Here is a 57,671-nt window from a genome sequence, read left to right as displayed (position 1 = left end):
CGAGCTAACTATTTTTCAATGCCGGGTTGCTGTAAACAATAGATAAACCTGGGCTGGTTTCGTATTGCCTTATTTCCGAGGGTTGGTTCAATAATTAATGCTATGACTTCCAAGGGAAACAGGCAACGGGTTAACTAGAAGGCTTCCCTGGTGTTGAATCAAATAAAGGGGGCATGCCCAAGAAAACACCAAGAGAGATTCCTGCAGCAAGAGGTCGAGAAAGTGGTAACGCATGAGTAGTGGAAAGGATAAGAAGGAGGTGTCTTACAAAGATGTATACGAATAACTTTGAGTATTTAGCTCCCAAGACGCCTGGCGAAGCGTTTGAATTAGTAGGCCGTCTGGGAAGCAAGGCTAGGATCCTTGCCGGTGGCACAGACCTGATCGTGTTGATGAAAGACAAGGTAATAAGCCCGGAATACGTGATTGACATCAAGAACATTAAAGAGTTTAAAGGCATCAAGTACGAGCCTGGTAAAGGTATGGAAATCGGCGCTACCACAAAGATTGCGGAATTACAGTATTCGGAAATAGTGAAAGAAAAATACCCCGCCCTTGCTTATGCAGCAAGCCAGCTTGGCAGTAATCAGGTAAGGCACATGGCTACAATCGGCGGTAACAGCTGTAACGCTTCACCGTCGGGCGAAACACCCACCCCGCTGGTAGCTTATGGCGCCAAAGTCGTTTTAAGCAGCGCAGCCGGAGATAGGGAATTGCCGCTGGAGGATTTCATTACGGGCGTCAGAAGGCTCGCCCTCCAAGAAGGAGAGATTCTAACCAAGTTTATTCTGCCCGAACCTTCTCCCAACTCCGTGTGCCGCTATACCTATGCTGGCGCCAGGGACGCCCTGGAAATTGACTGTGTCAATATGGCTGTCAATTTGGAACTGGAAAATGACAAGCAGACTGTAAAGTATGTGAAATTCGTCATGGGTTCGGTTTTCATAAGGCCTTTGGTATCCGAAGCAGTTCCTGCCCTCCTGATTGGGCAGAAATTCAGTGATGAATTAGTAGAAAAAGCGGCTGCAGCAGCTCAGGGCGAAGCGATGCCGATTTCCGACGTTCGGGCCTCCGAGTGGTACCGTAACGAAATGGTCGGAAATCTGACTCGCAAGTTACTCAAAGAGGCGTTTGCCGCCGCTCGGGAGGTGTAAGTGATGAAACAGCAGATTGCATTAGAAATCAACGGCCGTGTGTATGATCTGGTTGTCAGCCACAGGGACCTGCTTGTTGATGTGATCAGGAAAAAAATAGGTCTTACCGGCACCAAAAAAGGTTGCGGGAATGGCGACTGTGGCGCTTGCACGGTCCTGGTAGACGGAGAACCCACATTATCCTGCCTCACGCTGGCGATTACCTGCAACGGCAAAAAAATTACAACTGTTGAAGGGCTTGCTCAGGGAGGCCAACTCCATCCGCTTCAGGAGGCATTTATCAACCATGGCGCCATCCAGTGCGGTTACTGCACGCCTGGCATGCTCATGTCGGCAAAAGGGCTCCTGGACAAAAATCCCAAGCCCACCTTGGAGGAAATCAAGCTTGCCATATCAGGAAATCTTTGTCGCTGCACAGGCTACAAGAGGATCGTTGAAGCTATTCAAATGGCTTCCGAAACCATGTCCGCACAGGGGGTGAAGTAAATGCAAACCTGGGATAAAAGAGAAATCGAAGTAACCGAAGGCGAATCATCATATGTACGTGAAGGAGTACCTTCATATCTGGATGAGAGAAGGTTTTCCCAGGTGGGAAGAAAAGTGCCGAAGGTAGATGCCGCTGTCAAAGCAAAAGGTGAAGCGGTTTATGCCGACGATATGGTGCTGCCGGGTATGCTATTCGGTAAAATCAAACGCTGCAAAGAATACGCGCACGCGAAAATTAAAAAGATTGATTGCAGCAAAGCGCTCGCGCTGCCGGGGGTTTATGCAGTCCTCACCGGAGACGAAGCTCCCACCAAATGGGGTATCGTGCCCCATAACTGCAACGAGACTGTACTGGCTATAGATAAAGTCCGCTATTGGGGTGAAGGCGTGGCCGCTGTTGCCGCCATTGATGAAGAAACCGCCGAGGCCGCCCTTGATTTAATTGAAGTGGAATACGAGCCCCTGCCAGTTTTAACTGATCCGTTTGAATCCATGGCGCGGGCAAATGAAGTGCTGATCCATGATGATAAGCCTGGCAATATATGTCACCAGGGGGATCAGATTTACGGCGACGTGGACAAGGCCTTTGCCCAGTGTGAATATATTTTAGAAAGAGAATTCAAAACCGGCATGCCTCACCAGGGCTTTATTGAACCGCAGTCCGCCCTGGCCAGCTATGACACACAAACCGGTAGACTGCATGTATGGACCTGCAATCAGGTTCCCCACTATGTGCATGTTCAGATGTCAAACGTTTTAGAAATACCCATGAGCAAGATCCGGGTTACCATACCCACGGTTGGCGGCGGTTTCGGAGGCAAGGGCGAAGCATGCTCGAATGAGTTTGTAGCCTGCCTCCTTTCCAGAAAGACAGGCCAGCCGGTCAAAGTAACCTTTGAGCGCAATGAAGTATTCTTCAACAATAAAGGCCGGCACCCAGCCCACATGAAGATGAAAATCGGTCTCGACAAAGACGGCAATATCTTGGCGTGTGAATTTGACAATACCCTGGACAAGGGCGCATATGCCAGCTGGGGTGTCGTGGTGATGTTCTACACAGCGTCCATGATCCACCTGCCCTACAAGGTGCCCAACGCCCGTTCCTATGTAAGAAACGTATATACCAACAAGCCTCCCATGGGCGCCATGCGTGGTCTCGGCGGGGTGCAGCCTAAGTTTGCCTTTGAGTGCATGCTGGACGAGCTGGCTGAGATGATGGGCATCAGCCCGTATGAACTGAGGATGAGAAATGCTTGTGTTTCAGGCTATACAGCAGCCAACAATATGTACGTGCCGCACACCGAGTATAAGAGATGCCTGCAGACCGTCGTGGAGAAATCAGGCTATCTTGAAAAGCACGGCAAACTGCCCTTCGGCAAAGGTATCGGACTTGGCGGCGGTAACTACATCAGCGGCACAGCTTATACCCTCTACCCTTCTTACAAACCACATACTACAGTGTTGCTTCGGATTGATACCGAGGGCGGAGTAACCCTGCACTGCGCGTGCACCGATATCGGCCAGGGCGTTAACACCGTCATGGCACAGATGGCTGCCGAAGCTCTGGGTGTTTATTTTGAAGATATCCACATCCAGTCGCAAGACACGGAAATCGGGTGTTTCGACCTGGGTACTTTTGCCAGCCGGTTAACCTACGCCACCGGACACGCTATCAGGCAAGCAGCCGAGCCGATCAACCAGAAGCTCAAAGAAATTGCAGCTAGTATGCTGGGTGTCCGGGCTGACCATTTAGTAATAAAAGACCATAAGATCTTTTCTACGTATGAAAGAAAATACAGCATAGAATGGGACAAAGTAGTTCAGGTGGCCATCAACACCGTTGGAGCGCTGGTAGGTATCGGGCACTTCTCCCCGCCGCGGCGCAAAGGGATTGATATCGTAACCGGCAACAGAATCCAGGGCGCCAATATCGGTCACTCCCCCACTTTTGGTTTCAGCTGTCAAGTACACGAAGTCGAAGTTGACACGGAAACCGGCCGTATCCGCGTGAAGAAGGTAACCGAATCCGGTGACATGGGCACAATGATCAACCCCATGCATGCGGACGCTCAGGTGGAAGGTTCCATTGTGTATAACATGGGGTCGGCTCTCTATGAAGACCAGGTTATAGACAGCAAAACCGGCGAACACTTGAACCCGAACTTCCACGACTATAAAATGCCGACTGTTATGGAAATGCCGGAAATGTCCATCAACACATTAAAAGACAGCTATGACCCGACAGCTCCCTTTGGAGCCAAGGAAACAGGCGAAGGCGCCGTTCAGCCTACGTTCCCGGCTATTACCAACGCGGTATACGATGCTATCGGCGTAAGGTTCTACCAGGTACCGATTACTCCGGAAATGGTACTCCGGGCCTTAAAAGAAAAGAAAGAAAAAGAAGCTAAATGTTAGCTGACTCTCCTGCATAGCTAAGTGAATATGACCATACGCCGGGTTATTTTTCCCGGCATATGGTCAACCCAAGACTGTGTAAGACTCAACGCCTATATTGTTTTTGAAAATCTACAGTGAAAAAACCGTCTTTGTCCAGACCGATTTTCATACTGTAGAGATTAATTAGCGGCAACGGAAGATAAACCCGTTGCCGCTAAAATTATATCTTTTCAGTTATAACGTGAAAGCTTTTTAAGCCTGCTTTTAAGACGGTCGCCAAGACGGGTCTGCCGCTCCTTCAGTGACTGATTCCTTGCGCAATACCTGTCAACAGGGTAGGAAAACACCAGGGTTGAAGTATGTTCCCTGAGTGATGCCTACTATGAACAAAACCTAGTTACTCACTCTAATGCAAACAGTGTAATTTATCTAAAACCGGTAGGAACAGGATTTTTTCTCTTGAAACATTTCTGCTGCATAAAGGAACACCGGTTGTGATGAAAATCATAAATGCCCTGGGCTTAATATAGAAGCAATATCTTTAAAATACACATGACTTTTCGGACAAAAAATTGAACTTGATTTTTTAAATATAGTACTATACAATGTAATAAAAAATATTGTCATGTATAACAGCATAAATAAGTTTTATGCTGTTAATAAATTGTGTTAATGGTAACGCTGTATAAAGTTGTGGGGTGCAATCGAAAGTGTTATTTTTAACATAATAATTATAGTATGTATATTAATATTTTTTTGGCATACTACTATAGTCTATACTAGTTGGATATATTTGATTCATTTTCAATTTTTTTTGTTTTTTTAATGTTTATAGTGCTATAGATTATATTATTATTTTATATAGTTAATATGCTAACTAAAATGTGGAAAATAACAAAAATAAGTAATACGTATCTGTGGCAATGGGTAGTGTCTTATCCTAATTTTTTGAATAAATAAAGGGGGAATGCCAAAGAAAGCGACATCAGAATTTTCTGCAGTAAGAAGTGAAGAAAGCGGTTATCGATGGGTAGCTGAAAGTATTTGAAGGAGGTGGCTTGCAAAGATGTATATGAATAACTTTGAGTATTTGGCTCCCAAGACGCCTGGGGAAGCATTTGAAGTGGTGAGTCGTCTGGGAAGCAAGGCCAGGATTCTTGCCGGTGGCACAGACCTGCTGGTATTGATGAAAGACAAAATCATAAGCCCGGAATACCTCATTGACATCAACAACATTGAAGAGTTTAAAGGCATCAAATATGAGCCGGGTAAAGGTATGGAAATCGGCGCGACCACAAAGATTGCAGAGATTCAGTATTCTGAGATAGTGAAGGAAAAATACCCTGCTCTTGCCCATGCGGCAGGAGAGCTAGGTTCATCCCAGGTGAGGCACATGGGCACAATCGGCGGCAACAGCTGTAACGCATCTCCGTCCGGCGAGACCCCCACACCCCTGGTAGCTTATGGCGCTACGGTTGTAGTCAGCAGCGCTGCCGGTGAAAGGGAAATGCCACTGGAAGCGTTCATCCAGGGTGTCAGAAAGATCGACCTCAAGGAAGGCGAGATCCTGACCAAGTTTAAGCTGCCGGAACCCTCTCCGAAGTTGGTAGCCAAATATGCCTATATGGGCGCCAGGGACGCCAATGAAATTGACTGTGTCAACATGGCGGTCGCCCTTGAACTGGAAGCTGACAAAAAGACTGTCAAGAGTGTAAAACTGGTCATGGGCTCGGTTTTCATCAAACCGCTGGTATCCACAGCAGTTCCCGCACTCCTGACCGGGCAGAAATTTAGCGATGAATTAGCAGCGAAAGCGGCTGAAGCGGCTCAGGGCGAAGCGAAGCCGATTACCGACATCCGGGCCTCCGAGGAATACCGGAGCGAAATCGTAGGGGTGCTGGCCCGCAGACTACTCAAAGAGGCGTTTGCCGCCGCTCAGGAGGTGTAAGTGATGAAACAACTGATAAGCTTGGATATAAATGGCCGGGTTTATGATCTGGCTGTTAGCCCCAGGGACTTGCTGGCTGATGTAATCAGGAGAAAAGTAGGACTCACCGGCACCAAGAAAGGCTGCGGGATGGGCGACTGCGGGGCGTGCACCGTGCTGGTGGAAGGCAAACCCGTATTGTCCTGCATCACGCTGGCAATCACCTGCAACGGCAAGAAGATTACCACTGTAGAAGGGCTGGCCCTGCCGAACGGCGAACTGAACCCGCTTCAGGCGGCATTTGTCAACCATGGCGCGATCCAGTGCGGTTTCTGCACACCGGGCATGCTCATGTCGGCCACCGGGCTTCTGAACAGGAATCCCAAGCCCAGCATATATGACATCAAGCACGAGATGTCCGGAAACATCTGCCGCTGTACCGGTTTTAAGAGAATTATCGAAGCCATTGAAGTAGCTTCTGAAACGGGGGTGAAGTAATGGGAGCCTGGGATAAGAGAGAAAATTATGTACGTGAAGGGAAACCTTCATATCTGGATGAGAGAAGGTTCACCCAGATAGGAAAAAGCTTTCCGCGGATAGACGGCCCGGCCAAGGCTAAAGGTGAAGCGATTTATACCGCCGACATGGTGCTGCCGGGTATGGTGTATGGGAAAATTAAGCGCTGCAAGGAATACGCGCACGCCAAAATTAAAAAGATCGACTGCAGCAAGGCGCTGGCATTGCCGGGAGTACTGGCAGTACTCACCGGAGACGAAGCTCCCAACAAATGGGGTATCGTGCCCCAGTCGGCCAACGAGACCGCTCTGGCCGTAGACAAGGTTCGCTTTTATGGTGAAGGCGTGGCCGCTGTTGCCGCCATTGATGAAGAGACCGCTGAGGCCGCCTGCGACCTGATTGAAGTAGAATACGAGCCCCTGCCGGTGTTATTGGATCCCTTTGAGTCTATGGCGCGCGCAGATGAAGTACTGATTCATGAAGATAAACCGGGCAACTTCCTGCACACAGGTGAGCAGATCTACGGCGACGTGGACAAAGCCTTTGAAAAGTGCGAGTACATTTTAGAAAGAGAATTCAAAACCGGCCGGCCGCAGCACGGCTATATCGAGCCGATGTCCGCCTTGGCCAGCTATGACACCCAGAGCGGCCAGCTGCACCTGTGGGCCAGCAGCCAGGTTCCGCACTACCTGCACCGCCAGATGTCCATCGTATTAGAAATGCCCATGAGCAAGATCCGGGTTACGCTCCCCGCAGTGGGCGGCGGTTTCGGCGGCAAGGGCGAGGCAGCCTCATCGGAATTTGTGGCCTGCCTTCTGTCCCGTAAGATTGGCCGGCCGGTCAAAGTAACTTACGACCGTGATGAAGTATTCTTCACGAGCAAAGGCCGGCACCCATGCTACATGAAATGGAAAATCGGTCTGGACAAAGACGGTTATATCCAAGCTGTAGAATTTGACAATACTATGGACAAAGGCGCATACGCAGGCTGGGGCGTCGTGGTGATGTTCTACACCGCGTCGATGGTGCACCTGCCCTACAAAGTGCCCAATGCCCGTACCCATGTAAGGAACGTTTTTACCAACAAGCCCAGCTGCGGCGCCCAGCGTGGTCTCGGCGGCGTTCAGCCCAGGTTTGCCATGGAGTGCATGTTGGACGAGCTGGCTGAAATGATGGGGATCAGCCCGTACGAACTGAAGATGAAGAACGCCGTTGAGTCAGGCTATACCGCCATCAACAACATGTACGTGCCGCACACCGAGTACAAGAAATGCCTGCAGACCGCGGTAGAAAAATCGGGCTACCTGGAAAAACACGGCAAGCTGCCTTTCGGTAAAGGCATCGGCCTGGCCGGCGGCTATTACATTTCCGGTACCGCCTATACCCTCTACCAGTCATACAAGCCCCATACCTCAGTAACGCTGAAGGTAGACACCGAGGGCGGCGTGACCCTGCTTTGCGCGGCTGCCGAAATCGGCCAGGGCTGCATTACTGCCATGGCCCAGATGGCGGCTGAGGCGTTGGGCATCCATTTTGAAGACGTGCACGTTCAATTAGGTGACACGGAAATCGGCAGCTTCGACTTGGGTAGTTTTGCCAGCCGTTTAACCTATGCTTCCGGTTATGCCATCCTGGAAGCGGCCAAAGAAATCAACTTCAAGCTTAAAGAAATGGCCGGCGGATTGCTTGGCTGCCGGTCTGACCAGTTAACCATTAAAGACCGCAAGATCTATTCCATGTTCGAGCCCAAGTTCAATATCGACTGGGCAACAGTGGTGCAAAAATATGTCAACTCCGTTGGCGCTTTAAGTGCGGTCGGGCATTTCTCGCCGCCGCGGCGCAAAGGCATTGACATCATCACCGGCAACCGGGTGCAGGGCGCCAACATCGGCCACTCTCCCACATTTGGCTTCAGCTGCCAGATCCATGAGGTGGAAGTGGATACGGAAACCGGGCGTGTATATGACAGGAAGGTAACCGAGGCTGGCGACGTGGGTCAACCGATTAACCCGATGGCCGTGGATGGCCAGGTGGAAGGTTCCATCGTGTTCAACATGGGCGCATGCCTTTACGAAGATATGAAGTTTGACGCCAACGGCAAGCACCTGAACCCCAACTTCCACGACTACAAGTGCCCGACCTTCATGGAAATGCCGGATATGGACACCAATATGGTAGAGAGCTACGACCCGACCGCGCCGTTTGGAGTTAAGGAAACCGGTGAAGGCGCCGTTCAGCCGACCTTCCCGGCGATTACCAACGCGATCTATGACGCTATCGGTGTAAGGTTCTACGAAGTGCCGATTACTCCGGAAATGATCCTCAAGGCCTTAAAAGAAAAGAAAGAAAAAGAAGCTGGCTGTGGCTGCGGTTGCGGAGCTTAATAACAACCTTGCCATACGCCGCGAATTAAAAAGTGAGCTAAAAGAAACATTATGATTATTTTAGCGGCAACGGAAGAAAAAGCCGTTGCCGCTAAAATTATATCTGCACTTATACAATATAACCAATATTTCAAAAAACATATTTGCCGTCGCCTTTGGTAACGCTTTCCTTGTGCATTATTTAACAACCACAAAGAACGATTAAATTGCAAACACAACTGTAATTGCAGTTAATATTTTAAGTTGTAACCTGAATCATTTGAAAATTAACACAAAGATGTTGATAATAAAGGGGTAAAATATAGCAATGCCGGGCCACGTTGTTGACTCGCGAGATCTGGCGATATTCTTTAATAATAAAGGATATAAAAATCCGTCATAACCTGCCTTTCCTGCGGAGACAGGGTATGGAAAACACCAAGGTTGAAATGCGTCCCTTGAGTTATACTAACTATGAACAAATTTTGGTTGATAGTCCATCCTCCATCGTGTACGATAAAGGCACTTTCAAGGAGTGATATATAATGAAGTTGCAGACGATAAAGGTAGAGGAAGCGGTAGGAAAGGTGCTCAGCCACGATATCACCCAAATCGTGAAGGGAGAATCCAAGGGAGCGCTTTTTAAAAAAGGACACATCATAAGGCCGCAAGACGTACCCGAGCTCTTGAGGTTGGGCAAGGAAAATATCTATATCTTAGACCTTGACCATGGTGACGTCCATGAGGACGAAGCCGGTGTGCGCCTGGGCGAAGCTGTCACCGGCGAGTGGGTAACCTGGTCCGGCCCCAAGGAAAGCCGGGTGAACATGCACGCCGCCTGCGACGGGCTGTTGAAAATCAATATTCCCGCCCTGGAAGCGATCAACGAGCTGCCGGACGTGATTTTATCGACCTTGCCCAACAATACGGTGGTCAAAGAAGGCGAACTGCTGGCAGGGACCAAGGTCATACCGCTGGTCGTACCCGAAACAACAGTTACAGCCGCTGAAGACATCTGCCGGCAGGCCGGCGGCTGGGTCATCAAGGTGCTTCCCTTTAAGGAATTAAAAGTGGGCGCGGTCATTACCGGCAGCGAAGTATATAAAAAGCGTATCCGGGACGGTTTCGGACCGGTCATCACCGAAAAAGTGAAAGCGTTCGGTTCAGAGATACTGGGCATAGATTTCGCGCCTGACAACGCTGAAATCATTGCCGCCAAGATCAACAAAATGGCCTCGGACGGAGCGGATATCATCTTTGTAACAGGAGGCATGTCCGTCGATCCCGACGACGTCACCCCCAACGCCATTCGCCTGGCGGGGGCTAAAGTAGAGAAATACGGCGCCGCCGCGCTGCCCGGGGCGATGTTTATGCTGGCCTACCTGGGGGACGTCCCGATCATGGGAGTGCCGGCCTGCGGGATGTTTTTCAAAATAACCGTCGTGGATTTAATACTGCCGCGGTTGTTGGCGGGTGAGCGGGTAACTCGCAAGGACATCGTAGCGCTGGCCTGCGGCGGGCTCTGCAGGGCTTGTCCCGAGTGCCGGTATCCCAACTGCACCTTCGGCAAAGGCTCGCACTAACCTGAAAATAACATTGCCAACGACTATTCTCAGATAAAGCCACTCTTGCTGCCCCAACTAAAGGCAGGCGCGAATTTATTCGCACAAATGTTACATGAAACCACACAAGTTCGGCGCTGAAGCGCACTCACATTGCCGTAGTATTCATCTTCTGCCGGCGTTGCTTAGCGAGGCATGTATGGCAAAATAACGCCAAAAATCCAGGGAGGAGGTTATTGGAGTATATGGAAAGCAACCTGGAGCAAGGGATAACCATAGTGACCGTCATTGGTAAGGAAAACCTTCCGGACAGTCTCTTGGGGCAAAAAGCAATATTCAAAAATAAAGGTGAAGGGAAAGCCGGAAACCTGGAGCTGCCCTGGCTGGCGGAGCAGGCGGCGGAAACGGTCCAAAGTAACCGGTCCAACGGGATGTTTGAGGTAACGACCCTGTCCAACCCGGCCAAACCGGAGCAGAGCGCCACAGTTATGATCGCCCCCTACCAGCCGCCGCATGGACTGATCATTTTAGGCGGCGGCCATATAGCCGTGCCGCTGGCAGCTATCGGGAAAATACTGGGGTACCAGGTTACGGTAGTCGACGACCGGCCTGACTTTGCTCACAAAGAGCGTTTTCCCGGGGCCGACAGAGTCATCTGCTGCGACTTCAGCGACATGGAAAGACACCTGGACCTGGGACCGTCAAGCAGTGTGGTAATAATCACCAGGGGCCACCAGCATGATCAGGAATGCCTGCGCCGGTTGATAAAATACCCCCTGGTTTACCTGGGCATGATCGGCAGCAGGCGAAAGATAAAAATAGTCAGGCAGCAGTTGCTCGAAGAAGGTATAGACGCCGAAAAACTGGAGCAGGTACACATGCCGGTAGGTTTGGACGTAGGGGCGCAGACCCCCGGGGAAGTGGCCGTAAGTATAGCCGCGGAATTGCTCAGAGAGCGCCGCGGCGGGAGCGCCCAATCCCTAAAAGACCACAGCCCGCAAAAGTCCGCCGGCGACGTTGAACTGCCTTCCGCCGCGGACAGAGAAGTATTGCAGAAAACGCTCACAGGAGATAAAACACCTGCGGCGCTGGCCACAATAGTAAAAACACGGGGCTCCACCCCCCGCAAAGCAGGCGCGCGGATGCTGGTTTACGGAGACGGCCGGATTTTGGGGACAATAGGGGGCGGTTGCGGTGAGTCGGAGGTCCGGCTGGCCGCCCTTGGTGTGATTGACGAAAACTTGCCGCGCATGTATAAAGTGTCGCTTAGCGCGGACACGGCAGCTGCGGAAGGGATGGTCTGCGGCGGCGCGATGGAAGTATTCATAGAACCGGCAGGCGGGTATCAAGAGGTTTTTAGCGGGGGTGAAAAAAATAAGTAAAAATAAAGCAGTGGTAGTGATAAGAGGAGCCGGCGACCTCGCCTCAGGGGTCGCTTACCGTCTTTACAAGAGCGGCCTGGACGTGATCATGACCGAAATAGAACGCCCGCTGGTGGTAAGAAGGACCGTGTCGTTTGCCGAGGCGGTATATGAAGGGAACGTCACCATAGAAGGGATAGAGGCCGGCCTGGCCGGTTCGGTGGAAGAGGCCCTGTCATTGCTTGAAAAAAAGGTCATCCCGGTGCTGGTGGACCCCGCGGCGGCCGTGGTAAAAGATGCGCGTCCCGCGGTGGTGGTGGACGCGAGGATGGCCAAACGCAACCTCGATACCACCATCGGGGACGCGCCGCTGGTAATCGGCCTGGGGCCGGGCTTCACCGCCGGCGTCGACGTCCACGCGGTAATTGAGACCTGCCGGGGACACCGGCTGGGCCGGGCCATTTACAGCGGCGGCGCCATTCCGGACACCGGCGCTCCGGGAGCGGTGGACGGCTATACCCTGGAGAGGCTGTTGAGGGCCCCTGTGGACGGAGTGATGGCGCCGCGCTGTTCTATCGGGGAGCAGGTAGAAAAAGGAGATGTGGTGGCCTATGTCGAAACAACACCGGTATATGCGGAAATGACGGGAATGGTAAGAGGCATGCTCAAAGAGGGGCTGTGGGTTCCCAAAGGGACCAAGATAGGTGACATCGACCCGCGCCAGGACGCCGAATATGACACCATCTCCGATAAAGCGCTGGCTGTCGGCGGAGGGGTTTTGGAGGCGGTATGTCATTTCCTTAACAGCAACCAGTGAACACATTGAATTACGCAAAGGAACATGATTTGTAATGAAGATCAGCAAGGCCTTGGGCTTGAAACAAAAAGGAGTAATATCCCTGGTTGGTGGTGGCGGAAAAACCTCCTTAATGTATCGTCTGGCTGAAGAAATACCCTTACAATACAAGGTTGTCGTAACAACTACAACAAAAATATTTTTGCCCCCGCCCGATAAATTTCCGTTGGTCCTGTTGGAAAAAGACGAGCCGCCGGAAAAAGAGCTGTACGAGTTCCTTTTGAAAGGCTTGAGGCCGGTAGTAGGTTCCGGCCTGCTGGAAAATAACAAGATGAACGGAATATCCCGCGAGCAAGTAAACTTGCTGCAAAATTACGCAGACTTTACTTTAATTGAGTCGGATGGCTCCAAAGGCCGTTCCCTGAAAGGACATTTAGATTTTGAACCGGTTATTGCCGGGGCAACAACAGTGCTTTTGGTTGTGATAGGCGCAGACATTTTTGGCAAAACCCTGGACAGCAAATATGTACACCGCCCTGAATTAGTCTCAAGACTGACCGGTCGTAAGATGGGATCCATAATTGACGCTGAGATGATCGCTGAATTAATTACTCATCCGGAAGGAATTTTGCGCGATAGTCCTTCAAATGCGATGGTTGTGCCGTTTATCAACAAAGTAGATCGCATGGAAAATCAAGGTGAGGGGCGCAGGTTGGGCAGGTTGCTACTGGGTGAAAAAATCAGTAAGGTAATACTGGGGTCGGCAATTGGGATAAACCCTGTGTTGGCTATCATGGAATAGCATCCAATATTAAAAAGAGTGGTACTGATATTATGATTTCAGCAGTTATTTTAGCTGCAGGAATGTCTTCGAGAATGGGGTTTCCTAAACAATTGCTCGAATTGGGAAAGAGACCCTTGATCCGAATTGTAACAGAAAATGTATTAGCCTCAGCAGTTGATGAGGTAACGGTTGTGACAGGTTTCCGGGAAGATGAAGTAAGCGCCGCAATCAAGGACCTGCCGGTAAAAATTATTGTTAACCCACACTTCAGGCAGGGTCAAGGTTCTTCCCTGTCCTTGGGGGTTAAGGCAATCAACGTAAATACTACTGCATTTTTAGTTTTCATGTGTGACCAGCCACTTATTTCCCCTTCTATAATCAACACAGTTATCAGGGAGTTCAAAGAGAGACGCAGCATGGCGCTTCGTCCGCTCTACCAGGGTATGCCGGGCCATCCGGTGATTTTTAGCTATTCATTGACTTCTGAGTTAGAATCACTACAAGGGGATGAAGGCGCACGTGAAGTGCTGAAGAAACTTGGGAATAAGGTGGACTATCTTACGGTACAAGATGAAGCAGTAATTCTTGATGTGGATACCCCGGAAAGTTATGAGAAGTTGAAGCTAATGGTGTTTTCCTCAAAAAAGCAGATTGGGAGTGGCATTCTTTGAATTACACAGAGGAATATAAGCGAAAGCTGGTTACACCGGAAGAGGCAGTTAAGGTAGTCAAATCAGGGGACTGGGTTGATTACGGTTCATTTACAGGCTCAGTTGTTGTACTGGACAAAGCTTTGGCGACCCGAAGAGATGAACTGTGGGATGTGAAGATCCGCAGCTGTACCCGTTTTACCGGGATCCCGGAAGCGGCAATAGTTGATCCCACCAGGGAGCATTTTATATATAATGGCTGGCAGCTCAGCGGTTACGAGCGTAAACTGAGCGATCAGGGGCTCTGTTCGTATATTCCCATTGTCTATTATGAAGTGCCCGAGTATTACCGGAATTATATTGACGTTGACGTTGCATTTATTCCAGTAACCCCTATGGATAAGCACGGCTTCTTTAACTTTGGCCCCCAGGTCTCTCACACCATGGCCATATGCGAAAAAGCCAAAAAGATCGTCCTCGAAGTAAACCCCAACATACCGCGTTGCTTTGGACAGGAGGAAGCTATTCATATCTCGAAAGTGGACTATATCGTGGAAGCCGATTATCCAATAGCCGAGATACCTGCTGCCAAGCCCAATGACATTGATAAAAAGGTTGCGTCAATAATTATGGAGCAACTGGAGGATGGTTGTTGCCTGCAACTGGGTATTGGGGGTATGCCCAATGCTGTCGGAGAAATGATCGCGAATTCAGATTTAAAGGATCTGGGCATTCACACCGAGATGTTTGTGGACTCAATGGTGGATATGGTAGAAAAAGGACGGGTGACGGGAGCAAGGAAAAACATAGACAGGTATAAGATGGTTGCGACATTTGCTGGCGGCACTAAAAAGACTTACGATTTTATTGACGAGAACCCAATGTGCGCTTTTTTACCCGTAAACTATACCAACAACCCCAATGTAATCGGTCAGTTGGATAATTTTGTGTCAATCAACAATTGTATTGATGTGGACCTCTTCGGTCAGATAAATTCGGAGTCTTCCGGTATCCGGCAGATCAGTGGTACGGGTGGTTCTATTTGTTTCGCCCTGGGCGCTTTCCAGTCAAGAGGTGGAAAGGGCTTTATATGCATGACTTCAACCTTCAGTAAAGGCGATAAAATATTCTCACGGATCCGGCCCACACTCGAACCCGGTTCAGCCGTGACCATTCATCGCGGTATGGCGCCCAGCATAGTAACCGAGTATGGGATTGCTAATTTAAAAGGCAAAGCTTTATGGCAAAGAGCGGAAGCTCTGATATCTATCGCTCATCCTGATTTCCGCGAAGAATTGATTAAAAGGGCCCAAGAAATGGGTATCTGGCGTAAAAGCAACAAGCGATAGGCAGGAAAGTAAAAGCAACCTGAATATTCTTACTATTAAGTGTGGAGGAAATAAAATCAGATTGTTTCTATCTAAAACTTAGATAAATTTCAATAAAATAGCAAAATCATTTTTTCACAAATTATTTTATAAAAAATGTTTATTTCTTCTACTTATCACTATATAATATAATAAAGTAAGCTGGTTTTTGATGTGATACTATATATCATACTACTATAACTTATACTATTACACAGTAAACCAAGGATTTTATCCGTTGAACTACTATATGGCATAATAAATCTATTTATTTTTCAAATAATCTACTATATAATATAATATATCTAGTGATAAATTTAACATGCGACTATAGACTATAATAGGGTGGGTAAAAATGTTTATTATGCCATGGGGCATCGAGGCCGTTCTAAAAGATATTAAGGATGATAGACCTTCCAATACCTATGCTAAATAATTTTTATTTATAGCACAGGTATTGGAAGGTCTTTAATATCCGGGGGAGGGGCTAATATGGGAGAGCCTGATAAAATTACTATTGGTGGACTGGTTGACCGTACAGCGGCAAACTATCCCGACAACGACGCTCTTGTTTACCCAGACCGTGGCTCGAGGTATTCCTACAAAGAGTTTAGGGATACCTGTAACCGATTTGCTAAAGGACTGTCTGGGTTGGGGGTGAAAAGAGGCGACCATATTGCGATTTGGGGGACCAACGTACCCGAATGGGCTATCAGCCAGTTTGGAACCCCCAGGATTGGAGCGGTACTTGTAACAGTCAATACAAGCTACAAGTCTTTTGAGTTGGAGTATTTACTGAAACAGTCGGATGCGACAACTTTGATTATGATCGAAGGAACAAAAAGCTCTGATTTCAAAAGCATCTTATATGAAATCTGCCCCGAATTACAGCACTGTAACCCCGGAGAGTTGGTTTCTGAGAGACTTCCTCTTTTGAAGAATGTAATAATGATAGGAAACAATAAACATCCCGGCATGTTTACCTGGGATGAAGTTGTCAAAATGGGTGAAGCTGTTTCAGATGAAGAACTTGCTGCAAGCATGGCCGCGACTGACCCGGATGATGTAGCCATTATGATTTACACTTCCGGCACCACCGGGTTTCCCAAAGGCGTCATGTTGACTCACCACAACATTATTACAAACGCCATCGCCCATGTGGAATGTTTGAACCTCAGTCCGGTTGACAGGATGTGTATCGCGGTGCCTTTCGCACACTGTTTCGGCTGTGTGGGGAGCAACATATCCTGTATTGTAGCCGGTGCGGCAATGGTTGTGGTTGAAACGTTTGACCCTGTGCAAGTACTGAAAGCAGTTGAACAAGAGCGCTGCACCGTGCTAAACGGGGTCCCCACCATGTTCATTATGGAACTGGAATTGCTGGATAAGGAAAATTTCGATGTGTCTTCCCTTCGCACCGGTATTGTGGCCGGGGCTGCATGTAACATTGAAGTCATGAAAAGAATAGTGAAAGATATGAATATGAATGAGGTCATCGTCGCTTACGGGCAGACTGAAGCCTCACCCTGTATCACCAGCACCAGGATAAACGATCCTCTTGAATTGAGGGTTTCTACAGTAGGACGGGCTCTGCCTGGCGTGGAGGTAAAGATTTTTGACCCCGAAACAAAAAATGAGGCTCCCCCTGGCACTCAGGGCGAAATCTGTGTACGTGGCTACAATGTTATGAAGGGTTATTACAAAATGCCTGAAGCAACCGCTTCCGCCATTGACGGGGAAGGTTGGCTGCACACCGGCGACCTGGGTATTATGGATGAAAACGGCTACTGCAAGATCACCTGCCGCATCAAAGAAATCATTATCCGAGGCGGGGAAAATATTTATCCAAGAGAGATAGAAAAGTTTCTTTCTACTCACCCATTGGTGCGGGATGTTCAGGTTATAGGTGTCCCAAGCAGCAAATACGGTGAGGAAGTGATGGCCTTTATTCAGCTGAAGGAAGGCGCAACTCTTACGCAGGAAGAGGTCCGGGACTTCTGTAAAGGCAAAATCGCCCGCAATAAAATACCGAAATATATAGCCTTTGTTGATAGATACCCTGTTACCTCCAGCGGTAAAGTTCAAAAATTTAAACTGCAAGAGATGGCTATAGAAATGTTGGGCATAAAGGAAACTCCAAGACCAGTAACGACTTGTGTTTCTTAACATAGCCATTCTGCTCTGATGCGTACATTAAAATGTAGGTGCGAATTCATTCGCACAAATGCAACATTGGCCGCCACAAGTTCGGCGCTAGCGCGCCGTGTGCGATTGAAATCACACCTACATATTTTCATGATGCATGGCGCAGCGATAGCGGTGCGTGGAACTACTATGAAATAAATTAATATATGATATATTATTGCTACTCATGATGATAGTGCATATTTTGGCATGTAATACCATGTAATATAATAACTCATTGGTTATTTAACACTATTATGCAAGTAGCAGAGTTTTTAAGCTTACTACTATAGCCTATATTAAATGTACATATTTGTTATTTATATGGGAACAGAAAATTATTATTTTGGGAGGGGCGTTTGTGAGAGATTTGGGTAAAATCACAATAGGTGAACTGGTTGATCGTACATCGATTAACTATCCTGACAACGATGCTCTTGTCTACCCCGACCGCGGTTTGAGGTATTCTTACAAAGAGTTTCGCGAAGTCTGCAACCAATTTGCCAAGAGCCTGTTGAAGCTGGGAATAAAAAGAGGTGATAATATTGCCATTTGGGCTGCCAATGTGCCCGAGTGGGTGATTACCCAGTTTGGCAGCGCAAGGGTTGGGGCAGTGATGGCTACAGTAAGCACCAGCTATAAATTATTGGAACTGGAGTATCAGCTGAAGCAGTCAGATGCAACAACCTTGATTATGATGGAAGGCACCAAAAGCTCTGATTTTAGAAGCTTAATTAATGAGCTTTGCCCGGAATTAAAAGAGTGTAAACCGGGAGAACTGGTATCAAAAAGACTGCCCCTATTAAAAAATGTGGTTATGATAGGAAGCAATAAATATCCTGGCATGTTCACCTGGGATGAATTTATCAAAGTGGGTGAAAATGTTTCAGACGAAGCGCTGGCGGCCAGGAGCGCAGAACTGGATCCGGACGATCCAGTCGTTATGATCTACACTTCCGGTACCACCGGATTTCCCAAAGGGGTAATGCTGACCCACCACAACGTTATTGCGAACGCATACGCACAAGCGATATGTATGAACCTGGGCCCGTCTGACCGGATGTGTATAGCGGTGCCTTTCTTCCACGTCTTTGGAACCACGGCCAGTACCGGGTGTTGTGTCGTTGCAGGAGCAGCGATGGTGCCTGTTGAATTATTTAGCCCGGCACAAGTGCTTAAAACCGTTGAAAAAGAGCGCTGTACGGTGCTGCACGGGGTGCCGACCATGTTTATTCTGGAATTGGAGCAAATGGAAAAGGAAAATTATGATGTGTCTTCCCTGCGGACCGGTATTGTGGCTGGCGCTGCATGTCCCGCTGATGTCATGAAAAAAATAATTGAAGTACTGAATATGAAAGAGGTCTTAGTTGCTTACGGGCAGTCTGAATCATCACCTTGTATTACCATCACCAGGGCAGACGATCCCCTGGAGCTAAAATGTTCCACGGTGGGAAAAGCGTTACCCGGTGTTGAAGTGAAAATCGTTGATCCCGAAACAGGAAAAGAAGTGCCGAAGGGAGCGCAGGGCGAAATCTGTGCCCGTGGCTATAACATTATGAAGGGCTACTACAAGATGCCTGAAGCCACAGCAAATACCATTGATGCGGAAGGCTGGCTGCATACCGGGGATCTGGGTACTATGGATGAAAACGGGTATTGCAAGATTACCTGCCGGTTAAAAGAAATGATTATCCGCGGCGGCGAAAATATATATCCAAAAGAAGTGGAGGAATTCCTGCGAATTCACCCTTTGATTAAGGATGTTCAAATCATTGGTGTTCCAAGTGAAAAATACGGCGAGGAAGTGATGGCTTTTATTCGTGTGAAGGATGGGCATGTCCTTACCCCTGAATCTGTCCAGAACTTCTGTAAAGGCCAAATCGCCGGTTGGAAAATTCCAAGATATGTTGCTTTTGTTGAAGACTATCCTTATACTTCCAATGGAAAGGTTCAAAAATTTAAACTGCGCGAGATGGCTATAGAGATGCTGGATCCTAGAGAAGTGGTTAAGCCGGGGAGTATATGTAAGGTCTTAGTATGATTTATTACTTTGAAGGAACAAAATCCTCAACCTATAAGGTTGAGGATTTTGTTGGTTTTGAGACTATTTCCCCTTTTCGTCATTTTTCAAGGCTGTCCTGAACCGATGTCTTTATGCATGCTCTAGTTCAAATATACCTAATTTGTTAATTCCCACTATGTTCATAATTTTCTATGGTTTGGCGAAGGAAGTCAGGGATAGGCTGTGTCGCTTTTTTCTTTGGATTGTAGCTTACGTATAGTATCTCTGCTGTAAGTAATGCATCATCTTCTCCATCTCTAGTAATGGCAAATTCCATAACCATGCTTGTATTACCCATTTTTACTGTTCTGCACCAAATATTTAGCCAATCATACATTGTTGCTGATTTATGGTAATTCAGAGTAACCTTTTTAATTACATAATCAAATATTTCATCCTTTTCAAGCTCAGCTAAATCAAGTTGAAGACCTTCGCGAAAATACTCACCTACAGCAATGTCGAGGTAAGTAAGATAGTTTGAGTTAAATACGATCCTTTGGGCATCTACCTCAGAATAACGGACTCTCAATCTGGTTTTAAAACGATAACCTTCCACTATAATCCACCTGCCTATGCTAGTAATATTACAAATATTATACATTACTTTTCATTTGACTGCAATAATGGAGCGTTTGGCAACTTTATTCAGGTATTATCCTTGATAATTCCAATAAATGTTAACAGCAGCAATAATTAAATATGTAATACATATTATAATCCAAGAAAAGCACTTAATTTTATTCAATTAAATTAAGATAATATATTTCCAGTGTCTTCCTCTAAGGAACATAAAAATTCCAAATTACAGGGTGTAACAAAAGGAAAATACTGGGCGTAAGATCTATTATCGGGCAGCCAACGTTATTGTTGCTCTAAGAAACTTTCTTACTGAACAATAAAAAACTTGCCCTGATAAAACACCGGGAAACGGTCACAAGATTTCAAATATTGACATATGTTAGGTATTAACTGACACAATTTTTGACTAATTGTTAGCCGGAGTTAAATTAGTTAAACGGAATTAATAATCGTAAGGGAGGACCTGTACATATGGAGCATAAGCAGGGTGATTATCCGGCAGACATAATCATCAGTCTGCACGACTTGCCTGTCGGAAAATCGGCTACAGTAAGCTCAATCCAGGCCGCAGGTTTTACCAGGCGGAGAATGCTGGACCTGGGCCTTGTCCCCGGAACCAGGGTGAAAGCCCTGCGGATCAGCCCTGCCGGAGATCCTAAGGCTTACCGGATACGCGGCGCCGTCATTGCCTTCCGGAAAGAAGAGGCGCAGCAAATCCTGATCAAGTATAAAGGGGAGTAGAATGTGGGTTTGACAAACCAGTCCACTGGAAGTGGCGCTATAAAAGAACGTTTTGGCAGGGGCCAAAATAACAGAGCGGATTATGTGGTTGCCCTGGCCGGCAACCCGAACACCGGGAAGAGTACCGTTTTCAACGCCCTGACGGGGTTAAACCAGCACACCGGCAACTGGCCTGGAAAAACAGTGCTCCTGGCTGAGGGCCGCTACATTCACCAGGGTCTCATTTATAAACTGATTGATTTACCCGGCACCTACTCGCTGATGGCAAATTCAGTGGAAGAACAGGTGGCCAGGGACTACCTCTGCTTTGGCAGGCCGGATGCCACGGTGGTTGTTTTGGATGCCACCTGTCTGGAAAGAAACTTGAACCTGGCTCTGCAAGTGATGGAAATAACCACCAGATTAATCGTCTGCGTCAATCTGGTTGACGAAGCCCGGCGTAAAAAAATACAGATTGACTATCGTGCTCTAGCTGCCAGGTTGGGAGTGCCTGTGGTTCCTACCGCAGCCCGGAACGGATTGGGTCTTGAGCATCTGATTAAAACCGTTTCGGGTGTCGTCACCGGCCGCATCGAAACGAAGCCTTATGTTGTACGATACAGCAAAGAGATTGAAAATGCCGTTTGCAGATTGGAACCAAAGATAAAACAACTGGTCGGGGAAACCTTCAATGCCCGCTGGCTGGCGCTTCGTTTACTAGATCGAGACGAGACGGTAATTGACGCCGTCGAAAATTGGCTGGCACGGAAGGACGGTTTGAGAACCGGGATAAAAGAGGTGGTTTTGGCATGAGCCGGGCGGCCATTTGTTCAGGTTTAGATGAACTCTTGGAAGAAGCGGGCAAGATAAATCCTGAGGGTTCACTAAATTTAAACGACTCTATTGTCAGCGCCATCTACGGCAAGGCAGAGGAAATTGCCGAAGGGGTTGTGACCTCCCGAGGAAAGCCGCCGGTGGACTGGGACAAAAAACTGGATGACATTTTCACCTCAAGAGTATTCGGCTTTCCCTCTATGCTTTTACTGCTGGCTGTTGTTTTCTGGATCACTGTGGCCGGCGCGAATGTCCCTTCGGAAATGCTGGCAACCGGCCTTTTCTGGATACAGGGGCAGTTGACGGAGCTTTTGATTTGGCTGGATGCCCCGGCCTGGGTCAACGGCTTCTTTGTAGAAGGAATCTACCGTTGTCTGGCCTGGGTCGTGTCGGTGATGCTGCCTCCAATGGCAATCTTTTTTCCGTGTTTTACGTTGCTGGAAGACATGGGTTACCTGCCCAGGATTGCTTTTAATCTTGACAATTTCTTTAAGAAGGCGGGCGCCCACGGCAAGCAGTCCCTGACCATGAGCACGGGCTTCGGCTGTAACGCCGCCGGTGTGATTGCCTGCCGGATCATCGAGTCACCACGGGAGCGCCTGATTGCCATGCTGACGAACAATTTTGTGCCCTGCAACGGCCGTTTTCCCACCCTGATTGCCCTGGCCGGCCTGCTGGTGATGGGAACAACCACATTTTTAGGGTCCGCGCTCATTGTGGTAGGTATTGTGGTGTTCGGTATCGTGACGACGTTGGCGGTGTCCTGGCTTCTGTCCAAAACACTGCTAAAAGGCGTTCCATCCTCATTTACTCTGGAGCTGCCGCCTTACCGCAAGCCCCAAGTAGGACGGATTATTACCCGTTCAATCTTTGACCGCACCCTATTCGTACTTCGCCGCGCAGTGTTTGTCGCGATGCCGGCCGGGGCTGTCGTCTGGCTGTCTGCCAACATTCATATTGGGGGTGTCAGCATCCTGACCTATTGCGCCAACTGGTTGAATCCCTTCGGGCAACTGCTGGGAATGGACGGATATATTCTCATGGCCTTTGTGTTGGGGTTGCCGGCCAATGAAATTGTGGTACCCATTCTGATCATGAGCTACATGGCGACAGGATCCATGCTGGAGCTGGACAGCCTGGAAACGCTGCGCCAATTGTTTGCGAGTCACGGCTGGACCTGGCTCACGGCTGTCTGTATGATGTTGTTTTCTCTGCTGCACTACCCGTGCGGCACCACCCTCTGGACTATTTCGAAAGAATCCGGCAGTCTTAAGTGGACCGTCCTGGCGGCGCTCATTCCTTTGATTATTGCTATCACTGTCTGCTTTGCGGTAGCCCGGTTGGCAAGCTTATTGGGATGGGTCTAAGGAGCCCGCCTGGCCAAGATCGCCTCTGATCTGCAACATCACATCCCTCGGAGAAGTTCCTCCCGTATTCATCGATTATTCCGTCGATGTTGATTAAGTCTCCGTTACAGCTGCCACGCCTGTGGCAAACTAAGTATGCAGACATACAAAAGGCCTCGCTCTCCAGAGAGGGCTTTTTGTATTGTTATAAAAGTTTGCCTATCTTGAAATGAACTCGACTCCGGTAAGTAACTCTTGTTTTTATTCGAGCTAAAACCTTTCAGAGAGGACTTGCATAAGAAATATCCGGGTAACTCACCAGTGGACAGGATTACGTAGTTGTAATGCCTTGTGTCCGTCCATTGTTTGAAGCTTGTTTTTTCTCCTATTGCCCATAACTGATTCCTCCATAAGAATAATAAGATGTGTGCGGCTGAAATCCCACTCCGTACACCAACAAGAAGTATGATCACCTACGTCTTGAGCAAAATACGACCAAAAAAGCAAATCAAAAAGCTTCCGGTCAACATGGGCGGCATGAGGTAACAAGGGGTCTTTAGCCCTTTCCCATGCGCACCTATTTTGCAGACTTGGTCCCCTCTTTTCTTTTATAGGCTAGCTTGCTCCCACAAGGTGATGCCGGATACTTTCAGCAAATACTAAGCCTCCTTTCAGTGCGTATTCAACCATTTTTCAGGGAGCCTCTCTATAATTTACTTATATAAAGGAAAGGGGGCTCAAGTTGTTTTAAAACTTAAAAGAATGGAAAGGGGGCTCAAGTTTTGTTAAAACTTCATAAGAATATGTTTATTGGTGTTTTGTCTGCAGGGTTATTGTTGGGGGGAACCGCGCTGTTTAATGTCTCAACGGCTAATGCCGCCAGCCCAGGAAAATCCCAACAGATGATAGGTTTCCAGACAGGCATGGGTGGTCAGGGTCAACCGACTATGATGTTCCAATTGGGGGCACCTATGCGGCAACAACCTAATCAACAGCAGAAGAATCAACAACAATTTAATAAACAGCAGGTCAAGCAACTTAATCAAAAACCTGTTCAACAACAGCCTGTTCAACAACAGCCTGTTCAACAACAACAGCCGCCAATCGAACAGTTTGCACAAGGAGGCCAAATGTGCGAGGCCACAGGCGGGAACCTCATTTCACAAGTAGCTGCTATTTTGGATGTGGATGAACAAACCATTATCGCAGCCCTGCAAAGCGGTCAAACTCTGGTCGAAATCGCCGAGGATTACGATGTAAGCGAAGATGAGCTTTTAGAACAGCTCGAGGAGCTGCAAAGCGATGCCATTGATGATGCGGTTGATGCCGGCATTCTCACCGATGATCAAGCTGATACGTTAAAAGAACAACTCTCCGAACGTTTGGAGCAAATCGTGGAGGGTATCAACACAATGCCGAATAATAATGTCGGCAGTAATGATGCCAGCGTAAGCGATATTGAAAATACGCTCGATAATTATTTTGAAGATGCAGGAGATAATTATTTCGGTGATGACGGTATAGATGTGACAATAAGCCTGGATGGCGACGAGGATGATTTGGCATATAGAGTCACTCTTGACTTTGACGATGCAGTAGATTATGAGGATTTGACAGACATCAGCCAAACTAAGCTAAAAACCTTTTTGAGTGCAGTAAAATCGAAAATCAAAGCTGAAATTGCTGATACCGATTTACAAGATGCAGATATTATGGGAAAAGCGGTAGATAATGATAACTCCAGTTATTATGTAGAGTATGATGGTAGTTCGTATACTTTTAGCTGGGATGATTAAGTGCATAGAAGCAATAAAAGACCATTTCTCAGATTTACCTAAAATTAATAATAATTTTCAAAGTGATTGTTAGATAGCCAACATAAAAGACGGGGAGGCCTAGTTTACCCCGTCTTTTATGTTGGCTCCGACTACTGCGACCGGTGCAAGTACTTGCCGGCGTTCTGATGTGCTTTGGGTGGTGCGCCGCAATAGGGAATTATTTAGCCTGGTGATGAGCCGGGCTTTTCCCATCTTTGAATGTTCTTGGCACACTTGAGCATCCAAAGCAGAATCCCGATTACCAGTTAGGCGATCGGGATTTTTTAGCCCTTCAAAATCAAACACAGTTATTATATCTTCCTGTGTGGTAATGTGCTGGTGTCGGAGGCTATGGTACCTGCCGAACTACGGCGGTATTTTGATGAGGCCGCCCAGAGGTTTGGCATACCGGCATGGTTCTGGCTGCGGTGGCCATGAAAGAGGCTCGTTCAATGTGACGGTATATGGTGAGGACGGTACCGGTTCTTACGGCCTCATGCAGGTCCTGCCCGAGAAGTGACGAAAATACGCTCCAGTTTTGGGTTTTGACTCTGAGGCTGAATAAGGACTGCACGCCATGCTATGAACCTATTTGTGGATGACTATGCTGCCGCCACCGATGACCGTTGTCGGGTCCGCATTGTCTGCTGCGTTCATTTGATTGTCATAGACGACTGAACCGTCTGTGTTATTCGTAATCTTGATCCGGAACATGTCGGGAGCCGTGCCGCCATTATACTGTCCGTCAGTTGCGGTCAGCATAAAGCCATAATTACCGGTTCCGTTTATCGTGCCTGAACCCTTGCACTGTGCCTTGTTACCCGAGATCACGAGCCAGTCATAGCTGGTGCTGAGGAAGTTCAGGCTGCCGGCATTAAACTGGAATTCCGTATTGCCTTTAGGCATGCGGGCGCCCTTCTGGTACTTAGAGACGAATCCAAAGTTTGTTTCCCCTGTGATACTCGGGTCGGCGGCGTAGGCCCCTGCCGCTGAGTTAATCCAGCCACCGCCGGTCACGAACCCGCCGTTCGGGTCGTAGACTACGGATACGGAAGTGGATGTACCGGTCCCACCATCCTTGTCGGTGACGGTTAGCGTGACGGTGTAAACACCAGCCGAAGTATAAGTATGGCTGCCGTTTACAGAGCCGGAGCCATTCGTTTCAGTGACGGTGGCCGGAGATGTGGTGCCGTCACCCCAATCCCAGACCGCGGTATGCGTATCAAGGGTACCAGGGTCAGAGAAGCTTGCAATTGCGGTTATGGCTGTTTTTACTTGTACAGGGGCAAGCAAAGCTGACTCGATGGTCGGCGCCACGGTATTTACTGTTACCGTAACGTTTGCAGTGCCTATTCCTCCATAGCTGTCTTTAACCGTTAGTGTAGCTGTAAAATTACCGTTATCAGTGTAAGTGTGTAACGCGGTTGCGCTTGAACTGAACGGTGTGCTGAGACCATCCCCAAAGTCCCAGCTATAGGTTAGTTGATCATTGTCGGCATCAGCACCTGAACCGCTGAAAGTGATTGCGCTTCCTTCGTTACCAGTATACGGGCCTTTCGCATCTGCCACCGGCGGGGTATTGACGGTTGTAAAGCTAAATGTTTTTCCGACAGTTAATTCATTTCCAGCTCTATCCTTTACGGCACCTGGTTTTATCATAACTGTATAGTTAGTATGGGCACTCCAGTTTCCGCCATCACCTCGTTCCAGAATCACTGTGTTTCCATCCTGAGGCCGTGCAACAAAATTCACGTAAGGGTCAGCTAAACCAGGAGTATTATTCTTTATCAAAATTGTCCTATCAACATATGGATTACCAACAACTTCTACTGGCTCATTAAACTTCAGTATGATTTTACCAGTTAGTAGCACGTCTTTGTCCCCGTCAATTGGAATATTTTCAATAATAGATGGTGGAGTCCCGTCTAAGTTAATTGTCACTTCAGCTCGACCCCAATTACCTGTATCTGTAGCAGATACTGAAATTGTGTAACTTCCATCAGTAGTTTCTCTGCCTTCCGGAAGTTTGGAAGAATCCCATATTTCTGAAACAGTAAACTGCTTAGAATTAGGAGTAAATTCTTTCAAAGTTGCAACCCAGCTTGGGGTAATATGGATATACATCTTCCAAATTTCGATGTTATCTTCGGCAGTTGCTTTTATAGGTATTGGTTCTCCCCTTTTGTAAAAAATATTGTCAACAGGTGAATCAATAGTAACAGTGGGTGGAATTGGATCTATAATTTTAATCATAACCGCAAAATCCACCAACTCATGTCCCTCATTTGAATAACCTACAGCTCGGACTAAGTATTTTCCTGGATCCATTCCACTAGTTGACCAATTGGTTGAATAAGTTCCGTCACCACTAATCATCCCACCAGGATTATCAAACCAGCCTGTTTCAATATTTTCAACATAAAATTTAACATGTGCTACACCAGTTGCGCTTGCTGATAAATTGACGGTATCACCAAGACCTATTATTGCTCTCTCAGTTGGGCTTAGTATTTGTAATGTTGGCTCAGTGCTGTTAGAAGATAACCAATTAAATATATTATGAATTAAAGTATAGTGGTCATAATTATTGATATAGTCATTTCTAAGAAAGGCTGTATCACCAATGGAAACAACTCTTCCAGAACCATATTGAGCCGCAGCTAAAACTGCTGCACCAAAATAGTCATAGCGCTCAGTAGTATAGGCAAGAGCTATAGCTGGGCTAGTGATTGACAATGGACTTGCCAAATTTATACGAAAGCTGCTGACACCCTTAGTTAAATCATGTGTTGTTGTTCTAATGTCTGTAATGATTGCATCCCAAATGGGATTATCATCATAAGATACTATACCAAAAGATTTACCTATTATATTAAAAGAGTAATTACTGATTCTAGCACTATTCTCATCAATACCCAACATATCTCCTAACAGAAATAAACTACCACCATTTTTAACAAATGTCACTAGAACACCGGCTTCTTCTTGACTAATTACCCTAGAACCTAAACCAAAAACTATAATGTCATAATTATTTATTTCCATTGATGCAATTGGGTTTAGGTTTCTTTCTTCAACTAAATAACCTTCTGAAATCAACATATTAGCAAGATTTGAAAAATTACCATTAATATTATTATTCGAGTATGATCCATCGTTAATAAATAAGATTTTTTTATTGTTCATAGAAGGATCATAAGTTTGAGAAACAACCGTATTCTGATAAGTTTGAGAAACAACCGTATTCTGATAAGTTTGAGAAACAACCGTATTCTGATAAGTTTGAGAAACAACCGTATTCTGGTTTTCTTCAGCATAGCATACAGTAAATCCCGTAAAAAAAGCGGTAATTAAAAATAACCCTAATAACAAAAAATATCTTTTAAATTTAGCATAAAACATTACTGAATACCTCCTCAAGTAGCTTAATTAACCAACTTTGGAAAAGGGCATTCAAAAAAGGCCACAGTCATCTTTTTTAGTTTTACCATAGTCTTCATTGCACGGGATAATATTGAGATTAGGCACATGGTGGTTGGGTAGTGACTTTGGGAGAGTTATTGAGAACTCCCTTGGTTTGCCTCATGGACCACTTTTAATTGACTGGACCCATTGGATTCAACCCTAGAAAAATTTTCCTATATTAGCTAATCTCAAGTTAGCGATATTAAAGCTGATTGTCAATATTTATTGTCTAAAAATAGCAAAATCTTGTCTGATTTTGTATTGTTAAAAACAAAGAAGGTCCGACATCGCAGAGCCTTCACCGATTACATTAAGGTAAAATGGATCAATCAACACATAATATATATATTTCATGAAGCGTCCTAAAAAAGAAAGGACATCCTTTTTTTCTGTTTTTCTAAAAGTAAGTGTCAAGTATTGCACACCTGTACATCAAGCAAGATTTGGGGTATTTCTCATTCAGAGGATGTTGAGGCATGCGGCAGTCAGCCGGCAATGCATCCGACCAGGTCAACCACCCACGCCTAAAGGCGAGGGCTTGTAAGGAGCAGTCCTAACAAGCCGCGGTTGACCAGCCTGAGTCTGCCGGTATCATATGTGGGCGGGCAGGCTAGGTTACACGTGTGATGGAAAGCTTACCATGTTGATAGATTTTTAAATTCACCTGTTAAAAAATTCTTGAATGGTAAGAAAAGATGATTTAGAATATAAAGTAAGAAATTATTACGGAGTGTGCTGAAATGGAAGATTTTTTTATTGCTAGGATAACCACGAAGGGTCAGGTTACTGTTCCCCTGGAATTAAGGAAGCATCTTAAGATTCAAGAAGGTGATTATATCCTTTTTGAAAAAAAAGGCTCCAAGGTGGAAATGAAAAAGTTGGCTCCGTCAAATGATTTTGAGGAATTTGCCAAACCGATCAGAGAAAGGTTTCAAAAAGAGAGGATAGCCCCCGAAGATGTGGAAGCTGCGATTAGCTGGGCAAGAGGACATAAAGAATGAGAGTTACCGTAGACACCAATGTCCTTATTTCAGCCCTTGGTTGGAACGGGGCTGAAGCTGCCGTCTTGGAAATGGTACTTGATTGTTCCCTGGATCTTTGCATTTCCACGCAAATATTGAGCGAATTTTACAGGGTAGTTCAATACCCTAAGTTGGGTTTTACGGACGAAGAGATAGATGGATTTATCGGCAGGCTACTGCCTAAAGCTATTTTGCTCACCCCTTCAAAGAAAATTAATGCGGTTGAAGCAGATCCGGACGATGACAAAATTATTGAATGTGCGGTTGAAGGCAAATCTAGCTATATTATCACCGGAGATAAACATTTGCTTCAATTATGTGAGTACGAAGGTATAGGGATATTAAAGGCGTCAGAGTTTTTACAAATTATCTCTAGCAACAATAAGTTATAGAACCCACTAAAGGCGGGGTTTTGCTGGAGTAATGCAAAAGGATCACGTTTATAGAACAGCTGGCGAGAGCCAGCCTCTTCTTTTTTGTATAACGAAAACGACCTGCTAGGTTGTGAGTATGGTTTAGGTATGCGACAGCTATCCAGAGTCACCGGTCTGCCCTGTACATTGCAAGAAAGGTATATATAGAACATAGGAAGTACATGAGCACTGTCCCCCTGTGCGTCTGATAGCGGGTCGGGTGGCATGACGCTTAGACCTCTCCCTCCAGACGCACCATCTGCCTGAACATCTTCCGATAGTGGAAGCCTTTGATGGAAAAGCTCACCGCTTCCGGAAGGAAGCGCGGGTAGCGGAAGGTGGTTTTGATCAGGAGCTTCCAGTAGTGCCGCCGACCTTTCTCCAGTATGCCCAGGTAGAACATCGCCTGCAGTAGTGCCTTGATGTAGACCAGTTGGAAACGTTCGGCACGTTTCCGCTTAATCGGCTTGAACTCCTTGAAAAACTTGTATACCCGCTCGTAGAAGGCAGCCGGGTCGTAGATAGCGGTGATGATGCTCTGGTAGCCCTCCAGCAGCTTCTGGGGGTTCATTTTGGGGATGAAGTTCAAAGAAGAGAAGTCGGTGTTGTTACCTGTAAAACCGGACAGCAGCCGATTCTCCTGCTTCAGGCGCTCAAATAGCCGCGTCCCGCTGGGAGCGCTCAGCAACCCCACCATGGCGTTGATGATGCCGCTCTGCTTGATGAAGTTGATCTGCCGCTCGAAAATGGATGGGGTGTCACTGTCAAATCCGACGATGAAGCCAGCGCTGACCTCCATCCCGTTGTTCTGGATAGTCTTCACTGATGCAATCAGGTTGCGGTTGATGTTGTTAAACTTGTTGCACTCCTTGAGGCTCTCCTCGCTGGGAGTCTCGATGCCGACAAAGACATGATTGAACCCTGCCTGCCTCATCAACACCATCAGGGCAGAGTCATCCGCCAGGTTGATGGATGCCTCCGTGAAGAAGCTGAAGGGGTATTTGTGCTTTTCCATCCAATCGATCATCAATGGCAGGACCTCTGTTTTCAGTCGGTTCTTGTTGCCGATGAAGTTGTCGTCTACCACGAAGACCGAGCCCCTCCAGCCGGTGTTGTAGATGGTGTCGAGTTCGCTGATAAACTGGGCGGTATTTTTTAGACGCGGTTTGCGACCGAAGAGGGATGTGATATTGCAGAACTCGCAATCGTAAGGGCAGCCCCGGGAGTACTGGACACTCATGGACGTATAGTCCTTGTTGTTTATCAGCTCCCAGGCAGGTATCGGCGTACTGTTCATGGCCGGCCACTCGCTGCTGTTGTAAATATGTCCGGCTGTGCCCTGCTCCAGGTCCTTAAGGAAAGGTGGCAGAGAGGCCTCCGCCTCGCCCAGCACCAGGTGGTCGGCTTCGGGAAACTCCTCCGGCTCCATGGTGAACAGCGGCCCTCCGGCCACGGTCTTTACACCTAGGGCCTGGCAACGGTTCAGGATCTTCTTGGCCGAGACTTTTTGAATGACCATGGCGCTGATGAACACACAGTCGGCCCATCGCAGGTCGTCGTCAGTAACTTTTTTAACGTTCATGTCGATCAGCCGCTTATCCCATGCTGCGGGCAGCATGGCAGCCACTGTCAACAGCCCTAGAGGGGGGAACGCCGCCTTTTTGTTGACGAACGATAGAGCGTATTTGAAGCTCCAGAAGCTGTCCGGATACTTTGGATACACCAGCAATGCCCTCAATTGTCCCATCTCCTTTGGGATTCCGTAGTTAAACCCGTACTTAACACCAGATAATATTTTTATTATATTTTACCATTTTTTTTATATAAATTCTCTAACTCTTTATAAAAACTCGCCCCTGAAAACCCATGGCCTTGTGCCGTGGGATGAAAGGAACATGAACGATAACCTGGCTGTGGTTCTGGCACACCAGGTGGTGTCCGGGATGGAAGGCCTACCAGAGCTCGTTGGATAAAAATTAATCAGTGAGTTTTACAGGAGGAATTCAATAATGAAATCGCGAATGCTTTAAATATGAAAAACACCAATAAAATGCCAAACCAACAAGGTTTTGCAGCTCAAGTAAAGTTTGATGCGAGAGTCTTAAAGGGACAAGCGAGATAAAGCAGGTGGATTTTAAAATGAACCAATTTAAAAAAATAAATGTCATATGGTTAATCCTATTGATCCTGTTAACTGTTACAAGCCCAGCCTATGGTTATAATAATGAGACAGAAATTCAAACGGTTTTACTTGCAGAAAGTTTAATCGGCAAATCCTTTAAACAAGGAGGAAATACACCGGAGGAAGGATTTAATAGCACTGGGTTTATTCAGTATATATTTAGAGAGGGAGAGAATATAGTCCTCCCCGGATCGCCTTCACAGTTATGGAAACTGGGTAAACCTATAGAACGTAGTGAAATACAGCCTGGAGATGTTCTTTTCTTTACTGGAAGGAAAAACATAATACCGGCAATATATAAAGGCGATGATATCATTATCGTTGTAGCGACTAATGAAGGGGTAGTAAAAAGGAATATAGTAGAAGATTCCTATTGGAGGGATCGGTATAAAGGTGCAAGGCGCTACACAAATATAGCTGATGAATTAAATCCTGTAGCCGTAAAAGCCCTTGAATTAGTAGGATCTTCTTATAAACTTGGAGGTAATGATCCAAATGGCTTTGATCATTCAGGCTTTGTACAATACGTTTTTAGTGAAGTAAACAAACTGGATTTTCCCAGAACATCGAACGAACAATGGCGAGTAGGTATGGAAGTAGATACGGCTGATATTAAATCTGGTGATGTACTATTCTTTCAAGGCAGCAGTGTACGACTACCAGGAATTTATATAGACAATGGTATTTTTGTTATTGTTACAACTAATGGGGTTGCTGTAATAGATCTTGAAACAAGTGATTATTGGAAATCCAGGTTGCTGGGAGCAAGACGGTTTACTAACAACATTATTGAGGAAGGCGTCGTAAGCAATCCAATTGTAGAAAAGGCTATGGATTTGCTTGGAACACCCTATAACCCGGAAGGGAATTCACCAACCGAAGGCTTTTTTAATACGACTAATTTTGTACGTTATGTCTTTAAAGATACCCTCGACATACAGCTATCTGTCTTTTCCGATAGGATCTATGAAATAGGCGAATCCATTTCTAAAGAAGACCTTCAACCAGGAGACCTGGTGTTTTTCCGGGGAAGCAGTCTTATACCTGGTATTTATAAAGGAAATGGTATGTTTATAGTTCAGACTACAGAAGGAGTTGCGGAAAGGGATATTGAGAGTGAGTATTGGTCAGGTATATATGTAGGTGCAAAACGACTAACGGGGGCTGATATATATTATTCTCAGCCTGAAAATTATAAGGAAAATGAGAATTTAGTTATTCGAGAAGCAATGAAATATATAGGAACTCCTTATTTGTTAGGTGGCGATACAATAGATGGTTTTGACTGTTCTTATTTAGTTCAGACAGTCTTTAGAGATGCTAAAAACATTTATTTGCCTCGCATAACTTATAAGCAATGTGAAGTAGGCGAAACTATCGATTTTGAAAACAAGCGTCCTGGAGACGTGATTTATTTTACAGGAAAATGGCGGGAAGGGATATCACATGCTGCAATTTATCTGGGAAATAATTATATAATTCATGCCTCTGGCGACGAAGGTATGACTACAATCAGCTATTTAGGACAAGATTTGCTGGACCGCCTTGCAGTAGTAAAGCGCTTTGACTCGCTTAGTTTGAGGCTGGATTCTAAAGTCGTAGAAGAAGCATATAAAACCCTGGGTATACGTTACTTAGCAGGAGGAAATACCAAAGAAGGCTTTAATCACTCCGGGTTTATACAATACGTTATGAAAGCAGGTTTAGATATTGATTTACCAAGATATTCATCCCAACAATGGGCTTTAGGAAAAGAAATAGAAAGGAAAGATTTAAAAATTGGAGATGTTCTATTCTTTGAGGGATCCAGCAAGGTACTACTACCAGGATTGTATATTGGAAATGGGCAGTTTATCATCGTAACAGAATCTGAAGGTGTAGCAATTCGTGATCTTAATATCTCAGATAGTTATTGGACTCCACGCTATGTTGGAGCAAGACGATATGAAAAAATCAATGAGTAGCAGATACTGGCTTCCCGTCTTCCCCTTTTAATATTTATTTCCTCGAAAATAACTGAATCCCTGTCAGTCTAGAATATTTGACTGGACAGGGATTTTTAGTCCGGATTAAAGTAGCGGTAGGAGCGCCCGAATGCATACGCGCAGCCAGTATGATAGTTGCCAAGGCCCCGATAACCGAGCTTATAATGTAGAGCTTTGTACTGATATTCTTGGGATTGAGGCCTGCCAGACGTTACATTGCCGCCTATCATATATATGCTGCGGTCAAATGTTGTCCTCGCCAGTATGAAGCCGAAAACAACTAAGAATATCACCAGTATTATGACGGGCACAGGCATGCCGAGGACCTTGCCGGAGCCTATGAACATAAAGCTCTGCTGTGATATAATTAAATGAAGGCTTTCGAGTCTCAGATACCTGCTGCTATTAAAATAGTTAACTTTTGCATAATAAGCATATGGTGGCGGTACAGAAACCCGGCAAGCCAAACCATTTCTTGGTACCGAGGCACGAAACAAAAAAACAGGTTAAGCGAGCTGTCAAAGGAATTGTTGAATTTTCAAAGGAAATATGCAATGCAATTTATAAATTGCTGCTGATTGCAAGATTAAAGAACAAGAGCTTAAAAACACTACCAGAGGAGGAAAGAGATGAACATAAAAAAACATGTTACAACAATTAAGGTATTTGCTTTATTATTCTTTTTATTGGTAGGTTATTCAAGTTATGTAAAATACCAAGGCGCAAAATTGGAAGATGAGAATAAAACACTAAAAAAACAATTAGATATTGCAAATGAAAATATAAAAGAACAAAAAAATGAACTTGATGAATTAAGAAGTTTATTGGATTCTCAAAAAGATGTTGATTATGAAATTGAAGTTAATGAAACAGATTCTAATGTTACAGTTGTGGCAATTCATGGAGGTAAAATTGAAAAAGGTACTACTGAATTAGCTTATGCCTTAGCTTCCCATAATAATTACAACTATTATTCATTTCAGGGTTTAAAAAGCACAGATAATTTTGCACTACATGTTCCTTCAGATAAATTCGCTGAAACATACGCACTGGAAATGGTTTCTAAATCTAAAAGGACATTATCAATCCACGGGTGTGACGGTGCAGAAGAATTCACATATATCGGAGGCCGGGACACTGAATTGGCAAACAGAATAAAAGAATCTCTGACTAAGCATGGTTTTACTGTGAAAGATACTCCGAAGGATCTGGCCGGTATATCGCCAGATAACATAGTGAATAGAGATATAGACGAACGGGGAGTACAGATAGAAATATCAGAGGGCTTAAGGACAGAGTTTTTGTCGACTAATAAGGATAGCTTGAACAGCTATGTTCTCGCAATAAGTGAGGCAGTCAACAATATGTAAATGACATAGTAAAAATAAAAGGCTGGACAAGCTACCAAGGGTAGCTTGTCCGCCTTTTATTTTTATAAACAGTATTTTTTCAGGTTACTCTTCTGATACTGCTTTAACATCTTCAATTAATTCCTTGGGATTCTTTGATCCTTTTTCTAATGCTTTCTGGATTTTCTTATCGAAGTTGCGCTTTTCAGGGTTAAACCTATTTAAAAACCCTTCAGATTTATTATTATCAATCTTCTTCATGAGCTCAACTATTGTTGGCCAGCTTTCGCTTAGCGCTTGATTGATGGTGCCTGAATAATCGTTTAAGGTACCGGAATCAGTTGCGAGCTTATCTCTTAAACCTTTGGAAATAGCGATCTGAACGCCGCCAAGCTGATAACTGTCATTAAACAATTTATTCTTATTCACTATATTGCTGTCCATAACCCCGGCAATGCGATCAGGAATACTTAAAGTTTTTACATTATATCCTTTGGCAGTAAGATGTAATCTGATCAATTCTGCCAGCAACTTATTCTGACCGCCAATATAAGTAACTTCGTCATCGCCGGCAGCTCCGATAACAGAAACAGTGTAATCTGACTTATTAACTAAACTAACAGCTGTTGGCTCGTCAAAATTGATAGCCTTCATAAAAAGGCTCCCATTATCAGCCGCTTTAAGCCCTTCAAATGAATAAGTGTTATATTTACCGTATCCGTTCAATGCCTCAACTAATTCTGAAGTGCCTCTTTCAATACCGCCTCCGTGTATAGCTAAAATTGTTGTATCGCTTCCGATATCATTAGTTTTAATGGTATAGTCTGAAGGGTCTTCAGCTGCAGCTAGTTCAGCAAAGCTACGATAGCCTGTTGTGAAGGCATATGCGCTTATACTAATTCCAAATGTAAACAACATAACTAAAGCCAGAATTTTGAGAGATTGTTTTTTCATACTTATCTTGCTCCTTTCTTAAATAATTCTAGTAAACAGATAATCTGTAGCAATAATCAGCAGAGTTAATCCCATTAGCCCAAGTGCTTGAAAACCGGTATTTCTCTTGCTGATCTTAACGAGATACAGGCATTTTTCTTTTAATGTTAGTGTGTTAAAAACCGCAAGAGCTTCATGCTGACTTTTTTCTCTGATAGGTTCCGATGTGTTCATGTATTGTTTGTTATTTATTAGCCTGTATGAAGTGTTCATTTTACACCCCCTTTTTCCCCGTATAAAGTGTTCATTTTACACCTCCTTTCTCATATATTGACTTTTAACAGTAATGTGCAACCATAAGTCATTGCACACAGCAATCCAGTGCTTAAAAATGTTGTTGCTAAACCTTGGCGCTGAATTGTATTTGCTAATAATCCGGGTACAACAATACCAACTGCTGCCAATCCGGAGATATAACGATAATCAATGGGCAATGTTGCATACATAATAAGCTGCAACACTACTGCCACTGTTATCATTGCTACAAATTTTCTTTTGCCGTATAGAATTGTAACTTTGCTCACTCCGAAAGCAACTATTAAATAGGTCAAGAGGCTAATAAAGAATGTTAAAAATATAGCCTGGGGTAGATCTATAAGTAAAACTAAATATCCTGGTACAACCAGACCGGCAGGTAAGATTCCGGTAATTTCCGTAAATAACAAGCTCAAAATTACACCCAAAATTATAACTGTGGCAATAGTCGTAATAAGCAACTATTTACCCTCCTTATAACAGCTAAATTACTTGTGCCACTTGATCCGTTTCCAGATTGAAACGAGTTCTTAATTCAGTGGGGAAGTCGTGAATTATCAATTCAACCAATTCGTCGCCACCGCCGTGAATGTTTCCAATGCCAAAAGTTACTCTGTTTATAAAAGAATCCTTAATTGTTTTATAAACCTCATGGGGAGACAAACCTTCAGCATTTATGTATTTCTGAGGAGATATTTTTTTACTATTTACTCCTTCGGTAATTGGATTTACTGTCTGACCCATTGCAACAAGAATATCAATATCCATATTTGGTAAGACCTCTTCTGCTAACTGTAATGTCCTGTCAACCCTATCAGGCCTGCAATTTACAATTACCATAGGATTTTTTGTTGGATAACCAAGAGCTGTTATATGCTCCCAAATCATTCGTGTGGAATTTGGATCATTGGCGGCAAAGCCATTGACAAAATATGTGGGGCTTTTGTTGTCTAAGGAATGGATCATTAATGCTCCCGGATCAGGATTAGCGTTTAACATTCCCCTTAACGCAGTATCTTTGTCAATGTTTAGCGCTTTAGCAACAGCCAGCGCAATAGCAACATTTGCCGGGAAAATCACATATTCAAAATTTTCCAGATAACCATCTGGGATTTCTTTTTCATTTGCAATTAATATCCGGCAGTTTCTTTTCTTTGCTTCTTTAGTAAAATAGTCATTATAACTGCTATCATCAATAATAAGGGTTCCGTTTTTGGGTATTGTAGCTGTAAAGGACTCTGCAATAAAATCCAAAGTCGGGCCGCACACATCCATATGGTCTTCACGAACATTAACAATAACGCCTATATTTGCTTTAACAAGCTTTTCCTGAAAAATAATCTGGTAATCGGGATTTACGGCCATACATTCTGTTACAAATGCGGATGCGCCAAGCTTGACTGCTTTTTTAACGACAGCTTTTTGTTCTATAATATTTGGACCTAGACGGCCTCGCTTGATTGGTTCTTCTTCTTCCTTGTTCCAATAAATAATTCTCGCACTGGTTCCCGTCGTTTTTCCAACAACCTTAACCCCTGCTTCCTTTAAAATACCGGTAATTAGTCTTGTTGCAGTTGATTTACCTCTTGTGCCGTTTACATTGATTCGAAGATTGATCAGGTTTAATTTTTTATTATGATTTATTTGTTCATAAACACCTAAGATAAAAACAAAAATAATAAGCGCCATAGCAAACTGCACAGTTATCCTATCCTTTCTTTAATAGAAATCCGTTACATTAAGTCTCCACTATTTGCGCCCTTACCTTTCGGGCAGTTTGCCAAATATTAAAAGTAAAGCTTGTCCACTTTTGTGTTAATCTAATGAAATATGTCTAACCTATGCTCCTCCTTGCAGGTTAATTATACTGAAAGAATATGAACCAATGTTTGCTGAAAAATGAACATGTTTTACGAAATTATGAACAATTGTTACAAGACAGGAATCTTAATTATCAGGCTTAATTATGCCGAAGGGATGAATCTGCTGTTGCCAGATCTTGAAATTGTTGCTGATATTCACTTAGGTGTCAAAGTCATGGAAATATCTCACAAGTCTATGGAAAATACACTTTATAGATAATTCTACCAGCGGATTATTAACCAAATTTTACAAAATTCAGAAAACATATTACAAAAATATTAATAAATGTTACAAGCGGAAATTTATAAAGCAGTCAAGTGCTGTTGCTCCCGGCTGATTGGTGTAATATAATTATTGCAGACAACTTTATAAATAAATTAAGTTGCTGGATGATATGCTAAATATAACTCCTCAATCGATTGCTTAACCGGCTGCTGTCCAACTTACCCGCGTCCCAGGCGGGTTGTTTGTTGTTTATCCTACTTCAGCTGCCGGTGTAGCCGGGCAAACTTTTGAATATGCGTACAGGAAATCATGAAGATGCCGGATGAGTAATGTGAACTTGTTTTTTGGTGTCGACTAATAAAGAAGACTTGGTTTCTGAACCTTAGTCGCACTTATTTTCGAGCTTACAGCCTGTTAATCCCCGGCCTGAGAGGACGGGGTCTTGCAGGCTGTGCGAGGATAAAAGTTGAAAGGTTGCCGAGGGGGGAACCGAGGGGGAAAATAATGCCGTATTGGGGTAAGGTGTTGGTAGTTGATGACGACCAAAACGTACTGGAACTTGTCAAGTTGTACGGTGAAAGGGAAGGTTTTGAAGTTATCGGGGTAAACAACGGTGACTTGGTCCTGCCCGCGTTCGACCGGGAGAATCCCGATGTAGTAATAATGGACATTATGCTTCCGGGTAAGGACGGGCTTACGCTATGTCGCAATTTAAGGGAGATACGCATGATTCCCATCATCATGCTTACAGCCAAAGGAGAAGAAGCGGACCGTGTTCTGGGGCTGGAAATGGGGGCTGATGACTATGTTTCCAAACCTTTTAGCCCCAGGGAGTTGGTAGCCAGAATAAAAGCGGTGCTGCGCCGTACCCAACCGGTTGACACGATAACGAACTGGAAAATAAAATACCCGGGGCTGGAAATCCAGGCCGATATCAGGAGTGTTTTGGTTGACGGTAAAGAAACAGAAGTTACTCCCAAAGAATTTGATTTGCTCTATTACCTGGCTCAGAATCCCCGGCGGGTTTTCACCAGGCAAGAACTGTTAACGGCTGTCTGGGGATATGATTACTTCGGTGATCAGCGTACGGTGGATGTCCACATTCGCAGGCTGCGGACAAAGCTGGCGTCCTTATCCCATGAATACTTGACAACTGTTTGGGGTGTGGGATACCAGTTTACACCTCCTGTCAGAGAGGGAGAGACTACATCGTGAATTCTTATCTCCGGCAGGGCAAGGAAAGGCTTCATTTAACAATCCGTGCCGCAGGCAGGTTCTGTATCAAGATCAAGCGTTTGCTGCGGGAACAATTTAACAAAAATATTTACACCAGGATTTTGTTTACCAATGTGACAGTTTTTGTTTTCGGTCTGGTAGCCCTGATGATGTTTTCAAGCTTTATAATGAAACAAGTAACCTATGATCAGGTCCAACAGGAGTTGTTACGCAAGGCCAAGCGGATAAACTTTGCCTTGCTCCAGCAAAATGACCAAACATGGGAGGCTCCACCTGCCGGGCAAACAAATGAATGGATCCACGATAGACAGGACTTGTTGAAATTTTTGGCTGATATATTTGACGCCAGGATTACGATCTTTGACCGGGAAGGAAAGATCATGGGCACCTCAGAGGAGCAGAAAGTGGTGCCCGGCAGCCAGGTGGATGCAAAATTCGTCAAATTACTCGACAAAGATGAAACCTTAATTACCCGGGCGGTTGACCAGGAAACAGGTCAGCCCATCTTTGTCGCCGTTGTCCCCATGGGTAACAACGACCACGAAGAGGTCATTGAAAACGGCATTCTGCTTGAAACGGATCCATCCAATCTCGACCTTTCTTTAAACAAAATACGTTTGTACCTGGTAATTGGGTGGATGGCCATACTGGTAATTATTATTATTGTTTCCGTTTACCTGGCCATGTCCATCTCCAGGCCGATTTCCCGTTTGGCTACAAACGTGGCGGAGATCGGCAGGGGGAGTTACATTTTAAGCTCTGAGGAACGGCCACTGGATGAAATCAATGTCCTTACCGGTCAGCTCAATAAACTGGCAATGCGACTGCGGGAGATACAGGCCGAAAGCCGTAGAATGGAAGAAGGAAGAGCCCGGCTATTTGCGGAGATATCACATGAGTTGCGTACTCCTCTAACTGCTGTTCAGGGATTTGTAGAAGTTATCCGGGACGGTATGGTGCAAGATGAAGCTTTGCTGGAAAGGTACTTGGATACGATTTACACTCAAACGGTGCATATCACCAGGCTGGTAGATGACTTATTGGCATTAAGCCGGCTGGAAAGCGGTAATATCGCCGTGGAAAAACTGCCGGTGGACTTGAACGCCCTGGCCCAAGGTGTAGCCATGTCCATGGAGGCAGTGGCCGCTAACAAAAATACCTCGATTCTGTTCGAGAAGAAAACAGAAAACGCAGTCGTGCTCGGTGATGTTGACCGAATGGAACAGATTATCAGGAACTTGCTGAAGAATGCTGTCCGGGCCACCGAGAACGGTACCGTCAGGGTTGGGGTGGAGGTCCGCCAGGGTGAAGTGGTACTGACCATTGAGGATGATGGTATTGGTATAGCCCCCGAAGACCTGCCGCACATTTGGGACAGGTTTTACCAGGTCAAGAACCAGCGCGGCGGTTACCTGCAGGAAAAAGGGAGCGGTCTGGGGTTGGTGATTGTGAAAAAGCTGGTTCAGTTACAAGGCGGCAGCATAGATGTCACGAGTCAATTGGGTAAGGGAACGACTTTTAACATAAATTTCCCATCTTATAACCGGAAATATTAATCAAGCCGGAGGTATATTTAATTCGATACCCTGCTCCCGCATGGCTTTTTTGAAGACATGAATATTTTCTCGGTGCCAGGCTATGGTGCGTTTCTGCCGGTTCTTGGCTTTCTCGTTAGCATAAAAAAGCCTTTCTGCTTCTTCAAAATCTGGTACGGTTTCTTTAAAGAGTTTTACTGCCGTTTGTTCAGTCAAAGGCTGAAGCTCATTTTTTCTCCTTTTACCCATGATGTGCGCGATCCCTCCATGCAAAAAGTTGTACGCGGCTGACACCCCATCCCGCACGCTACAAAGAAGTATGATCACATACGTCCTGAGCAAAATACGACCAAAAAAGCAAAGCAAAAAGCTTCCGGTCGAAATCCCGGAAGCCTTGAAAACTGGGCATTTTTTGGTGTCGGAGGCGGGACTTGTGTTAAAAACCTCACTACGGAAATGGATGTTTATTAAGGGAAAATAAAATGTTTTGATGCATTTATAATGCTCTGACCGGTCGATAAAATCGCCCGGCTATTTTATTTCACCCAGATTAGACATTAGACTAGTGAGGTGTATTAAAGATGACAAAAAATAAATCTAAGGATTTGATTTTTCTTGATCCCACCATGAGGGACGGTCTGACTTCGGTTCCTAATTCCGTGCTTAAATTACAAACATTATCTCTTGAGTCTAAAGCCCTATTTTCAATATTCCTCATGTTAACCTGGCGTAGTGATAAGATTACGGAGAGCTACCTTGCAGAGTTTACCGGAAGTGATAGAAAGAAGATCCGGAAATGTGTTATCGAGCTCCAGCAACACCGGCTGATCCGGGAGGCGGAGGCTATATGATGACAGACAAAACGCTTATCATGGAGAACCCCAAACTTAAGAAAGGCTTTACATCGGTTCCTAATGCCGTAATGATGGCGAGGGGATTAAGTATCGGGGCAAAGCTTATCTATGGCCTATTGATGATGTTCGCATGGCAGGAAAATGAGTGTTTTCCCGGCCAGGAACGCCTTGCACAAGTTGCTGAAATCAGTACTAGGCAGGTTCAAAGATACCTCATTGAGCTACGGGAGTACGGCCTCATCACCTGGCGACGACGTGGGCAGAACCAGACCAATGTCTACTATATAAAAGATATAAAAACTGTGGAACGCCTGAAAATGCCGGACACGACAAATATGTCGCATCCGAATACGACAAATATGCCAGGTCCGGACACGACATGTATGTCGTACAAAGAATACTCAGTAGAAAATAATGTTGTTGTTGAAGAAGCTACCAATGTGGAAGTAATTTCAAAGGATGACCAGGCAAGCAGCATTGTCGTAAATGACGGAGCTGCTTTTGATTTGCCGGTAGCTGCTATGTTTGAAGATGGCAATCAGGAACTGCTGCCGGCCCGGGAAGAAAAAAGACTAGACGAACTACCGGCATGGGAGATCATCCGCGCAAACGTCCGGGCAGTAGCCGGAGCCGATGTCTCAGTTAGTTTTGCACAAGAAATCGTTAGGGATTACTCATTAGCGAAGGTTGATTCAGTACTTTCAGAACTACGACGACAGCTATACCGAGGTGCCGATATCAAAAGGGTGGGAGGATGGCTAAGGTATGCGTTAGAAAATGACATAAAACCCGATCAACCTGCCAGAGCAAAAACAACTTCAAGAAGAGATCATAGCAACAACAAAAATACCAAGAAATCATCGTCTACTGACAAGAAGAAAGCTTTTATAAGAACTTTGTATTTGTGAATTGCAATAATTGCATTAAGCTAGCTATTTACTAGGTTAATAAATTAGGGTTAGTGTAGGGCTAGTGCTTATGATGTAACAGGGATAGTGTTGCACTAGTAATGACCTTTTTAAACTTTAATTAGGGGGTTTATAGATGGCTAAGATTCTAAAAATTGGTAATAATTCAAGCAACATTATAAAATAGGTGAAAATTATAAGTGGAAATATGATTTAGTAGTTGGAGTTAAATATGGTACCGAGGGTATAATCCCTGCTGTAAATAAATTAAAAACCAGCTGTGTGAGTAGTTCCGGCAGTAGCTTGTGTATCAGCTATGCAGGGCACGAAACTATTGAAATAAATAGCGTAAAATTGTATATTATTTATTGTTTGGGAGGGATTAGATGTATAATTTAATTCACAGTATCAATGCCTTCAGGCTAGAATATATGGTTTAGGGGGGAATATGTTAATACACAGATGCGAAAGTTGCGGCAGTAAAAATATCAAGCCAGTTAAAATCATTTTTAACTACTTGGGAACAGTAGTCAAAGATGTACCGGTTGTTCAATGCCAGATGTGCGGAGAGGAAATGATGACCTCTATCGTGATGGCCAGAGTGGATCAGCTTGTTAAGGAGGGCATAACATTTTATAGCAACGTATAAGACGAAGGGCAATTATTTCACGTGAAATAATTGTCCTTCGTCCTAGGGATAGTGTTGCACTAGTACTGTGAAATCATGGAAAAGCGTGCATGCTATACCTGTGCTAGCATGCTAATACTAGCACTATACTAGTGCCTATATTCCAACAGAGCCATGAGGGAGATATTGCGTTCCTATCCCGTAGGCGGTTAGTATGGACCTTAAAATAAGGTCTTTTCGATTTTTTCAAAACCACCAGTGAGCTGGAGGACCTTGATCGTCCGCATCGGTACGGGGCTGCCCCCCTGGGCCTGACCGTGGTGCCAGCGGAGGTTGTTGGCCACCAAGTACCGGAGGAGCTGCATATTATGGAGCGCATCTGTCTCGGCGCAAAACAGCGTTTGAAAAATGTTAACAAAATAACGGTTGTATGTTTGATGTTAGCGGATGTTATCATGATAACATCCGCCTACGGGATTAACCTTGAGCTAGCACTCCCTTGCATCCCCTGGCTTCCACCAGGGTCTGCTGCAGTCGAACTATCTCAAGCTTAACCCTCCGGCTAATATATAGGCCACTAGGTCCAATTAATCCGCGAACTCTCTTGGCCCGGTTGCATATGGCAGTGGTGTGTGGTGGCTGGCATCGTTGTTATTTAATGCCAAGGATAGCCCCGGTCTAGTGCTGAATTATCAATGAATATAGCATAATACTAGCGCTATACTAGTATTAATGCTATTCCTTCAAAAGTAAGAATTAAGGATTTTGGCAGGTCTGAGATACCGGCGCCTGGGGCAAATCGAAAATCTTTCGTTCAATAAGCCGCCATTCGGCTTACTGCGTTGCCTGGCGGTACTCTTAAAGAGTGCATAAAGGGGTGGGTTTGGTCTTTTTTTCTTTCCCATGTTTGGTTGGATTGCCCCACGCCGAGAGGCTTTTTGTGCCTACGCAGGCTTTTTGTGTTCTGGTCTTTTGAGCTGCGAAGGCAAATCCTGCTCCGCAGGTATTGTTCTGTAGCTTTTACTGGTCGTTCCGTGCAGCCCTCATCGTGTTGCCTGGCTGCCAAGTATGACGGCTTATACCATGGAAGGTTGCCTGTTACTTCCGGTCCGGAAGGGGTGCCTCAATTTTTAATTTGGAAGGACTAGACTGGCCTTGAAAACCACAACGCCAGTCTAGCCCTTCCAAATTAAAAATTGAGGTATCTTGCAGGTTTGAGATACAGCAGGCCCACAGGCTATGGCAAGGAAGGGACATGGGTTTGAAATGCCGGCATTGAGACCATTTTTTTCCGGTCCCGCAGGTGAAACTTATAATCTCAAATTTGGGCTCCCGCGCGATGAAAGGCAGGCGATGAAAGGCAGGATAAGAGGACTCCGTCCTAATAGAACACACACGCGGCAGTGCCGCGTGGTGCAAGACTTTTTAAGTTAAAATAAAACTCCGTCCTTAGAAACTACACTCCGTCCATTTATCCGTCCTTTTCCGTACTTATATAATTATATTAGGCTTTTTAAACGCCGTCCATTTATCCGTCCGGCTGGCACCGGTCAATGTAAATATATATGTATGAATATAATGTATTGACATTGTAAATACATGGTAATATATTAAAGATAATTGAAAATTAGTAAATTCGGTTGGGATAACAGAAATATTGAACATATAGCAAAGCACAACCTAACACCTGATGAAGCCGAAGAAGCATTTCTGGACGCTCTATTTCGCAAAGGCCGGGAAAGGCGTTTATTGGTATAATGGAGTAACTGACCCTGGACGATATATTTTAGTGGTTGCTGCCCTCAAACCAGGTGGTATTGTTCGGGTAATAACGGCGAGAGACATGACCCAATCAGAAAGACGCTATTACCTTCGTGAAAGGGGGGGTTGGTAATATGGCCAAAGAAATACCTGAGTTTAAAACTGAAGAAGAAGAAGCCCGCTTTTGGGATAATCATGACAGCGCGGAGTTTCTTGATGATTTTGAGCCTTTAGATATTGAAGTTGCACAAGAACTAGAGGAAGAAATATTAAAAAGACGAGAGCTTAAAAAGCCTGTCACTCTGCGTTTGGAGCCTAACCAAATAGATGCCGTTAAAAAAATCGCCGGTAAGAAAGGGCTACCATATCAAACTTTAATCCGCATGTGGATTACAGAGAAAATTGAAACTGAAATTATATAAAAACGGATACGTGATTTCACAAATAATAACCGGCTTTATGCCGGTTATTTTGTCTTTGCAATTTTGACGATGGCGGCAGAACCAGAAAACCTATATATAATTTTGGGCCATTTTGGATGTATTCTCTTTGGCCTACAAGGAAGCTTCGCTAGTGCGGAGCTTTTTTAACCGCCGTCCGGACTTTATTTTAGCCTAGCACATTACACCCTGGCGTAAGGGGTAAAGGCCGTGAGCATATTCTCCTGGGCATTCCTTTGAGGTAGGAATCAGTCCGGTATCCCTCCCAACCCGGCCAAAAAGCGGCCGCCCCTTGCACCAGGGAAACCGCGCAGTACTTTGACTAGGCTAAAGCCGGACGGCGGTTTTAAACGGCGGGTTTTGTTTAAAGGGGTTTTGCCCCTCTATATCTCCCCTCCGGGGAGACTTGATGAAAGGGAAAAACTGTTGGACGTTGTAAAAGAGGAGCTTCGAAGTTTTTACTACACGTTTTTCAATGCTCCAGAGAATTTAATTGTTGTATTTAAGGATGAGATTATTCAAGGTAAATAGATGAAGGTAAGTTTGCATCTATTGGATTTATTGGTACTTACTAAGGTGAGATTTAATACTAAATACTAAATACTTACCTTTGCTACCTGAAAGATGAATAATGTAAAAAACAAAGGAGTCGTGCTAGGTGTTACAAAACAGCGTGGTTATTGTTAATTGCAAAGATCAAGATGTTGAAATTGGTCAAAAAATTTACGATTTTATAGTTGGTTTTTTTAAATCACCAACTGAAAGGCAGAAAGAAATTCTTACCCTGGCTGAAAGTTTTTTGAAAGGTTCTAAATCTAAATCAAGCTGCAAGGGCATTGAGTTTATCGAGATGCTTTACAATACGGCTCAGTTAGATTCAGTAAGAGTGGAGTTTATATTGGAAGATAGATGCCGTGGCGCAAGCTGGATCATTAGTTTCGGTGAATAGAAGGTTATATACCTGGCAATAAGTAGAAAATTTTTTATCTCAGTTGTGCAAAAATTTTGGGAATACGGGCTAAGACGGAAATGAATCAAGTATCTGACTAATATAATTGTTATAGCCGAGCTAGGGCAAGGGAGGAAAAGGCGGCGCTGGAGGTATTAATAGCCCAAGCTGGTGGTCAACCAGTCTGGACAGGTCAGTAAATTAGAGGAACAGGTTGGTTGGTGTATTAAATCTTTATAACGTGCCCGTTAAAAAGCCAAATAATCCTTATTATTACTATGTTTTTTCTCCAATATTCGTGTTATGGTTCCAATGAGACTAATTATCATAGGTAAAACAAAAAAAATCTTGATATTTTTTTGAGGTGGTGATAAAATACTAATGGGTAAATTTGTTGCTAATCCGTATGCAACTAAAATGTGGCGGATAGGTAAGTTTGTTGCTGATCCGTATGCAACTAAAATGTGGCGGATAGGTAAATTTTATGTGAAGGGAGCAGGGGAAATCCTGTTCCCTTCTTCTGTGTAACTGGAGGAAATAGCGTGGTAGAAAATTATAAAATTTACTTGTTAACTTCGGAGTTCCACCAAATTTGTGACTGGAGGAGTTACAAGATAACTACTCATGGAAGTCGTCCTGTTATGATTCTCGTTATTGAGGAGCATAATTATCCGGATTGTTATTGTTGCATACCTATCTCTAAGGATGATGATAAAAATGTTAAATATAAGAATCTTTTTGATGACCCCAAAAAAACTGATTTAGTATATCCGATTAATATAAATAAATACGATAACTACCTTTTGATTCAAAACATGTTTTATGTGAGAAAAGAATTTATTGGCGATCCCTTTAAAGTAAATGGTAAAGAAATTGTAGTCTTAAATCCAAAGCGTAAAAGCGAGATACTTAAAAGGGTTCAGAAATTAGATATTTTAATGAATAAGGGAATAATTTCTTATGTACCAAGGGAAAAAGTTTACGATATACAGATTAGTTACTTAGCATCCAAGAAAAAATAACAAAGTGCGCCACATACCGGGACAGGTGGTGTGTAGCATTTTAATAGAATATATTTGCTAATATTTACAGTTCAGATATGCAGATAATGGTATCAATACACTAATCTGTATACCCCAAAAATCGGCTAAATGCCGATTTTTTTCACGCTTTTGATAGTTCCTTTTGTTCTTCTTCAACGGATTTTTTCCCCCTAGTCCTTCTTGGTGATGCGATTTTTGTTGAATAACGGCAGAGTTTTGGCTTGTTTTTTTCCGTGATAGTAAGGCGCAAATCCAAAGCATTCAGGACTTTGGTAATGGTATTAATGCTGCCGAGTTGGGCGCTTTCAATACGTGATATTTGGGTTTGGGTAAGGCTGGATTTTTTGGCCAGTTCAGCTTGAGTTAGCCCTTTTTTAATTCGCGTTTTGATAATATCACGAACCAATAAATAATTAGGCTCATCTTTAATTATCTCTTCAATAATATCCGGGCGTTTTTTCTCTAGCTCTGTTGTAAGCTCGTTCATATTGAAAAATTTCATTATAATCACCTTCTGGAAATATATTAAATAATTTAAAGCTTTTTTGTACTTACGAAGTCTTACTATCCTTTATTATCACCCCTTGGACTTTAAGAATTCTTTGAGGATTTTTTCAGATTTTCGTATTTCATTTTTAGTCATCGGTATCCTTACGGAAGCAGTTGGTTAGCAAAAATTTACCCTTGTGGACAGTAAAGAAGAGTGTTCTTTCGGCATTATTGGAAAACTTTGTCCTGAGTTCCCAAAGCTTTCTTTACTTGCCCATATCCTATGTATGTAGTCTACTGGCAAGTTAAATCCAAATTCGTCAAGCAATATAATATTATAATATTTCTAATAATTTTAGCAGCTACTTTGGGGATATGATAATGTTTTTAGTACTGCTTAGTTTTTTATGTAAATTGTTAATTATTGTCTTAGGCACTTGAAGAATCACCATCACTGAATAATATATTGTTCTTGATATAATATATCAAAAACAATATAATTGTCAATCTGGAATTGCATGGGCTAACTACTACTCGGATAACAGCCGTCCTGATCCGGCTCGCGCCGGTCTTTTAGTCAGAGCTTCGCCAATAATTTAAGGTCCTTAAAATGCACAAATTAGGCATTGAGAACCGATCGACAACACCAGCAGTAGGAAGGGATAGCAATAGCCAGAGCAAACGGCAAGCGTCTGGGCCGGCCTGGCTGTGTGGTGCCGGCTAACTTCCAGGAGATATGCCAGGAGTGGAAGGAGGGGAAAATGACTGCGGTGGAGACCATGCGCCGGGCGTGAATGAAAAAGGCGAGTTTTTATAAGGCGGTAAAAATGTTAGTAAATATTAAAAAGGAGAGTTTAGATAAGTGGAAGATATTAATAAAACGGTGTTAGAATTTTATACTATTGCAGATGTAGCAACTATTTTAAATGTCCCGAAACGGAGTGTCTATCGCTGGATAGCTGCCGGAATATTAAAAGGGTATAAATTTAATAAGACACACCGTGTTACAAAAGGTGATCTTCTAAATTTTATTGAACAGTCAAAAGTGAAGCCCCCTATTCAACGGTAGGGGGCTTTTTGCTTTTTCGTACGTTTATTATATCTGCTATAAATTCGGCGTCATTCTTATCTAATTTTATTATATCTGCAAGAAATCCACTAAGGTTAAAGTTTATATTTCTCTGTATCTCTTCCCATATATCTTGTAATGCCATACATTTACCAGCAGCTTCACCTTCAGTATATCTAGTGTCTTCACCCATTTTATATTGTAATTCATCTAACTGTCCATATAATTTTAATAAATTATTAGCAGTTTCCACAAAAATCTTGATATTTTCATTTTCTGTCTGGCCTAAACCTTTTTCATATGTAAGATATACACTTCTAGTCGAACTAATCAGCCTAATAATTACACCAATTTCATCTTCTTTTTCAAGTCGTTCATGGAAAGCCTTGTGAAATTCATTTAAATATATATTATGCATTTTTTCTAATACTTGTGGGTATTCCACTTGTGGAAATTTAATAGGTTCTTTAAGAGGGTGTTTTTTTTCAAACTCAGGTGGTATAAGCATGCCAGCAGCAGTAAAAAGCTCTTCAGCAACGAGAACATCAGCAAGATTAAATAAAACTTTATCAGAAGGCATATTTATACCTTTTTCGATCTTATTAAGATGAGAAGGGTCAATTCCAGCTTTTTCAGCTAAATCTTTTTGACTCATCATTCTACTTTTTCGTATCGAACGTAATAGAACACCGAAATCATTTTCCATTTTATTACTCCGGATAAATTTTTAGATTAATTATAAATTAAAATTGACAAATAATCAATTTTGACATATTATCATTTTATAGCATACTTTGACTTTTAATCATTTATTTTGCGATTTGATTGAGCACAGCTGGGGGTCGGCTGGGCGTAAAAACTACCCTAGTTTAATATTGCCGTTTTGAGAAGGGACGGAGCTATGAAAACTAATACTGTTACGGCTATTTTAATTGATTGCGGCCGGGTTGTAAAACAATATAATATGTCTCGGAAAAACGCAGTAAGAGTAGTGAAGAGAGGTGAAGGTCAGTGGAGGGATTGTAGGGAAAATATTGTAGTGCTTTATCTTAGAGATGAAAATGGTAATTATGTTGTGCCGGAAATTGTGTATAAAAATGCTTCTCCGCTGGTTTCTAGAACAGTTTTGTGCGTCGAACAATGCATTTTTGAGCAGGAGAGAAAAAGGCTTTCAGGTGAGAAAAAAATACCCAGGTTGCCTGGCATTGGTGTACCCAGACATGCTAGAGAGCAAGAAAGGGCCACTCAAATGAAAAAATACGAGTGTTTACGATTAATTCTAACCAATTTGGTTCGATAACTAATTGTAAATCTTCTATATTTTTATACTGGTTTGTGCTGGGGGTGATGGTAAAGGAAAAGAAACAAAAACATATCTTCAAGCGTTTAGTAGCAGGTTAAATTTAAACAAGTAGTTTAAGGAGGGAGTATATTCAATGAAAAGATTTTTCGCTTTAGTAATTATTGTTGCAGTGGGCATAATTTTTCTCCCCTGGCTTCACGCAGCAAGAGCAGATACCCAGAGTACAACCGTTAATGTTTACAGCCAGCAGAACGATCTTGTGAAGTCTGTGGTGTTTAGGATCGGCAACCCATACTATGTGGTCAATAACCAAACTCCTGGAGTCCAAATGGATGTAGCTCCGTTCATCCAGAACGACCGGACATTTGTCCCGGTAAGGTATCTGGGCAACGCACTGGGCGTGACCGATGAAAATATCACCTGGGATGCTCCAAGCCAGATGGCCACATTGGAAGGGGCCAAGGCTATGCTACAAATGACGATTGGCAAGGCCCAAGTCACCAGCGACGGTGTAGCGAAGGCCATCGACGTGGCACCCATGCTGGTTGACCCCGGCCGCACGATGCTGCCGGCTAGATACGTGGCCGAGGGGTTGGGGTATGAAGTTGCATGGGATGCAGCCAGCCAGACGGTGGTATGCTGGCCGGCCGGAGAAGCACAGCCGGACGTGAGCGTTGCGGTTGATTACCTGAATGAGCAGGGACAGCCTGTGGTACAGGGTGAAACGTACACCACAAGGGCCGGATACCAGATCCCGAAAGAAACGAAGTTGGTTATTCCAGAATATATTAATGACTTTGGGCCAGGTGACCCTAACCGTTGTGAAATTGGTTTCGGCATCGACCTGACCAAAGGGGACCTTGAAGGTCAGTGGAAGGATGCCGCAGCTATTCTCAGCCAGAAGCTTGACAGCCAGGCTGTTGATGATGTGATGGCCTACGTGATGCAGAAGACGGAAAGGAATCAGGAATTAACCAATAAGTTTTGGGAAACTACCGATAAGAAAGTTTGCGTGGGTTCCTCTTGGGGCAGCTACGGAATACAGATCACGGTATGGTATAAATCATGATGCAGGAAAAACGAGGTTCTCGTGGAAATACTTATTAGGGTGATTGTTGGGAGTTGGTAGACATGGATAATGAACAATTCCAAAGGCTTGTGCTTGAACAACTGAAAGCGCTTACGGATGGCCAGAAGGGACTCGAGCAAAGTGTAAAGTCGCTCGAACAAGGCCAGAAGGGACTCGATCAAAGCGTAAAGTCGCTCGAACAAGGTCAGAAGGCACTTGAACAAGGTCAGGCAGAAATTAAAAATGAGCTTAAGTATATTTGGGCTGACATTAAGAAGATCGACAGCCGGCTTTCCACCCAGGAAGAAGAAGTCGTCATACTAAAACGTCTAAAATAGGGACGTAATTAAAATAATATTGGGAGAGTGATTTTGGTGTTCAAGAGATTGTTCGCACTTGCGGCAGTCTTTCTTTTTTTGACTGCCGTGCTGCCGGCCGTCGCCGGACAGCTCATCGACGCCCAGACAGCTATAAATGATGCGCTTCAGAATTCAGGAGCTTACTACGAGCAAAACAACCAAAAAGGCGATTCCATTAACTATGTCTCTATCCCGATCCTGTCCAAATATCTCAAAGGAGATAACTATTTCGGCTGCCTAGTCTATGGGGGTCCCCACGGTGATACTAAAGACAGCCAGAGCCGGTACCTGGGATATACCCTGAGTGGCGAGGACTACACCAACGTGGCTTTTCCTCCGGACGTATCGCACAGCGGTTATTTCGAGGACCAGCAATGGGTGTATCAGCCTTGGTGGAATAGTGATGTCACCACTAATTACACCGTTGATTTCAACAACGGCCTCGACGGTACCGACCTTTACGCCCAAAACATCCGCCAGGGCATCCTGGTGTACTATACAGACCCCAGCAACGCAAACAACTACCAGGTAAAAGGCGTCACTTCTGAAACCCAGGACTTCTGGGACAACATCCAACAATACATTCACGTGTTGGCGCCTCCAACCGATCTGGCCTGGGGCATCGGTAGGATGTGGCGATATGGTGAAAACGGGCAGATAAACTACGTCACCGTACCGATAATGCCTAATATGCTTTTAGACAACCTCGATCTTCTTGTGGTAACACCGGTATCGGCCATTATTAATGTAGGTGATACGCAGCAATACGTCGCAACCTACTCACAGAGTCAGGGTGCTGGTAACGGCCAAGACGTGACTAACTTCAGCAACTGGGTAACTGCGAACAGCTCTATTGCCATAATCGGCGCTAACAATGGCCTGGCAACCGGCAAATCTGCCGGTGCTACCCAGGTTACGGCAACCTACGCTGTGAACGGCAAGACACTGCAGGGCCATGCCCAGCTGATAGTCCAGGAGCAGCAGCTCCCGCCGCCCAGCAACAATACTCCCGGCAGCCTGACTTTCCAGGCTGTCAGCCAGGACGGCAGCACGTCCCGTGCCCCCGGGACAGCCAAGTGGACAGATATAGTTACGGCAAATCTGGTGCCTCCAGTGATGCAAAGTATCGCGTATAGCGAAAACATGGTGGAACCAGACTACAGCACTACCGTAGCACCACCGCTTCCTCCATCCGGTGGCTGCGCACCAGCGTATACCAGGATTACGGGTTGGCGCATAGTAGGCGCGGATCTATCGTATCCGAAGCAGAACCCGGAATTTACGTTCGGTCAACCTTTGCCACCAATAGGTGATGAAACTATATCGATGGATGTATCAGGCAGACAGAAAGCAACGGCGAGTTTTAAAGAACTATGGGCTATGGACGGTGCTTATATCTTGGATTGGTTTACAGACCAACTAATAAATCAGGAGCCCAAAAATTATAATATTACGGCTTCTAACATTACCGTGCAAGTCGAGTATAACACTGTCACATTTCATGAGGTCTGTTCAGATGATGGCGACTGTGTGTGTGTTTCCCAAACGAAAAGTGGCTCTTATATGCAGCAATTAAGTCCAATAACTGCCCAATTGTTGGTTAACGGGACAGGTGTCAACAGCCTGGCACAGTGAAACAAGCCCCCTGTAGTGCATGAACTACCAGGAGGCATGCTTATTATTTTTCAGTATATAAAGGGGGTGTTTGAGGAGCTTTTTTTTGCCGTTCCGTGGGATGATTGCCAAAGGAATTAATATTATACGATTGGAGATGAAAAATTTGAAAAAGTTTTTATTAGCAACTATAATGACGTTTATTTTAGTTTTGCCAGCAATGGCAGAAGAATCAATGTCACCCAATGAGCAGCAGGAAATTAGTATGGTTTCCATTCGTGCCTATGCTGAGAGTTATGGAGACGTGGTGTACTTCGAGATGACTGGTGGATATATACCACAAGTTTTTGTGTTTACTGATCCCCCTACGGGTGGTAAGGATTATTTTGATGTATATCAGTTTGTTGATGGTTCAGCAAAAGCATATAAAAACGGAGTTCCGTTTATAATGCCGGCAGCAGCATATATCGATACTGACGACCGAATGTATATTCCTGAGAGCGTGGCTGAAGAAATGCGTTAAAATATTCAAATACCCGGCGGGGAAACCTGCCGGGTGAATACTCTTTATTTTGCTATACTCTATATTCAATTGTTCCGGGTTCAGTCAGCACTTCGTAAATTAAGCTGGCTTTTTGTTTTTGCGCCTGGTCGATTTCATTCGGCGCGTAACCCCGCACTTCAATAGGTTCCATTATTTCAGCCAGTGCGTCACCAAGGATTTCCCACCTTTTCCACTGTGGCATACCGGTAAAAGCTTGGGAAACAACGATTACGTCAATGTCGCTATAAGGCCCGGCTGCGCCCTTTGCCTGGGAACCGAATAAATATGCCCTTTGGAGAGGAATCCCTTTTTTTTTGAGAACAATCAGATAGGCTTTAACAATTTCAGCTACCCTATTTGTTGTTTCAGGCATTTAAACACATCCTTTGCTCTCTTCAGGTAATCCCTTGTAACTGAAGGCGGGTAATCACTCAATGCCTTTTTGAGTTCCTCGGGATACCTTGTAACAATTCCAGCTAGGCTTAAGCGGGTAACAAACCTTGTCTGTTCATTGTTAAGACTAGGTTGCCCAAGTTTTATCAGTTGAATAAGGTTATGAGTCTTGGGTGGGACTTTGCCTGTTCTTTCAACCACAAGCGCTTTTAGTGTTTTTTCAACTGCCAGATGGCACATGAAGATAGTGTAGATATACCTTCCGGCTTGGTAAAGGCTATCTGCTGTATCTAGGTCATATTCGGCCTGGGTAAGCCACTCGGCAGTTTCTATAAGCATACAGTATTTTCCACCTTTCGTATTAATTTTAACATTGTGTTAGATTAAAATCAATCATCTTTGTTTTGGGTAATATACCCAGGGCTTTTCCTTTCTTAAAACTTAACTTTACAGCGGGGGGGGGCATATGTGTCTGTCAGCAACTCAAAACGTGCTAAACATAATAAACAGCCTATAATTGTCATAAAAAACGTGCTGGAGCCGGAGCCAACTCCACCGGGGCTCAAGGTAAGCCGTGAGAACATTCTTCTTTCACTATTTGCTCAATATCATGTATATGTAGGCAGGAAGAAGCTCAATTAGAAGGGAAGCTTTTAGATAGCTTATGCAAAGGAGGTGACTAAAAATGTGCAGAGTAAAAACAACGAAAAAAAAGTACGCAGTAGCTTACGCCAGAGTTTCTGATCCGAGGCAAATGGAGAAAGGAGTTTCGATCCCAACACAGCTTGAAGCTATTCGAAAATGGGCGGCCCAAAATGATGTTGAAATCATTGCTGAAGAATTCGACGACGGTAAATCAGCATTCAGAGACGATGTAGTACGGCCTAGATTCGAATATCTGCTTGAGCTTGCAAAACGCGATTCCCATGTATCATTGTTTTTAGTACATGATGCAACTCGTTTTTGTCGCAGAAAACGGAAAGCGAATATCTTAAAAGCTGGTCTTGAGGAACATGGTATCCAGGTTATTTCAGTAACAAGCCCGTATGACCCGAATACGATTCAAGGGAAATGGATGGAGTCAATAGATGAAACCAGATCAGAAACTGAAAGTCTTGCAACTTCATTACATGTTTTGGAAAAAATGAAAGGAAATATTGCAATGCGCGATCCGGAAACAGGGTGGTGTTTTAAAAACGGCGGTCGTGCACCAGCAGGTTTTCGAAATATCCGAGTAGAGCGCGGAGTTGATCATCGAGGATTCCCAATTTATAAACAACTATGGGAGGTTGACGATGAATGGGGGCCGCTGTTAAAAACTATTGTGTTGGAGTGTAAAATAAAAAAGCGAATGTCACATAAAGCAATAGTTGAATATTTGAACTCCCAGGGAGTGAAAAGTCCTGAGGGAAGGCCAATTTGCGTAAGTTTTATTAGTGAGTTGTTTAGAGAGGACAGGCTGCTTCAGACTGCCGGCTATGCCTTCTGGAATCGTGAAGATAGACAGGCCAAGGGTACACGTTTTAAAGATAAAGACGAATGGGTAAAAGTTGCAAATGCACACCCTGCTATTATTACTGAGGAAGAAGCATTATTAGCTCGGAAATTGTGTGGAAGAAAACAAAGAAGTAAAACTCCGCCCCGCTTACATGACAGCCCCTGGCTATTCACCGGTAAAAATTATGATGGGGAGGACTTCTTTGTTTGCCTAGCTTGTGGAGGAAGAATGGCGAGCTATATACAAGGGGGGCGACACGCTAACAAGTACCGCTGTGGTACAATAACCTATCAAGGAAGAGAGGCTTGCCAGGATGTAAGGGTGGATAAGATTTGGCTTGAAACTGAAGTAATTAAGCAAATTAGGTTAAGGTTTTCTCCTGAAGCATTAGAATCACTGGTAGAAAAGATATCGGCTGCAATTGACGCTGAAACCAAAGAGTACCGGCAGGCCGCTAAAAAAATTGAAAAGGTTATTATTGAGAAACAAGCTGAAATTAAAAATCTTATTGCAGCTGTTGCATCAGGAGAAAACATCGAGCTCTATAATGATGCCATTAAACAGAGAAAAGTAGAAATCAGCGAGATGGAAAAACAAAAAGAAAAGCAGGCTCTGTCCAAGCCAGCTTTAGAAAAAATAGACACTATTCGATTAAGGGATTACGTCCAAAGTTTAGATCAGGTCTTAGCACATGGAACTAACCGAGAGCGTAGGGAGTTTATACGTACATTTATTCGCCGAATGGAATTTGATCCAGAAGCTTCTCGTATCACCATCCACTGGTACGCAGACCCAATTCAGGTTCATGAGACAGAAATTTTAACATCCAACAATGTGCGGTTTTTAACTGGTGTCGGAGGCGGGACTTGAACCCGCACGGTCACCCACACGCCCCTCAAACGTGCGCGTCTGCCTATTCCGCCACTCCGACATGTTTACTGGAAGCCTTAATGAGAGGGAACTACCTGTACTCGCAAAGGTTATTATACCAGACAGATATTCTTTAAGCAAGTGAAAGTCTTGCCTTTTTGATAAACTCCCTCTTTTAATAACCAATCTAGGTGTTGTAATTTGATAGAATTTAAGTTATTCTAATTTTATCAAATGATTAAATAAAACAACCTATTACTGGCGGCGGAGGCGCTGTTTTTTTATGGGGGGAGAAAAAATTGTATCCACAGACCCATATCTGCTTTGCTGAATGGATTACCAGAACAAAGGGGGACCCCGTTACGCTGGGCAGTATTCTGCCTGATATACTTAGCGGGGGTCTTTTTGATCACTATGAGTCGCACAGCAAGGGGGAGGAAATATATAGTTTT

53 protein-coding genes, 1 tRNA gene and 1 pseudogene (1 of these 55 only partly in view) are annotated in these 57,671 nt (G+C 44.5%); 41 read left to right on the top strand and 14 right to left on the bottom strand.

Going from position 1 to position 57,671, the window contains the following annotated elements:
• Window positions 1-272: 272 nt before the first annotated feature.
• The 14 genes from Psch_RS16020 (at window position 273) to Psch_RS15955 (ending at window position 19,588) form a co-directional block, all read left to right on the top strand.
• The gene (locus Psch_RS16020) at window positions 273-1,154 is read left to right on the top strand and encodes an FAD binding domain-containing protein (RefSeq protein WP_190258805.1); all 882 of its coding nucleotides are present in this window, start codon (window positions 273-275) and stop codon (window positions 1,152-1,154) included.
• A 3-nt stretch (window positions 1,155-1,157) separates the two neighbouring features.
• Window positions 1,158-1,640, top strand: a complete 483-nt coding sequence (locus Psch_RS16015) for a (2Fe-2S)-binding protein (RefSeq protein WP_190258804.1) — start codon at window positions 1,158-1,160, stop codon at window positions 1,638-1,640.
• A complete protein-coding gene (locus tag Psch_RS16010; protein WP_190258803.1) occupies window positions 1,641-4,055 on the top strand; it encodes a xanthine dehydrogenase family protein molybdopterin-binding subunit in 2,415 nt (804 codons plus the stop codon).
• A gap of 1,048 nt (window positions 4,056-5,103) precedes the next feature.
• Complete coding sequence (locus Psch_RS16005; protein WP_190258802.1) at window positions 5,104-5,985, top strand: FAD binding domain-containing protein; 882 nt, start codon at window positions 5,104-5,106, stop codon at window positions 5,983-5,985.
• Window positions 5,986-5,988: 3 nt separating this feature from the next.
• Window positions 5,989-6,462 carry a (2Fe-2S)-binding protein gene (locus tag Psch_RS16000; protein ID WP_190258801.1) on the top strand — a complete coding sequence of 158 codons (474 nt, stop codon included), beginning with the start codon at window positions 5,989-5,991 and terminating at the stop codon, window positions 6,460-6,462.
• Complete coding sequence (locus tag Psch_RS15995) at window positions 6,462-8,864, top strand: xanthine dehydrogenase family protein molybdopterin-binding subunit (protein ID WP_190258800.1); 2,403 nt, start codon at window positions 6,462-6,464, stop codon at window positions 8,862-8,864. The genes Psch_RS16000 and Psch_RS15995 overlap by 1 nt, the downstream gene beginning before the upstream one ends.
• Before the next feature lie 524 nt (window positions 8,865-9,388).
• Window positions 9,389-10,426, top strand: coding sequence for a molybdopterin-binding protein (locus Psch_RS15990; protein WP_190258799.1), 1,038 nt, complete (start codon window positions 9,389-9,391; stop codon window positions 10,424-10,426).
• 224 nt (window positions 10,427-10,650) lie between these two features.
• Window positions 10,651-11,787, top strand: a complete 1,137-nt coding sequence (locus Psch_RS15985; RefSeq protein WP_190258798.1) for an XdhC/CoxI family protein — start codon at window positions 10,651-10,653, stop codon at window positions 11,785-11,787.
• Entirely contained in the window at window positions 11,771-12,583 is an 813-nt protein-coding gene (yqeB, locus tag Psch_RS15980) for a selenium-dependent molybdenum cofactor biosynthesis protein YqeB (protein ID WP_345789088.1), read from the top strand. Before Psch_RS15985 ends, yqeB begins: the two co-directional genes overlap by 17 nt.
• A gap of 34 nt (window positions 12,584-12,617) precedes the next feature.
• The gene (gene yqeC / locus Psch_RS15975) at window positions 12,618-13,364 is read left to right on the top strand and encodes a selenium cofactor biosynthesis protein YqeC (protein WP_190258797.1); all 747 of its coding nucleotides are present in this window, start codon (window positions 12,618-12,620) and stop codon (window positions 13,362-13,364) included.
• Window positions 13,365-13,396: 32 nt separating this feature from the next.
• Entirely contained in the window at window positions 13,397-14,017 is a 621-nt protein-coding gene (gene mocA / locus Psch_RS15970) for a molybdenum cofactor cytidylyltransferase (RefSeq protein ID WP_190258796.1), read from the top strand.
• The gene (locus Psch_RS15965) at window positions 14,014-15,345 is read left to right on the top strand and encodes an acetyl-CoA hydrolase/transferase family protein (protein ID WP_134220274.1); all 1,332 of its coding nucleotides are present in this window, start codon (window positions 14,014-14,016) and stop codon (window positions 15,343-15,345) included. Before mocA ends, Psch_RS15965 begins: the two co-directional genes overlap by 4 nt.
• 510 nt (window positions 15,346-15,855) lie before the next feature.
• Window positions 15,856-17,529 carry an AMP-binding protein gene (locus tag Psch_RS15960; RefSeq protein WP_190258795.1) on the top strand — a complete coding sequence of 558 codons (1,674 nt, stop codon included), beginning with the start codon at window positions 15,856-15,858 and terminating at the stop codon, window positions 17,527-17,529.
• 379 nt (window positions 17,530-17,908) lie between these two features.
• Complete coding sequence (locus tag Psch_RS15955; RefSeq protein WP_134220276.1) at window positions 17,909-19,588, top strand: AMP-binding protein; 1,680 nt, start codon at window positions 17,909-17,911, stop codon at window positions 19,586-19,588.
• A 145-nt stretch (window positions 19,589-19,733) separates the two neighbouring features.
• On the opposite strand, the gene Psch_RS15950 is transcribed toward Psch_RS15955, so the two are convergent.
• The gene (locus tag Psch_RS15950) at window positions 19,734-20,165 is read right to left on the bottom strand and encodes an acyl-CoA thioesterase (protein ID WP_190258794.1); all 432 of its coding nucleotides are present in this window, start codon (window positions 20,163-20,165) and stop codon (window positions 19,734-19,736) included.
• Between the two features lie 494 nt (window positions 20,166-20,659).
• Between Psch_RS15950 and Psch_RS15945 the strand changes: the two genes are divergently transcribed.
• The 5 genes from Psch_RS15945 to Psch_RS15925 all read left to right on the top strand — a co-directional run bounded on the left by Psch_RS15945 (window position 20,660) and on the right by Psch_RS15925 (window position 25,425).
• The gene (locus Psch_RS15945) at window positions 20,660-20,929 is read left to right on the top strand and encodes a FeoA family protein (protein ID WP_134220278.1); all 270 of its coding nucleotides are present in this window, start codon (window positions 20,660-20,662) and stop codon (window positions 20,927-20,929) included.
• A 3-nt stretch (window positions 20,930-20,932) separates the two neighbouring features.
• A complete protein-coding gene (locus Psch_RS15940; RefSeq protein WP_134220279.1) occupies window positions 20,933-21,721 on the top strand; it encodes a FeoB small GTPase domain-containing protein in 789 nt (262 codons plus the stop codon).
• The gene (locus tag Psch_RS15935; protein WP_190258793.1) at window positions 21,718-23,109 is read left to right on the top strand and encodes a nucleoside recognition domain-containing protein; all 1,392 of its coding nucleotides are present in this window, start codon (window positions 21,718-21,720) and stop codon (window positions 23,107-23,109) included. The genes Psch_RS15940 and Psch_RS15935 overlap by 4 nt, the downstream gene beginning before the upstream one ends.
• 761 nt (window positions 23,110-23,870) lie before the next feature.
• On the top strand, window positions 23,871-24,884 hold the full coding sequence (locus Psch_RS15930; RefSeq protein ID WP_190258792.1) for a DUF2680 domain-containing protein: 1,014 nt from the start codon (window positions 23,871-23,873) through the stop codon (window positions 24,882-24,884).
• A 403-nt stretch (window positions 24,885-25,287) separates the two neighbouring features.
• A complete protein-coding gene (locus Psch_RS15925; protein WP_190258791.1) occupies window positions 25,288-25,425 on the top strand; it encodes a hypothetical protein in 138 nt (45 codons plus the stop codon).
• Between the two features lie 68 nt (window positions 25,426-25,493).
• On the opposite strand, the gene Psch_RS15920 is transcribed toward Psch_RS15925, so the two are convergent.
• Window positions 25,494-28,307, bottom strand: a complete 2,814-nt coding sequence (locus tag Psch_RS15920) for a PKD domain-containing protein (protein ID WP_190258790.1) — start codon at window positions 28,305-28,307, stop codon at window positions 25,494-25,496.
• 803 nt (window positions 28,308-29,110) lie between these two features.
• Between Psch_RS15920 and Psch_RS15915 the strand changes: the two genes are divergently transcribed.
• Complete coding sequence (locus Psch_RS15915; protein ID WP_190258789.1) at window positions 29,111-29,371, top strand: AbrB/MazE/SpoVT family DNA-binding domain-containing protein; 261 nt, start codon at window positions 29,111-29,113, stop codon at window positions 29,369-29,371.
• Window positions 29,368-29,784 carry a putative toxin-antitoxin system toxin component, PIN family gene (locus tag Psch_RS15910; RefSeq protein WP_190258788.1) on the top strand — a complete coding sequence of 139 codons (417 nt, stop codon included), beginning with the start codon at window positions 29,368-29,370 and terminating at the stop codon, window positions 29,782-29,784. Before Psch_RS15915 ends, Psch_RS15910 begins: the two co-directional genes overlap by 4 nt.
• A 253-nt stretch (window positions 29,785-30,037) precedes the next feature.
• Here Psch_RS15910 and Psch_RS15905 read toward each other — a convergent pair whose 3' ends face one another.
• Complete coding sequence (locus tag Psch_RS15905; RefSeq protein WP_190258787.1) at window positions 30,038-31,543, bottom strand: B12-binding domain-containing radical SAM protein; 1,506 nt, start codon at window positions 31,541-31,543, stop codon at window positions 30,038-30,040.
• A gap of 401 nt (window positions 31,544-31,944) precedes the next feature.
• Here Psch_RS15905 and Psch_RS15900 point away from each other — a divergent pair, with 401 nt between their 5' ends.
• Both Psch_RS15900 and Psch_RS15895 read left to right on the top strand, forming a co-directional pair.
• Window positions 31,945-33,951, top strand: coding sequence for a C40 family peptidase (locus tag Psch_RS15900; protein ID WP_190258786.1), 2,007 nt, complete (start codon window positions 31,945-31,947; stop codon window positions 33,949-33,951).
• Window positions 33,952-34,601: 650 nt separating this feature from the next.
• Window positions 34,602-35,342: a poly-gamma-glutamate hydrolase family protein gene (locus Psch_RS15895; protein WP_190258785.1), complete on the top strand. Its 741-nt coding sequence runs from the start codon at window positions 34,602-34,604 to the stop codon at window positions 35,340-35,342.
• A gap of 84 nt (window positions 35,343-35,426) precedes the next feature.
• Here the strand turns inward: Psch_RS15895 and Psch_RS15890 are convergent, their stop codons facing one another.
• Genes Psch_RS15890 through pgsB form a run of 4 tightly spaced genes read right to left on the bottom strand, consistent with a single transcriptional unit; the run spans window position 35,427 to window position 38,270 of the window.
• Window positions 35,427-36,275 carry a poly-gamma-glutamate hydrolase family protein gene (locus tag Psch_RS15890; protein ID WP_190258784.1) on the bottom strand — a complete coding sequence of 283 codons (849 nt, stop codon included), beginning with the start codon at window positions 36,273-36,275 and terminating at the stop codon, window positions 35,427-35,429.
• 18 nt (window positions 36,276-36,293) lie between these two features.
• A complete protein-coding gene (locus Psch_RS15885) occupies window positions 36,294-36,527 on the bottom strand; it encodes a hypothetical protein (protein ID WP_190258783.1) in 234 nt (77 codons plus the stop codon).
• Between the two features lie 50 nt (window positions 36,528-36,577).
• Window positions 36,578-37,030 (bottom strand): poly-gamma-glutamate biosynthesis protein PgsC, encoded by a 453-nt coding sequence (gene pgsC, locus Psch_RS15880; RefSeq protein WP_190258782.1) that lies wholly within the window; start codon window positions 37,028-37,030, stop codon window positions 36,578-36,580.
• Between the two features lie 22 nt (window positions 37,031-37,052).
• Window positions 37,053-38,270, bottom strand: a complete 1,218-nt coding sequence (gene pgsB / locus Psch_RS15875) for a poly-gamma-glutamate synthase PgsB (protein WP_190258781.1) — start codon at window positions 38,268-38,270, stop codon at window positions 37,053-37,055.
• Between the two features lie 891 nt (window positions 38,271-39,161).
• Here pgsB and Psch_RS15870 point away from each other — a divergent pair.
• Together Psch_RS15870 and Psch_RS15865 are read left to right on the top strand one after the other, a co-directional pair.
• Entirely contained in the window at window positions 39,162-39,872 is a 711-nt protein-coding gene (locus tag Psch_RS15870; protein ID WP_190258780.1) for a response regulator transcription factor, read from the top strand.
• Window positions 39,869-41,449, top strand: a complete 1,581-nt coding sequence (locus Psch_RS15865; RefSeq protein ID WP_190258779.1) for a sensor histidine kinase — start codon at window positions 39,869-39,871, stop codon at window positions 41,447-41,449. Before Psch_RS15870 ends, Psch_RS15865 begins: the two co-directional genes overlap by 4 nt.
• Here Psch_RS15865 and Psch_RS15860 read toward each other — a convergent pair whose 3' ends face one another.
• Entirely contained in the window at window positions 41,450-41,677 is a 228-nt protein-coding gene (locus tag Psch_RS15860) for a hypothetical protein (protein WP_190258778.1), read from the bottom strand. It abuts the gene before it with no gap.
• 332 nt (window positions 41,678-42,009) lie between these two features.
• Between Psch_RS15860 and Psch_RS15855 the strand changes: the two genes are divergently transcribed.
• From Psch_RS15855 to Psch_RS15820, 8 genes are all read left to right on the top strand, one after another.
• Entirely contained in the window at window positions 42,010-42,279 is a 270-nt protein-coding gene (locus tag Psch_RS15855) for a hypothetical protein (protein ID WP_190258777.1), read from the top strand.
• Complete coding sequence (locus Psch_RS15850) at window positions 42,276-43,190, top strand: helix-turn-helix domain-containing protein (RefSeq protein WP_190258776.1); 915 nt, start codon at window positions 42,276-42,278, stop codon at window positions 43,188-43,190. Before Psch_RS15855 ends, Psch_RS15850 begins: the two co-directional genes overlap by 4 nt.
• Window positions 43,191-43,638: 448 nt before the next feature.
• On the top strand, window positions 43,639-43,839 hold the full coding sequence (locus Psch_RS15845; RefSeq protein WP_190258775.1) for a YgiT-type zinc finger protein: 201 nt from the start codon (window positions 43,639-43,641) through the stop codon (window positions 43,837-43,839).
• A 1,874-nt stretch (window positions 43,840-45,713) separates the two neighbouring features.
• Complete coding sequence (locus tag Psch_RS15840; RefSeq protein ID WP_190258774.1) at window positions 45,714-46,001, top strand: CopG family antitoxin; 288 nt, start codon at window positions 45,714-45,716, stop codon at window positions 45,999-46,001.
• A 378-nt stretch (window positions 46,002-46,379) separates the two neighbouring features.
• Window positions 46,380-46,550, top strand: a complete 171-nt coding sequence (locus Psch_RS15835) for a hypothetical protein (RefSeq protein ID WP_190258773.1) — start codon at window positions 46,380-46,382, stop codon at window positions 46,548-46,550.
• 127 nt (window positions 46,551-46,677) lie between these two features.
• Entirely contained in the window at window positions 46,678-46,968 is a 291-nt protein-coding gene (locus Psch_RS15830; protein WP_190258772.1) for a hypothetical protein, read from the top strand.
• A 381-nt stretch (window positions 46,969-47,349) separates the two neighbouring features.
• Entirely contained in the window at window positions 47,350-47,496 is a 147-nt protein-coding gene (locus tag Psch_RS15825) for a hypothetical protein (protein WP_190258771.1), read from the top strand.
• A 14-nt stretch (window positions 47,497-47,510) separates the two neighbouring features.
• A complete protein-coding gene (locus Psch_RS15820) occupies window positions 47,511-47,990 on the top strand; it encodes a hypothetical protein (RefSeq protein WP_190258770.1) in 480 nt (159 codons plus the stop codon).
• A 142-nt stretch (window positions 47,991-48,132) separates the two neighbouring features.
• On the opposite strand, the gene Psch_RS15815 is transcribed toward Psch_RS15820, so the two are convergent.
• Window positions 48,133-48,513: a helix-turn-helix domain-containing protein gene (locus Psch_RS15815; protein WP_190258769.1), complete on the bottom strand. Its 381-nt coding sequence runs from the start codon at window positions 48,511-48,513 to the stop codon at window positions 48,133-48,135.
• A 133-nt stretch (window positions 48,514-48,646) separates the two neighbouring features.
• Window positions 48,647-48,751, bottom strand: a pseudogene (locus Psch_RS21735) (hypothetical protein); the annotation flags it as partial.
• A 611-nt stretch (window positions 48,752-49,362) separates the two neighbouring features.
• Between Psch_RS21735 and Psch_RS15805 the strand changes: the two are divergent.
• The gene (locus Psch_RS15805) at window positions 49,363-49,569 is read left to right on the top strand and encodes a helix-turn-helix domain-containing protein (RefSeq protein ID WP_190258768.1); all 207 of its coding nucleotides are present in this window, start codon (window positions 49,363-49,365) and stop codon (window positions 49,567-49,569) included.
• On the opposite strand, the gene Psch_RS15800 is transcribed toward Psch_RS15805, so the two are convergent.
• Window positions 49,556-50,275: a helix-turn-helix domain-containing protein gene (locus tag Psch_RS15800; protein ID WP_190258767.1), complete on the bottom strand. Its 720-nt coding sequence runs from the start codon at window positions 50,273-50,275 to the stop codon at window positions 49,556-49,558. The two genes, Psch_RS15805 and Psch_RS15800, sit on opposite strands and share 14 nt — an antisense overlap.
• A 195-nt stretch (window positions 50,276-50,470) precedes the next feature.
• Between Psch_RS15800 and Psch_RS15795 the strand changes: the two genes are divergently transcribed.
• The 5 genes from Psch_RS15795 to Psch_RS15775 all read left to right on the top strand — a co-directional run bounded on the left by Psch_RS15795 (window position 50,471) and on the right by Psch_RS15775 (window position 54,437).
• Window positions 50,471-50,869: a hypothetical protein gene (locus Psch_RS15795; protein ID WP_190258766.1), complete on the top strand. Its 399-nt coding sequence runs from the start codon at window positions 50,471-50,473 to the stop codon at window positions 50,867-50,869.
• Between the two features lie 136 nt (window positions 50,870-51,005).
• Window positions 51,006-51,941, top strand: coding sequence for a copper amine oxidase N-terminal domain-containing protein (locus Psch_RS15790; protein ID WP_190258765.1), 936 nt, complete (start codon window positions 51,006-51,008; stop codon window positions 51,939-51,941).
• Between the two features lie 62 nt (window positions 51,942-52,003).
• Window positions 52,004-52,279 carry an exodeoxyribonuclease VII small subunit gene (locus Psch_RS15785; protein WP_190258764.1) on the top strand — a complete coding sequence of 92 codons (276 nt, stop codon included), beginning with the start codon at window positions 52,004-52,006 and terminating at the stop codon, window positions 52,277-52,279.
• Window positions 52,280-52,315: 36 nt separating this feature from the next.
• Window positions 52,316-53,935, top strand: coding sequence for an Ig-like domain-containing protein (locus Psch_RS15780; RefSeq protein WP_190258763.1), 1,620 nt, complete (start codon window positions 52,316-52,318; stop codon window positions 53,933-53,935).
• An 85-nt stretch (window positions 53,936-54,020) separates the two neighbouring features.
• Window positions 54,021-54,437: a hypothetical protein gene (locus tag Psch_RS15775; protein ID WP_190258762.1), complete on the top strand. Its 417-nt coding sequence runs from the start codon at window positions 54,021-54,023 to the stop codon at window positions 54,435-54,437.
• A gap of 52 nt (window positions 54,438-54,489) precedes the next feature.
• On the opposite strand, the gene Psch_RS15770 is transcribed toward Psch_RS15775, so the two are convergent.
• On the bottom strand, window positions 54,490-54,831 hold the full coding sequence (locus tag Psch_RS15770; protein ID WP_190258761.1) for a nucleotidyltransferase domain-containing protein: 342 nt from the start codon (window positions 54,829-54,831) through the stop codon (window positions 54,490-54,492).
• A complete protein-coding gene (locus tag Psch_RS15765; protein ID WP_190258760.1) occupies window positions 54,807-55,190 on the bottom strand; it encodes a HEPN domain-containing protein in 384 nt (127 codons plus the stop codon). The genes Psch_RS15770 and Psch_RS15765 overlap by 25 nt, the downstream gene beginning before the upstream one ends.
• A 346-nt stretch (window positions 55,191-55,536) precedes the next feature.
• On the opposite strand from Psch_RS15765, the gene Psch_RS15760 reads away from it, so the two are divergent.
• Window positions 55,537-57,219, top strand: coding sequence for a recombinase family protein (locus tag Psch_RS15760; protein ID WP_190258759.1), 1,683 nt, complete (start codon window positions 55,537-55,539; stop codon window positions 57,217-57,219).
• Here Psch_RS15760 and Psch_RS15755 read toward each other — a convergent pair.
• A tRNA-Leu gene (locus Psch_RS15755) sits at window positions 57,198-57,280 on the bottom strand. The genes Psch_RS15760 and Psch_RS15755 overlap by 22 nt on opposite strands.
• Before the next feature lie 238 nt (window positions 57,281-57,518).
• Here Psch_RS15755 and Psch_RS15750 point away from each other — a divergent pair.
• On the top strand, window positions 57,519-57,671 hold the 5' portion of the coding sequence (locus tag Psch_RS15750) for a hypothetical protein (protein ID WP_190258758.1). Its footprint extends 588 nt past the window's final position; only the first 153 of its 741 coding nucleotides appear in the window; its start codon is at window positions 57,519-57,521; its stop codon lies off the right edge, out of view.

The organism is Pelotomaculum schinkii, assembly GCF_004369205.1.
In the GTDB taxonomy this organism is placed as follows: domain Bacteria; phylum Bacillota; class Desulfotomaculia; order Desulfotomaculales; family Pelotomaculaceae; genus Pelotomaculum_C; species Pelotomaculum_C schinkii.
The sequence above is the reverse complement of the archived record's forward strand: the minus strand, read 5'-3'. Positions and strand labels throughout refer to the sequence as shown.

What these genes read in the sequence shown, in the direction of transcription:
- Psch_RS16020 (WP_190258805.1), top strand. Translation starts at nt 273, where the DNA reads ATGTATACGAATAACTTTGAGTATTTAGCTCCCAAGACGCCTGGCGAA.
- Psch_RS16015 (WP_190258804.1), top strand. Translation starts at nt 1,158, where the DNA reads ATGAAACAGCAGATTGCATTAGAAATCAACGGCCGTGTGTATGATCTG.
- Psch_RS16010 (WP_190258803.1), top strand. Translation starts at nt 1,641, where the DNA reads ATGCAAACCTGGGATAAAAGAGAAATCGAAGTAACCGAAGGCGAATCA.
- Psch_RS16005 (WP_190258802.1), top strand. Translation starts at nt 5,104, where the DNA reads ATGTATATGAATAACTTTGAGTATTTGGCTCCCAAGACGCCTGGGGAA.
- Psch_RS16000 (WP_190258801.1), top strand. Translation starts at nt 5,989, where the DNA reads ATGAAACAACTGATAAGCTTGGATATAAATGGCCGGGTTTATGATCTG.
- Psch_RS15995 (WP_190258800.1), top strand. Translation starts at nt 6,462, where the DNA reads ATGGGAGCCTGGGATAAGAGAGAAAATTATGTACGTGAAGGGAAACCT.
- Psch_RS15990 (WP_190258799.1), top strand. Translation starts at nt 9,389, where the DNA reads ATGAAGTTGCAGACGATAAAGGTAGAGGAAGCGGTAGGAAAGGTGCTC.
- Psch_RS15985 (WP_190258798.1), top strand. Translation starts at nt 10,651, where the DNA reads ATGGAAAGCAACCTGGAGCAAGGGATAACCATAGTGACCGTCATTGGT.
- yqeC (WP_190258797.1), top strand. Translation starts at nt 12,618, where the DNA reads ATGAAGATCAGCAAGGCCTTGGGCTTGAAACAAAAAGGAGTAATATCC.
- mocA (WP_190258796.1), top strand. Translation starts at nt 13,397, where the DNA reads ATGATTTCAGCAGTTATTTTAGCTGCAGGAATGTCTTCGAGAATGGGG.
- Psch_RS15960 (WP_190258795.1), top strand. Translation starts at nt 15,856, where the DNA reads ATGGGAGAGCCTGATAAAATTACTATTGGTGGACTGGTTGACCGTACA.
- Psch_RS15945 (WP_134220278.1), top strand. Translation starts at nt 20,660, where the DNA reads ATGGAGCATAAGCAGGGTGATTATCCGGCAGACATAATCATCAGTCTG.
- Psch_RS15935 (WP_190258793.1), top strand. Translation starts at nt 21,718, where the DNA reads ATGAGCCGGGCGGCCATTTGTTCAGGTTTAGATGAACTCTTGGAAGAA.
- Psch_RS15925 (WP_190258791.1), top strand. Translation starts at nt 25,288, where the DNA reads ATGAGGCCGCCCAGAGGTTTGGCATACCGGCATGGTTCTGGCTGCGGT.
- Psch_RS15920 (WP_190258790.1), bottom strand. Translation starts at nt 28,307, where the DNA reads ATGTTTTATGCTAAATTTAAAAGATATTTTTTGTTATTAGGGTTATTT.
- Psch_RS15915 (WP_190258789.1), top strand. Translation starts at nt 29,111, where the DNA reads ATGGAAGATTTTTTTATTGCTAGGATAACCACGAAGGGTCAGGTTACT.
- Psch_RS15910 (WP_190258788.1), top strand. Translation starts at nt 29,368, where the DNA reads ATGAGAGTTACCGTAGACACCAATGTCCTTATTTCAGCCCTTGGTTGG.
- Psch_RS15900 (WP_190258786.1), top strand. Translation starts at nt 31,945, where the DNA reads ATGAACCAATTTAAAAAAATAAATGTCATATGGTTAATCCTATTGATC.
- Psch_RS15895 (WP_190258785.1), top strand. Translation starts at nt 34,602, where the DNA reads ATGAACATAAAAAAACATGTTACAACAATTAAGGTATTTGCTTTATTA.
- Psch_RS15890 (WP_190258784.1), bottom strand. Translation starts at nt 36,275, where the DNA reads ATGAAAAAACAATCTCTCAAAATTCTGGCTTTAGTTATGTTGTTTACA.
- Psch_RS15885 (WP_190258783.1), bottom strand. Translation starts at nt 36,527, where the DNA reads ATGAACACTTCATACAGGCTAATAAATAACAAACAATACATGAACACA.
- Psch_RS15870 (WP_190258780.1), top strand. Translation starts at nt 39,162, where the DNA reads ATGCCGTATTGGGGTAAGGTGTTGGTAGTTGATGACGACCAAAACGTA.
- Psch_RS15860 (WP_190258778.1), bottom strand. Translation starts at nt 41,677, where the DNA reads ATGGGTAAAAGGAGAAAAAATGAGCTTCAGCCTTTGACTGAACAAACG.
- Psch_RS15855 (WP_190258777.1), top strand. Translation starts at nt 42,010, where the DNA reads ATGACAAAAAATAAATCTAAGGATTTGATTTTTCTTGATCCCACCATG.
- Psch_RS15850 (WP_190258776.1), top strand. Translation starts at nt 42,276, where the DNA reads ATGATGACAGACAAAACGCTTATCATGGAGAACCCCAAACTTAAGAAA.
- Psch_RS15845 (WP_190258775.1), top strand. Translation starts at nt 43,639, where the DNA reads ATGTTAATACACAGATGCGAAAGTTGCGGCAGTAAAAATATCAAGCCA.
- Psch_RS15840 (WP_190258774.1), top strand. Translation starts at nt 45,714, where the DNA reads ATGGCCAAAGAAATACCTGAGTTTAAAACTGAAGAAGAAGAAGCCCGC.
- Psch_RS15825 (WP_190258771.1), top strand. Translation starts at nt 47,350, where the DNA reads ATGGGTAAATTTGTTGCTAATCCGTATGCAACTAAAATGTGGCGGATA.
- Psch_RS15815 (WP_190258769.1), bottom strand. Translation starts at nt 48,513, where the DNA reads ATGAAATTTTTCAATATGAACGAGCTTACAACAGAGCTAGAGAAAAAA.
- Psch_RS15800 (WP_190258767.1), bottom strand. Translation starts at nt 50,275, where the DNA reads ATGGAAAATGATTTCGGTGTTCTATTACGTTCGATACGAAAAAGTAGA.
- Psch_RS15795 (WP_190258766.1), top strand. Translation starts at nt 50,471, where the DNA reads ATGAAAACTAATACTGTTACGGCTATTTTAATTGATTGCGGCCGGGTT.
- Psch_RS15790 (WP_190258765.1), top strand. Translation starts at nt 51,006, where the DNA reads ATGAAAAGATTTTTCGCTTTAGTAATTATTGTTGCAGTGGGCATAATT.
- Psch_RS15785 (WP_190258764.1), top strand. Translation starts at nt 52,004, where the DNA reads ATGGATAATGAACAATTCCAAAGGCTTGTGCTTGAACAACTGAAAGCG.
- Psch_RS15770 (WP_190258761.1), bottom strand. Translation starts at nt 54,831, where the DNA reads ATGCCTGAAACAACAAATAGGGTAGCTGAAATTGTTAAAGCCTATCTG.
- Psch_RS15765 (WP_190258760.1), bottom strand. Translation starts at nt 55,190, where the DNA reads ATGCTTATAGAAACTGCCGAGTGGCTTACCCAGGCCGAATATGACCTA.
- Psch_RS15760 (WP_190258759.1), top strand. Translation starts at nt 55,537, where the DNA reads ATGTGCAGAGTAAAAACAACGAAAAAAAAGTACGCAGTAGCTTACGCC.